Annotated in this window: 56 protein-coding genes and 1 pseudogene (2 of these 57 cut by a window edge); 24 read left to right on the forward strand and 33 right to left on the reverse strand. The window is 69.9% G+C overall.

From position 1 onward, the window contains the following. Together ACP56T_RS14225 and cobJ are read left to right on the forward strand one after the other, a co-directional pair. On the forward strand, window positions 1-11 hold the end of the coding sequence (locus ACP56T_RS14225; RefSeq protein WP_430912785.1) for a precorrin-2 C(20)-methyltransferase. 781 nt of this gene lie to the left of the window's left edge; 11 of the gene's 792 nt are visible here — the last part of the coding sequence; the start codon falls outside the window, past its left edge; the stop codon is at window positions 9-11. Beyond that, window positions 8-775, forward strand: coding sequence for a precorrin-3B C(17)-methyltransferase (gene cobJ / locus ACP56T_RS14230; protein ID WP_430912786.1), 768 nt, complete (start codon window positions 8-10; stop codon window positions 773-775). Before ACP56T_RS14225 ends, cobJ begins: the two co-directional genes overlap by 4 nt. A 167-nt stretch (window positions 776-942) precedes the next feature. On the opposite strand, the gene ACP56T_RS14235 is transcribed toward cobJ, so the two are convergent. Beyond that, window positions 943-1,674, reverse strand: a complete 732-nt coding sequence (locus ACP56T_RS14235) for a cobalt-precorrin-6A reductase (protein ID WP_430912787.1) — start codon at window positions 1,672-1,674, stop codon at window positions 943-945. On the opposite strand from ACP56T_RS14235, the gene cbiE reads away from it, so the two are divergent. From cbiE to ACP56T_RS14255, 4 genes are read left to right on the forward strand one after another with little or no spacing between them, the layout of a single operon-like run. Next, the gene (gene cbiE / locus ACP56T_RS14240; protein ID WP_430912788.1) at window positions 1,673-2,917 is read left to right on the forward strand and encodes a precorrin-6y C5,15-methyltransferase (decarboxylating) subunit CbiE; all 1,245 of its coding nucleotides are present in this window, start codon (window positions 1,673-1,675) and stop codon (window positions 2,915-2,917) included. The genes ACP56T_RS14235 and cbiE overlap by 2 nt on opposite strands. Continuing rightward, window positions 2,896-3,318 (forward strand): cobalamin biosynthesis protein, encoded by a 423-nt coding sequence (locus ACP56T_RS14245; protein ID WP_430912789.1) that lies wholly within the window; start codon window positions 2,896-2,898, stop codon window positions 3,316-3,318. Before cbiE ends, ACP56T_RS14245 begins: the two co-directional genes overlap by 22 nt. Next, a complete protein-coding gene (gene cobM, locus ACP56T_RS14250; protein WP_430912790.1) occupies window positions 3,315-4,097 on the forward strand; it encodes a precorrin-4 C(11)-methyltransferase in 783 nt (260 codons plus the stop codon). Before ACP56T_RS14245 ends, cobM begins: the two co-directional genes overlap by 4 nt. Further along, window positions 4,094-5,416: a cobyrinate a,c-diamide synthase gene (locus ACP56T_RS14255; RefSeq protein WP_430912792.1), complete on the forward strand. Its 1,323-nt coding sequence runs from the start codon at window positions 4,094-4,096 to the stop codon at window positions 5,414-5,416. Before cobM ends, ACP56T_RS14255 begins: the two co-directional genes overlap by 4 nt. Before the next feature lie 19 nt (window positions 5,417-5,435). On the opposite strand, the gene ACP56T_RS14260 is transcribed toward ACP56T_RS14255, so the two are convergent. Beyond that, complete coding sequence (locus tag ACP56T_RS14260; RefSeq protein WP_430912793.1) at window positions 5,436-5,873, reverse strand: helix-turn-helix domain-containing protein; 438 nt, start codon at window positions 5,871-5,873, stop codon at window positions 5,436-5,438. 384 nt (window positions 5,874-6,257) lie between these two features. Between ACP56T_RS14260 and hmuQ the strand changes: the two genes are divergently transcribed. After that, entirely contained in the window at window positions 6,258-6,596 is a 339-nt protein-coding gene (gene hmuQ, locus ACP56T_RS14265; RefSeq protein ID WP_430912794.1) for a heme-degrading protein HmuQ, read from the forward strand. 4 nt (window positions 6,597-6,600) lie between these two features. Here hmuQ and ACP56T_RS14270 read toward each other — a convergent pair whose 3' ends face one another. Beyond that, window positions 6,601-7,866: an MFS transporter gene (locus tag ACP56T_RS14270; RefSeq protein ID WP_430912795.1), complete on the reverse strand. Its 1,266-nt coding sequence runs from the start codon at window positions 7,864-7,866 to the stop codon at window positions 6,601-6,603. Between the two features lie 349 nt (window positions 7,867-8,215). Here ACP56T_RS14270 and ACP56T_RS14275 point away from each other — a divergent pair, with 349 nt between their 5' ends. Together ACP56T_RS14275 and ACP56T_RS14280 are read left to right on the forward strand one after the other, a co-directional pair. After that, a complete protein-coding gene (locus ACP56T_RS14275; protein ID WP_430912796.1) occupies window positions 8,216-9,721 on the forward strand; it encodes an undecaprenyl-phosphate glucose phosphotransferase in 1,506 nt (501 codons plus the stop codon). Window positions 9,722-9,824: 103 nt separating this feature from the next. After that, window positions 9,825-10,304, forward strand: coding sequence for a hypothetical protein (locus ACP56T_RS14280; RefSeq protein ID WP_430912797.1), 480 nt, complete (start codon window positions 9,825-9,827; stop codon window positions 10,302-10,304). Window positions 10,305-10,311: 7 nt separating this feature from the next. Here ACP56T_RS14280 and ACP56T_RS14285 read toward each other — a convergent pair whose 3' ends face one another. Continuing rightward, entirely contained in the window at window positions 10,312-10,821 is a 510-nt protein-coding gene (locus ACP56T_RS14285) for a Fur family transcriptional regulator (protein ID WP_430912798.1), read from the reverse strand. Between the two features lie 195 nt (window positions 10,822-11,016). Between ACP56T_RS14285 and ACP56T_RS14290 the strand changes: the two genes are divergently transcribed. From ACP56T_RS14290 to ACP56T_RS14300, 3 genes are read left to right on the forward strand one after another with little or no spacing between them, the layout of a single operon-like run. Continuing rightward, entirely contained in the window at window positions 11,017-11,145 is a 129-nt protein-coding gene (locus tag ACP56T_RS14290; RefSeq protein WP_430912799.1) for a hypothetical protein, read from the forward strand. Beyond that, window positions 11,142-12,023, forward strand: coding sequence for a metal ABC transporter ATP-binding protein (locus ACP56T_RS14295; RefSeq protein ID WP_430912800.1), 882 nt, complete (start codon window positions 11,142-11,144; stop codon window positions 12,021-12,023). Before ACP56T_RS14290 ends, ACP56T_RS14295 begins: the two co-directional genes overlap by 4 nt. After that, on the forward strand, window positions 12,020-12,886 hold the full coding sequence (locus ACP56T_RS14300) for a metal ABC transporter permease (RefSeq protein ID WP_430912801.1): 867 nt from the start codon (window positions 12,020-12,022) through the stop codon (window positions 12,884-12,886). The genes ACP56T_RS14295 and ACP56T_RS14300 overlap by 4 nt, the downstream gene beginning before the upstream one ends. Window positions 12,887-12,893: 7 nt before the next feature. On the opposite strand, the gene ACP56T_RS14305 is transcribed toward ACP56T_RS14300, so the two are convergent. Continuing rightward, window positions 12,894-13,463, reverse strand: coding sequence for an exopolysaccharide biosynthesis protein (locus ACP56T_RS14305; RefSeq protein WP_430912802.1), 570 nt, complete (start codon window positions 13,461-13,463; stop codon window positions 12,894-12,896). A 398-nt stretch (window positions 13,464-13,861) separates the two neighbouring features. On the opposite strand from ACP56T_RS14305, the gene bcsS reads away from it, so the two are divergent. Then, window positions 13,862-14,569, forward strand: coding sequence for a cellulose biosynthesis protein BcsS (bcsS, locus tag ACP56T_RS14310; RefSeq protein WP_430912803.1), 708 nt, complete (start codon window positions 13,862-13,864; stop codon window positions 14,567-14,569). On the opposite strand, the gene ACP56T_RS14315 is transcribed toward bcsS, so the two are convergent. Next, window positions 14,536-16,104: a cryptochrome/photolyase family protein gene (locus ACP56T_RS14315; protein WP_430912804.1), complete on the reverse strand. Its 1,569-nt coding sequence runs from the start codon at window positions 16,102-16,104 to the stop codon at window positions 14,536-14,538. The genes bcsS and ACP56T_RS14315 overlap by 34 nt on opposite strands. A gap of 196 nt (window positions 16,105-16,300) precedes the next feature. On the opposite strand from ACP56T_RS14315, the gene ACP56T_RS14320 reads away from it, so the two are divergent. Then, window positions 16,301-17,167 carry a formyltransferase family protein gene (locus ACP56T_RS14320; RefSeq protein ID WP_430912805.1) on the forward strand — a complete coding sequence of 289 codons (867 nt, stop codon included), beginning with the start codon at window positions 16,301-16,303 and terminating at the stop codon, window positions 17,165-17,167. A 3-nt stretch (window positions 17,168-17,170) separates the two neighbouring features. Beyond that, complete coding sequence (locus ACP56T_RS14325) at window positions 17,171-17,341, forward strand: DUF2256 domain-containing protein (RefSeq protein ID WP_430912806.1); 171 nt, start codon at window positions 17,171-17,173, stop codon at window positions 17,339-17,341. 10 nt (window positions 17,342-17,351) lie between these two features. Here ACP56T_RS14325 and ACP56T_RS14330 read toward each other — a convergent pair whose 3' ends face one another. From ACP56T_RS14330 to ACP56T_RS14345, 4 genes are read right to left on the reverse strand one after another with little or no spacing between them, the layout of a single operon-like run. After that, on the reverse strand, window positions 17,352-17,957 hold the full coding sequence (locus ACP56T_RS14330; protein WP_430912807.1) for a nucleotidyltransferase family protein: 606 nt from the start codon (window positions 17,955-17,957) through the stop codon (window positions 17,352-17,354). 9 nt (window positions 17,958-17,966) lie between these two features. After that, on the reverse strand, window positions 17,967-19,001 hold the full coding sequence (locus ACP56T_RS14335) for a molybdopterin-binding protein (protein WP_430912808.1): 1,035 nt from the start codon (window positions 18,999-19,001) through the stop codon (window positions 17,967-17,969). Beyond that, window positions 18,998-19,720, reverse strand: coding sequence for an XdhC family protein (locus tag ACP56T_RS14340; RefSeq protein ID WP_430912809.1), 723 nt, complete (start codon window positions 19,718-19,720; stop codon window positions 18,998-19,000). The genes ACP56T_RS14335 and ACP56T_RS14340 overlap by 4 nt, the downstream gene beginning before the upstream one ends. Window positions 19,721-19,724: 4 nt before the next feature. Continuing rightward, on the reverse strand, window positions 19,725-20,048 hold the full coding sequence (locus ACP56T_RS14345) for an XdhC family protein (RefSeq protein ID WP_430912810.1): 324 nt from the start codon (window positions 20,046-20,048) through the stop codon (window positions 19,725-19,727). Window positions 20,049-20,225: 177 nt separating this feature from the next. Between ACP56T_RS14345 and ACP56T_RS14350 the strand changes: the two genes are divergently transcribed. Next, complete coding sequence (locus ACP56T_RS14350; RefSeq protein WP_430912811.1) at window positions 20,226-21,347, forward strand: branched-chain amino acid ABC transporter substrate-binding protein; 1,122 nt, start codon at window positions 20,226-20,228, stop codon at window positions 21,345-21,347. A gap of 203 nt (window positions 21,348-21,550) precedes the next feature. Continuing rightward, window positions 21,551-21,823: a translation initiation factor IF-1 gene (gene infA / locus ACP56T_RS14355; protein WP_430912812.1), complete on the forward strand. Its 273-nt coding sequence runs from the start codon at window positions 21,551-21,553 to the stop codon at window positions 21,821-21,823. A gap of 43 nt (window positions 21,824-21,866) precedes the next feature. Here infA and ACP56T_RS14360 read toward each other — a convergent pair whose 3' ends face one another. The 3 genes from ACP56T_RS14360 to recO form a co-directional block, all read right to left on the reverse strand. Next, window positions 21,867-22,124, reverse strand: coding sequence for a hypothetical protein (locus ACP56T_RS14360; RefSeq protein WP_430912813.1), 258 nt, complete (start codon window positions 22,122-22,124; stop codon window positions 21,867-21,869). A gap of 102 nt (window positions 22,125-22,226) precedes the next feature. Beyond that, a complete protein-coding gene (parC, locus tag ACP56T_RS14365; protein WP_430912814.1) occupies window positions 22,227-24,479 on the reverse strand; it encodes a DNA topoisomerase IV subunit A in 2,253 nt (750 codons plus the stop codon). Between the two features lie 137 nt (window positions 24,480-24,616). Then, entirely contained in the window at window positions 24,617-25,360 is a 744-nt protein-coding gene (gene recO, locus ACP56T_RS14370; RefSeq protein WP_430912815.1) for a DNA repair protein RecO, read from the reverse strand. A 149-nt stretch (window positions 25,361-25,509) separates the two neighbouring features. Here recO and ACP56T_RS14375 point away from each other — a divergent pair, with 149 nt between their 5' ends. Next, window positions 25,510-25,980, forward strand: coding sequence for a hypothetical protein (locus tag ACP56T_RS14375; RefSeq protein WP_430912882.1), 471 nt, complete (start codon window positions 25,510-25,512; stop codon window positions 25,978-25,980). Window positions 25,981-26,023: 43 nt separating this feature from the next. On the opposite strand, the gene ACP56T_RS14380 is transcribed toward ACP56T_RS14375, so the two are convergent. Then, a complete protein-coding gene (locus tag ACP56T_RS14380; RefSeq protein WP_430912816.1) occupies window positions 26,024-26,776 on the reverse strand; it encodes a GntR family transcriptional regulator in 753 nt (250 codons plus the stop codon). A gap of 166 nt (window positions 26,777-26,942) precedes the next feature. Here ACP56T_RS14380 and ACP56T_RS14385 point away from each other — a divergent pair, with 166 nt between their 5' ends. The 6 genes from ACP56T_RS14385 (at window position 26,943) to panB (ending at window position 31,600) form a co-directional block, all read left to right on the forward strand. After that, entirely contained in the window at window positions 26,943-28,367 is a 1,425-nt protein-coding gene (locus ACP56T_RS14385; RefSeq protein WP_430912817.1) for an MFS transporter, read from the forward strand. A 406-nt stretch (window positions 28,368-28,773) separates the two neighbouring features. Further along, entirely contained in the window at window positions 28,774-29,565 is a 792-nt protein-coding gene (locus tag ACP56T_RS14390) for a sterol desaturase family protein (RefSeq protein WP_430912818.1), read from the forward strand. Between the two features lie 75 nt (window positions 29,566-29,640). Further along, the gene (locus ACP56T_RS14395; RefSeq protein WP_430912819.1) at window positions 29,641-30,030 is read left to right on the forward strand and encodes a hypothetical protein; all 390 of its coding nucleotides are present in this window, start codon (window positions 29,641-29,643) and stop codon (window positions 30,028-30,030) included. Between the two features lie 28 nt (window positions 30,031-30,058). Further along, window positions 30,059-30,277 (forward strand): hypothetical protein, encoded by a 219-nt coding sequence (locus ACP56T_RS14400; RefSeq protein WP_430912820.1) that lies wholly within the window; start codon window positions 30,059-30,061, stop codon window positions 30,275-30,277. Continuing rightward, complete coding sequence (locus tag ACP56T_RS14405) at window positions 30,274-30,570, forward strand: DUF6166 domain-containing protein (protein WP_430912821.1); 297 nt, start codon at window positions 30,274-30,276, stop codon at window positions 30,568-30,570. The genes ACP56T_RS14400 and ACP56T_RS14405 overlap by 4 nt, the downstream gene beginning before the upstream one ends. A 130-nt stretch (window positions 30,571-30,700) precedes the next feature. Then, entirely contained in the window at window positions 30,701-31,600 is a 900-nt protein-coding gene (gene panB, locus ACP56T_RS14410) for a 3-methyl-2-oxobutanoate hydroxymethyltransferase (RefSeq protein ID WP_430912822.1), read from the forward strand. A 242-nt stretch (window positions 31,601-31,842) separates the two neighbouring features. Here the strand turns inward: panB and dnaE are convergent, their stop codons facing one another. The 19 genes and pseudogenes from dnaE to nuoE form a co-directional block, all read right to left on the reverse strand. Next, on the reverse strand, window positions 31,843-35,343 hold the full coding sequence (gene dnaE / locus ACP56T_RS14415) for a DNA polymerase III subunit alpha (RefSeq protein WP_430912823.1): 3,501 nt from the start codon (window positions 35,341-35,343) through the stop codon (window positions 31,843-31,845). A 424-nt stretch (window positions 35,344-35,767) separates the two neighbouring features. Beyond that, on the reverse strand, window positions 35,768-36,058 hold the full coding sequence (locus ACP56T_RS14420) for an HdeA/HdeB family chaperone (protein ID WP_430912824.1): 291 nt from the start codon (window positions 36,056-36,058) through the stop codon (window positions 35,768-35,770). A gap of 181 nt (window positions 36,059-36,239) precedes the next feature. After that, window positions 36,240-36,953 carry an ABC transporter ATP-binding protein gene (locus tag ACP56T_RS14425; RefSeq protein ID WP_430912825.1) on the reverse strand — a complete coding sequence of 238 codons (714 nt, stop codon included), beginning with the start codon at window positions 36,951-36,953 and terminating at the stop codon, window positions 36,240-36,242. A 14-nt stretch (window positions 36,954-36,967) separates the two neighbouring features. After that, on the reverse strand, window positions 36,968-38,257 hold the full coding sequence (locus tag ACP56T_RS14430) for a lipoprotein-releasing ABC transporter permease subunit (RefSeq protein WP_430912826.1): 1,290 nt from the start codon (window positions 38,255-38,257) through the stop codon (window positions 36,968-36,970). A 7-nt stretch (window positions 38,258-38,264) separates the two neighbouring features. Then, the gene (gene proS / locus ACP56T_RS14435; RefSeq protein WP_430912827.1) at window positions 38,265-39,590 is read right to left on the reverse strand and encodes a proline--tRNA ligase; all 1,326 of its coding nucleotides are present in this window, start codon (window positions 39,588-39,590) and stop codon (window positions 38,265-38,267) included. A 424-nt stretch (window positions 39,591-40,014) separates the two neighbouring features. Continuing rightward, window positions 40,015-40,296, reverse strand: coding sequence for a DUF1467 family protein (locus tag ACP56T_RS14440; protein WP_430912883.1), 282 nt, complete (start codon window positions 40,294-40,296; stop codon window positions 40,015-40,017). Between the two features lie 59 nt (window positions 40,297-40,355). Further along, window positions 40,356-40,760, reverse strand: coding sequence for a methylmalonyl-CoA epimerase (gene mce / locus ACP56T_RS14445; protein ID WP_430912828.1), 405 nt, complete (start codon window positions 40,758-40,760; stop codon window positions 40,356-40,358). A gap of 65 nt (window positions 40,761-40,825) precedes the next feature. Beyond that, complete coding sequence (locus ACP56T_RS14450; RefSeq protein WP_430912829.1) at window positions 40,826-42,499, reverse strand: ribonuclease J; 1,674 nt, start codon at window positions 42,497-42,499, stop codon at window positions 40,826-40,828. A gap of 16 nt (window positions 42,500-42,515) precedes the next feature. Beyond that, complete coding sequence (locus ACP56T_RS14455; RefSeq protein ID WP_430912830.1) at window positions 42,516-43,316, reverse strand: biotin--[acetyl-CoA-carboxylase] ligase; 801 nt, start codon at window positions 43,314-43,316, stop codon at window positions 42,516-42,518. 13 nt (window positions 43,317-43,329) lie between these two features. After that, a complete protein-coding gene (nuoN, locus tag ACP56T_RS14460; RefSeq protein WP_430912831.1) occupies window positions 43,330-44,781 on the reverse strand; it encodes an NADH-quinone oxidoreductase subunit NuoN in 1,452 nt (483 codons plus the stop codon). Window positions 44,782-44,792: 11 nt separating this feature from the next. Next, window positions 44,793-46,313: an NADH-quinone oxidoreductase subunit M gene (locus ACP56T_RS14465; RefSeq protein WP_430912832.1), complete on the reverse strand. Its 1,521-nt coding sequence runs from the start codon at window positions 46,311-46,313 to the stop codon at window positions 44,793-44,795. Then, entirely contained in the window at window positions 46,313-48,346 is a 2,034-nt protein-coding gene (gene nuoL / locus ACP56T_RS14470; protein ID WP_430912833.1) for an NADH-quinone oxidoreductase subunit L, read from the reverse strand. The genes ACP56T_RS14465 and nuoL overlap by 1 nt, the downstream gene beginning before the upstream one ends. Before the next feature lie 49 nt (window positions 48,347-48,395). Continuing rightward, entirely contained in the window at window positions 48,396-48,701 is a 306-nt protein-coding gene (gene nuoK, locus ACP56T_RS14475; protein WP_430912834.1) for an NADH-quinone oxidoreductase subunit NuoK, read from the reverse strand. Between the two features lie 34 nt (window positions 48,702-48,735). After that, on the reverse strand, window positions 48,736-49,356 hold the full coding sequence (locus ACP56T_RS14480) for an NADH-quinone oxidoreductase subunit J (protein WP_430912835.1): 621 nt from the start codon (window positions 49,354-49,356) through the stop codon (window positions 48,736-48,738). A gap of 173 nt (window positions 49,357-49,529) precedes the next feature. Beyond that, window positions 49,530-50,018: an NADH-quinone oxidoreductase subunit NuoI gene (gene nuoI, locus ACP56T_RS14485; protein WP_430912836.1), complete on the reverse strand. Its 489-nt coding sequence runs from the start codon at window positions 50,016-50,018 to the stop codon at window positions 49,530-49,532. Between the two features lie 25 nt (window positions 50,019-50,043). After that, window positions 50,044-51,066: an NADH-quinone oxidoreductase subunit NuoH gene (gene nuoH / locus ACP56T_RS14490; RefSeq protein ID WP_430912837.1), complete on the reverse strand. Its 1,023-nt coding sequence runs from the start codon at window positions 51,064-51,066 to the stop codon at window positions 50,044-50,046. Window positions 51,067-51,077: 11 nt separating this feature from the next. Further along, complete coding sequence (nuoG, locus tag ACP56T_RS14495) at window positions 51,078-53,159, reverse strand: NADH-quinone oxidoreductase subunit NuoG (RefSeq protein WP_430912838.1); 2,082 nt, start codon at window positions 53,157-53,159, stop codon at window positions 51,078-51,080. Window positions 53,160-53,208: 49 nt separating this feature from the next. Next, window positions 53,209-54,510: an NADH-quinone oxidoreductase subunit NuoF gene (gene nuoF, locus ACP56T_RS14500; protein WP_430912839.1), complete on the reverse strand. Its 1,302-nt coding sequence runs from the start codon at window positions 54,508-54,510 to the stop codon at window positions 53,209-53,211. 24 nt (window positions 54,511-54,534) lie between these two features. Beyond that, window positions 54,535-54,683 (reverse strand): annotated as a pseudogene (gene nuoE / locus ACP56T_RS14505) (NADH-quinone oxidoreductase subunit NuoE) (its annotated part continues 676 nt past the right edge of the window); the annotation flags it as partial.

Raw genomic sequence — 54,683 nt, forward strand, 5'->3', positions numbered from 1 at the left:
GCCGCCCGTGAGCGGCCGCGTCACCGTCATCGGGCTCGGCCCCGGTGATTCCCGCCTGCTGACCGAAGCCGCATCGGAGGCCCTCGCGCGGGCCGAGGACCTGATCGGCTATATCCCCTACGTCGCCCGCGTGCCGGAGCGCGAGGGCCTGCGCCGCCACGCCAGCGACAACCGCGTCGAGGTCGACCGCGCGCGCCATGCCCTGGAGCTCGCCGCCTCGGGCCGCCGCGTGGCGGTGGTCTCGGGAGGCGATCCCGGCGTCTTCGCCATGGCGGCGGCGCTGTTCGAGGCGGTGGAGCGGGGCGACCCCGCCTGGGCGCGCCTCGACATCGTGATCGAGCCCGGCATCACCGCGATGCTCGCCGCCGCCGCCCGCGTCGGAGCGCCGCTGGGAGGCGATTTCTGCGCGCTCTCGCTCTCCGACAACCTCAAGCCCTGGGAGGTCGTGACCGCCCGGCTGGAGGCCGTGCTGCGGGCGGATTTCGTGGTGGCGCTCTACAACCCGATCTCGTCCGCGCGGCCCTGGCAGCTCGGCGCGGCGCTCGAGCTCGCCGCCGGGATCAGGCCACAGGAGACCCCGGTGATCTTCGCCCGCGCCGTCACCCGGCCCGACGAAAGCATCCGCGTGCTGACCCTCGCGCAGGCCCGCGAGGCCCCCGCCGACATGGCGACCCTGGTCATCCTCGGCGCCTCGGGCACCCGGCTGATCCCGCGCGGCGAGGGCGTGAGCCCGTTCGTCTACACCTCGCGCAGCGTGGCGAGGGGCGCGGCGTGAGAAGCCAATCGCACCAAGCCGGATGGGACTCTTCGCGCCTTGCCGGCGCTCTCCTCCCCCTTGCGGGGAGGAGCCGGAGGTGGGGGTGGCGCCGGGTGAACCGCGACGGTGCCTTCTGCTCCACCCCTACCCCTCTCCCTCCCCGCAAGGGGGAGGGAGCCGACGCCTCAGCCAAGGATCGCCCGCATCGCCTGCCCGGCATCCGCGACGGACGGCACGTCGGGCTTTGCCGGCCGGCGCACCATCACCACCGGCAGGCCCAGCGCGCGCGCCGCCGCGATCTTGCCGTAGGTCGCCGCGCCCCCGGCGTTCTTGCTGACAAGGACCTCGATGCCGGCGTCCCGCAGGACGGCCCCCTCGGCGGCCTCGTCATAGGGGCCGCGCGCGGTGATGCAGGTCAGGCGCGGCACCGGCAGGGCCTCCCCCACCGGCTCGATGGTGCGGGCGACGTAATCGTGCTGCGGGGCCGCCGCGAATTCCGCGATCTCCATGCGGCCGATGGTGAGGAAGACGCGGCGCGGCACCTCCCCCAGGGCCGGGATGCAGGCCGCGACGCTCTCGACCTCGCGCCAGTCGTCGCCGGGCCGGCGCTCCCAGGCGGGGCGGCGGATGGCGAGGATCGGCACGCCGGCCCGCGCCGCCGCCCCGGCGGCGTTGGCGGAGATGCGCGCGGCGAAGGGATGCGTCGCGTCGACCAGGAGATCGACGCGGTGCGCGCCGAGATATCCGGCGAGCCCCTCCGCGCCGCCGAAGCCGCCGACGCGGGTCGGGACGGGCGCGGCGGCGGGCGCCGAGGTCCGGCCGGCGAGCGACAGGGTGAGGTCGAGGCCGGGGCGGCCGGCGAGCCCCTTCACCAGGGCGCTCGCCTCGCTCGTTCCGCCGAGGATGAGGATGCGCATGGCCGCCTTGTCCTCCGGGGCTGAGCGGGTGTCGAGGGGCGGCCGCTGGCTGTCCATCGTCGGCATCGGCGAGGACGGCCGGGCGGGGCTCTCCCCCGCCGCGAGCGCCGCCCTCGACGCGGCCCGCGTGGTCTATGGCGGGCGCCGCCATCTGGCGCTGGCCGGGCCGCTCGACGCGGATTGCCGCCCCTGGCCGAGCCCGATCTCGGACGCCTATCCGGGCATCCTGGCCCGGCGCGGCGAGCCGACCTGCCTGCTCGCCACCGGCGACCCGTTCCATTACGGCATCGGCGCCGAGATCGCCCGGCTCGTCCCGGCAGAGGAGATCGCGGCCTATCCGCAGCCCTCGGCCTTCAGCCTGGCCTGCGCCCGCCTCGGCTGGCCGCTGGCCGAGACCGCCTGCCTGACCCTGCACGGACGGGCGCTGGAGCGCATCGTGCCGCATCTCCAGCCCGGCGCGCGCCTGCTCGTGCTCTCCTGGGACGAGACTACGCCGGGAGCCGTCGCCGCCCTGATGACGGAGCGCGGGTTCGGCGGCTCGCGCCTGACCGTGTGCGAGGCCATGGGCGGCCCGCGCGAGCGCCTCCGCGATGCCGCCGCCGCCGGGTTCGACCTCAGCGGGATCGATCCGCTGAACACGCTCGCCGTCATGGTGGAGGGCACGCGGGACGCGCGGGTGATCGCCCTGGCGCCCGGCCTCGACGACGGGCTCTTCGAGAACGACGGCCAGCTCACCAAGTCCGAGATCCGCGCCGTGACGCTTTCCCGGCTGGCGCCGCGCCTTGGGCAATGCCTGTGGGACATCGGCGCCGGGGCTGGCTCCATCGGGATCGAATGGATGCTGCGCCACCCGGCCATGCGCGCCATCGCCGTCGAATCGAACCCGGAGCGCGCCGCCCGGATCGGGCGCAACGCCCGCGCCCTCGGCGTGCCGGACCTGCGCGTCGTCGAGGGCCGGGCGCCCGCCGCGCTCGCCGGCCTGCCCTCTCCCGATGCCATCTTCGTCGGCGGCGGCGTCTCGGAAGCGGGGCTCCTGCCGGCGGCCCGCGAAGCCCTCGCGCCGGGGGGCCGCCTCGTCGCCAACGCGGTGACGCTCGAAGGCGAGGCGACGCTGCTCGGCGCCTTCGCCCGGCTCGGCGGCAGCCTGCGGCGCCTCTCCGTCGCCCGCGCCGACAGAGTCGGCGGGCTGCATGGCTGGCGCTCGGCCATGCCGGTGACGCAGTGGACCTGGGTGAAGCCGTGAGCCGCCTCGTCGCCGGCATCGGCTTCCGGCAGGCCGTCACGGCCGAGGAGATCGCGGACCTGATCCGGCGCGCCCTGGCGCTGGGCGGCTTCCCCGCCGACCGGCTCGGCGCCATCGCCACCGCAGCCGACCGCGCCGGCGCGCCTCAGGCCCGCGATGCGGCGTCCGCCTTCGGGCTCGCGATCCTCCCCGTCGCGGAGCAGGCCCTCGCGGCGGCGGATACGAATGTCGAGACCCGCTCGGCCCGGATCGAGGCGAGCCGGGGCATCGGCTCGGTCGCGGAAGCCGCGGCTCTGGCGGCGGCGGGGGCCGGGAGCCGCCTCGTCCTGCCCCGCATCGCCAGCGCCGGGGCCACCTGCGCCCTCGCGGAACACGCGCCCGGAACCGACGAGCCCGCATGACCATCCATTTCATCGGCGCCGGTCCGGGCGCCGCCGACCTCATCACCCTGCGCGGCCGCGACCTCGTGGCCGCCTGCCCCGTCTGCCTCTACGCGGGCTCGCTGGTGGCGCCTGAGATCCTGCGCTGGTGCCCGCCGGAGGCCCGTATCGTCGACACCGCGCCGCTCGACCTCGACGCCATCGTGGCGCTCTGCGCCGAGGCGACGCGGGCCGGGCAGGACGTCGCCCGCCTGCATTCGGGCGACCTCTCGATCTGGAGCGCGCTCGCCGAGCAGATGCGCCGGCTCGACGCCGCCGGCATCCCCTACACGGTGACGCCGGGCGTGCCCTCCTTCGCCGCCGCCGCCGCCGTCCTGAGGCGGGAGCTCACGGTGCCGGGGGTGGCGCAGTCGGTGGTCCTCACCCGCACCTCCGGCCGGGCGAGCGCCATGCCGGAGCGCGAGACGCTGGCCGCCTTCGCCGCCACCGGCGCGACGCTCGCGCTGCATCTCTCGATCCATGTCGCGGCGACGGCGGCGGCGGAGCTGGTCCCGTTCTATGGCGCGCAATGCCCGGTGGCCGTGGTGTTCCGCGCCACCTGGCCGGACGAGCGCGTCGTCACCGGAACCCTCGCCGACATCGCGGAGAAGGTCGCGGCGGCGGGGCTGGAGCGCACGGCGCTGATCCTCGTCGGCCCGGCGCTCGGCGCCTCGGATTTCCGCGAGAGCGCGCTCTATTCGCCCGATTACGACCGCCGCTTCCGCCCGACCGGCGGCGGACGACCGGACGCCTCGGCATGAGCGCGCCGGGGCTCCTCGTCGCCGCGCCGCGCTCCGGCTCCGGCAAGACCACCGTCACGCTGGCGCTGATGCGGGCGCTGCGCCGGCGCGGCCTCGCCGTGCGGGGGGCGAAATGCGGGCCGGACTACATCGATCCGGCCTTCCATCGCGCCGCCACGGGCCATGACAGCGTCAACCTCGATTCCTTCGCCATGGGCGAGCGGCTTCTCGACTCGGTGGCCGGGCTCGCCACGGAGGGCGCGGATCTGGTCGTCGCCGAGGGCTCCATGGGCCTGTTCGACGGCATCGTGGCGGGCGCCGGCCGCACCGGCGCCAATGCCGACATCGCGGCGCGCTACGGCTGGCCGGTGCTGCTGGTGCTCGACGTGTCGGGGGCGGCGCAGTCGGCCGCCGCCGTGGCGCTGGGCTGCCGGGCCTACGATCCCCGCATCCGCATGGCGGGCGTCGTGCTCAACAAGGTGGCGAGCGCGCGCCACCGCCGGCTGGTGGAGGACGGGCTGGCCAAGGCCGACATCCCCGTGCTCGGCGCCCTCATGCGGGACGCCGCCCTGACCCTGCCCGAACGCCATCTCGGCCTCGTCCAGGCCGGGGAGACCGCCGATCTCGACGCGCGCCTCGACCGCCTGACGGACCTGGCGGAAGCCGGGCTCGACCTCGACGCGATCCTCCGCGCGGCCGGCGGCGAAGGCCCCTCCCCGTCGGGGAGCGGACTGCCGAGGCCGCCCGGATCGCGGATCGCGGTGGCCTCCGACGCGGCCTTCTCGTTCCTCTACCCGCATATGACGGCGGGCTGGCGCCGGGCGGGCGCCGAGATCGTGCCGTTCTCGCCGCTGGCTGACGAGCCGCCGCCGGCGGATTGCGATGTCTGCTGGCTGCCGGGCGGCTATCCCGAACTGCATGCCGGGCGCCTCGCCTCGGCCGCGCGATTCCTGGCCGGACTGCGCCGGTTCGCCGCCGGCAAGCCCGTTCATGGCGAGTGCGGCGGCTACATGGTGCTCGGCGAGAGCCTGGAGGATACAGACGGGATCACGCATGCCATGGCCGGGCTGTTGCCGGTGGCGACCTCGTACCGCGCGCGCAAGCTGCATCTCGGCTACCGGGTCGCGACGCTGTTCGCGGACGGCGTGCTCGGGGCCGCCGGCACCCGCCTTGTCGGGCACGAGTTCCACTATGCCAGCGAGCTGTCGTCTCCGCCGGACGCGGAAAGGGCGCTCGCCCGCGTCACCGATGCCGAGGGCGTGCCCCTCGGGCTCGCCGGCCACCGCAGCGGCCTGACCAGCGGCAGCTTCTTCCATCTCATCGCGGGAGAGACCGGATAGCCCCGCAAGGACGCGCGGGTCAGGACAGGTCGTTGGCGGGGTCCGCGTCCATGGTGTCGGTGATCGGACCGTCCCCGGAGGGCCGGCTGATCCGGGCGGCGGACCGGACGATGGCGAGCACGTCGCGGCGGACCTGCTCGTCCGCGATCATGGAATAGGCCCGCAGCAGCTCGATGGCGCCCTGCGCGTTGAGAAAGCCGAACACGTCGTCCTGCTGCGGGCCGACGGCCGCGCTTTCCTCGAAGAAGGCCGAGACCGGGACCTCGAGAAGCTGGGCGATCTCGCGCAGTCGCCCGGCGCCGACGCGGTTCTGCCCCTTCTCGTATTTCTGGACCTGCTGGAACGTCACGCCGACGGCGGTGCCCAGCGCGGTCTGGCTCAAGCCGCGCGCCTTGCGCAGCGCGGTGATGCGCAGTCCCACGAGGCGATCGATATCCGTTGTCTGCTTCGGCATCATCAGTCAGCGCAGTTCCAAAGGTGATCCGACGAGGATCGAGCGCCCGGCGGCCGGCAACAATCCGTAACCCTCCGCGAGGCGTGGCGGGAGGTGCCCATGTCATCGGTCGGCAAACAAGGCCGCCACGATGCGGGCGGACCGACCTCACGAAATCGTGCGCCGTATTTTCAACGAATAATTCAAAATGGGAGACCGGCGGCAACAGGCCGCACGCCTGCCGCCGCGCCAGCCGGAGGCTTCCTTCTGTCGCACACAGGGAAAGCGGCCACCTGCGGCATCGCGGCCGCGGGGTGATTCGCCGCAAATCGATGCGGCGCGATACCCCCGCCGTTCCGCTCTGCTAAGGTGCGGGCTCGCGTTTCGGCGAAGGAGAGGGAGAGACCGATGTTCATCGCCATGAACCGTTTCAAGGTGGTCAAGGACGGAACGCACGAGTTCGAGCAGGTCTGGCTCGGCCGCGACAGCCACCTCAACGAGATGGAAGGCTTCGTGGAGTTCAAGCTGCTGCGCGGGCCCGAGCACGAGGACCATGTGCTCTACGCCTCCCACACCACCTGGGAGTCGAAGGCGGCCTTCGAGGCGTGGACCCGCTCCGACCAGTTCCGCAAGGCCCATGGCCGGGCCCCCTCCTCCAAGCCGCTCTATCTCGGGCACCCCCAGTTCGAGGGCTTCGAGCCGGTGCAGACCCTCTCGAAGACCGGCGAGACCGAGGCGGCGGCCTGACCCCTCAGCGCGCCGGGCGCAGGCTCGGCAGGAACACCGCGAGCAGGCCGATCAGCGGCAGATAGGCGCAGAGCGCATAGACCTGCTCGATCCCCGCGTGGTCGGCGAGCTCTCCCAGGAGAGCCGCGCCGATCCCGCCGATGCCGAAGGCGAAGCCGAAGAACAGGCCGCCGACGAGCCCGATCCGCCCCGGCAGCAGTTCCTGCGCGTAGACCAGGATCGCCGGCATCGCGGAGGCCAGGATCAGGCCGATGGGCACGAGCAGCGCCACCGTCCAGGCGAGGCCCACATGCGGCAGCGCCAGGGTGAAGGGCAGGATGCCGAGGATCGAGATCCAGATCACCGGCTTGCGCCCGATGCGGTCGCCGATGGGGCCGCCGAGCAGGGTCCCGAGCGCATAGGCGCCGAGGAACACGAACAGATCGATCTGCGCCTGCGCCACCGACACCCCGAAGCGGTGGATGAGGTAGAAGGTCAGGTAGGACGAGATGCTCGCCGTATAGAAGTACTTGGAGAAGATCAGCGCCAGCAGCACGGCGACGGTCATCCCGGTCCGGCGCCGGCTCGGCCGATCGCCCGCGCGTGCCGGCGCGGCCGATCGCCGGACAGGCGCCGTCGCGAGACGCGCCCGATACCAGCGTCCCACCGCCGTCAGCACGCCGATGCCCGTCAGCGCCGCGAGCCCGAACCAGGCGACGCTCGCCTGCCCGCGCGGCACCACGACGAAGGCGGCCATCAGCGGCCCCAGCGCCGAGCCCACGTTGCCGCCGACCTGGAACACCGACTGCGCCATGCCGTAGCGCCCGCCCGCCGCGAGCCGGGCCACCCGCGAGGCTTCCGGGTGGAAGATCGCCGAGCCGAGGCCGATCAGTCCGGCGGCGGCGAGCAGCACGCCGTAGCCCGGCGCCAGCGACAGCAGGATCAGGCCGGCGAGGGAGAGCGCCATGCCCGAGGCCAGCGAGAAGGGCTGCGGCCGCCGGTCCGTATACGAGCCGACCACGGGCTGGAGCAGCGACGCCGTTCCCTGGAAGACGAAGGTGATGAGACCGATCTGTCCGAAATCGAGAGCGAACTGGGCCTTGAGCAGCGGATAGAGCGCCGGCAGCAGCGACTGGAGCAGGTCGTTCAGGAGATGCGAGACGCTGAGGCCCGCGAGCACCGCCATCGCCGGCCCCTCGCCGGCCGCCCCCGATGGTACCGCGGAAACGCGGACCGCAGGCTCATCCGCGACCGGCCCGGCGAGACCCGCCGATTCTGCGACCTTCTCCATCACCTATCCCGCTCAACCGCCGCGCCGAGGATTCCGGGCGCCCTCGGCCGCCCACCTAGGAATGGATCCCGGTTCTCCGCCCGGATGGACGGCAGAACAATGGCTTAGGGCCTGCCGGGCGCTTCCGGAAGCGCCCGGCATGTGCCGGGGCGCACGCCGACGAAATCCTCGGTAGTTTTCCGCATTGCATACAGAATGGGCAACCCGTAACCGGGCCGTAATGCCGAGGGCGAGTCTTCCCAAGACGAGCGGCCCGCGCGTTGCTCAGAAGTCTGTGAAACCCCGGCCCGGACGTGCCAACGTCCCAATCCGGGACAATGTCGGTCCAAGACGGAACGCGATACAGACAATGTTTCACGCACGTCCTCCGCAGAACTTCCAGAAGATCGCTCCCGTCATCGGGCGCCGGCGAGACGTCTGGTCGGCCCTGCTGCCGCGCCGCAGCCGCGCCGCCTTCCGCGTGGCGATCTCCGCCACCGTGGCGATGGCGGACGTGCTCACCATCCTCGTCCTCGGCATGGGCCTCGAGATCGCCTATTACGCCTGGACCGATGGCGGCCTGATCCCGGCGCAGGAGAGCCGCAGCCTGCTGCTCTGCGGCATCCTCGCCCTCGTCGTCGTCCTCGCCAACGTCATGCGCGAGGAATACAGCATCGAGAACGCCCTCTCGCGCCGGCCGCACCTGCGCCGTACAGCGACGCTCTGGCTGATGGCCTGGGCGGTGATGCTGGTGGTGGGCTTCGCCACCAAGACCACCAACGACTTCTCCCGCGTGGTCGCCGTCGCGCTGTTCGTGGCGGGGCTGCCCGCCATGATCGGCGTGCGCGCCGGGATGGTGGCACTGGTGCGCCGGGGCATGACCTCGGAATCGGCCTCCGTCAGCCGCATCCATCTCGTCGGCTACGAGGAGGACATCGCCCGCTTCTACGCCAGCAACGACGCCGACGCGCTCGGCCTGCGCGTGGTCGGCACGAGCTACCTGCGCCGGGTCGATCCCGCCGCCGGTCCCGCCGCCCGCAAGGCTCAGCTCTCCGAGGACCTCGACCTCGCCGTCTCGGTGGTGCGCTTCCTGCGCCCGGACGACGTCTTCATCCTGGTGCCCTGGAGCGATGCCGCCGAGATCGACGCCTGCGTCGACGGCTTCCTGCGCACGCCGGCCGCCATCCACCTGCGTCCCGGCGGCGTGCTCGACCGGTTCCCCGACATGCAGGTGGCCCGCGTCGGACGTCTCGCCGGCATCAATATCGGCCGCCGCCCGCTCAACCTCGGCGAGGTGCTGCTGAAGCGCGTGTTCGACACGATCCTCGCCGGACTCGGCCTGATCGCGCTGGCCCCGCTCTTCGCCGTCGTCGCGCTGGCGATCAAGCTCGACAGCCCTGGCCCGGTGCTCTTTCGGCAGAAGCGCTACGGCTTCAACCAGCAGCCCTTCGGCGTCTTCAAGTTCCGCTCGATGAAGGCCGAGAAGGAGACCGTGTTCAAGCAGGCCACCAAGAACGACAGCCGCATCACCAAGGTCGGCGCCTTCCTGCGCCGCTCCAACATCGACGAGCTGCCCCAGCTCTTGAACGTGGTGCTCGGCGACATGTCGCTGGTCGGCCCGCGCCCGCACGCGCTCGCCCACGACCGCAGCTTCGAGCGGCGCATCGCGCACTACGCCCGCCGCCACAACGTGCGCCCCGGCATCACCGGCTGGGCCCAGGTGAACGGCCTGCGCGGCGAGACCCTCACCGATCTCGACATGGAGCGCCGGGTCACGCACGACCTGCACTACATCGACAACTGGTCGATCTGGCTCGACATCCAGATCCTGTTCCAGACAATGGTCTCGCCCCGCGCCTACAAGAACGCCCGCTGAGGAAGCCGCGCCCCGGTAAGGGGCGTGGGCCGCCTACCGGAGCGGGCCCGGAAGCGCTAGGCTGCTCGTCCCTTCGCGCAACGGAAGCGGTGGCCGGGACGCCGTGCGACGCCTGCTGAAGTTCCTGCACACGATGGGCGCCATCGGGCTGATGGGCGCGATGGCCTGCCTGCTCGTGATGCTGAGCCTGACGCCGCCGCCGGCGTCGCTGGCCTCCTACGCCCAGATGCGCGGCGCCATGGGCGCCGTCGCCACCTGGGTGTTCTTCCCCTCCCTCGGACTGACGCTGCTGGGCGGCCTGCTGGCGATCGGCCTCCACCGGGGCTTCCACGACGCCGGCTGGGCCTGGCTGAAGCTCGGCACCGGCATCCTGATCTTCGAGGGCGGCTTCGTCGGCGTGCTGGGACCGATGCAGGAGGAGGCGCGGCGCAGCGCCGCCGCGCTCGCGGGAACGGTCGATCCGGCGACGCTCGGCGATGCGCTGGGTCCCGAGCGGAACACGCTCTGGGTGCTGCTGGCGGTGGCGACCGTGAATGTCGCGCTCGGCATCTGGCGGCCGAGGCTGCTCCGGCGGGCGGCCTGAGCGCCCCTTACCCCAGGCTCTCCGCCTGACGCCCAAGGCAGGCCCCGCACTCGCCCTCGACCTCCAGGATGCGGCTCGCCGGGCGGAAGCCGGACTGCGCCACGGTGCGGTCGATCTGGCGCTCGATCTCCGGCGATGTGGTCTCGTCGATGCCGCCGCAGCTCCGGCAGATCATGAAGACAAGGCCCGCGCCGTCGCCGTGGTCGTGGGCGCAGGGGACGAAGGCGTTGCGGCTGGCGATGCGGTGGACGAGGCCGTTCTCGGTGAGGAAGTCGAGGGCCCGATAGACCGAGACCGGGGCGACCCGCCGGCCGGGCTGGCTCATGCGCTCGGCGATGTCGTAGGCGCCGAGGGGACGCCCTTCCGCCGCGACCGCGTGCAGCACGTCGCGGCGCAGGCGCGTGAACTGGAGGTCGCGCTCCCGGCAGAGGCGCTCGGCGCGCGCCATCACCTCCTCGGCCACATCCGCGGCGTCGTGGCCGTGGTGGCCCGCGCAGCCGGAGCCGTGCTCGTGCATGTCCGTCCCTCGATCCCGCCTGTCGTCGCGGCCGGATCGACGGCCGGATTGATCGGCGGCGGTGTTACAGTGTATCAGCCGCCAGCATAAGCCGACAGGCCGGATACGGGCAAATCGCCGCGAGCCGATGCGCGCCGGCCATCGCCCGCCGGGCGGGCGGCGGACGCCCCGCCTTTCGAGACCGGACCCCGAGCCGTGACACGTTCCGACAGCCGCCTCCCCCGACCGTCGCTCCTGCGCGCCGGCATCGGCCTGCGCCTCGCCCTCGCCACGGGATTGTCCGGCCTGGTCTGGCTCGCCGTCGCCTGGGCCCTGCGGCCGTGAGCCTATCGCATCCGGGCGCCATCGCCTTTCGCGGCCTGACGCTCGGCTACGACCGGCATCCGGCCGTCCACCATCTCGACGGCGTGATCCCGCCGGGCGACCTCGTCGCCGTCGTCGGCCCGAACGGGGCCGGCAAGTCGACGCTGCTCAAGGGCATCGCCGGCGAGATCGCCTGTCTCGACGGCCGCATCGAGCGCGGCGGCGGCCGTGCGGCGGTGGCCTACCTGCCTCAAGGAGACGAGATCGACCGCTCCTTCCCCGTCAGCGTGCTGGACCTCGCGGGCATGGGGCTGTGGAGCCGGCTCGGCCCCTGGCGGAGCCTCAAGCCCCATCGCGGCGGCATCCTCGCGGCGCTCGCCGCCGTCGGCCTCAACGGCTTCGAGGACCGGCCCATCGGGACGCTCTCGGGCGGACAGTTCCAGCGGGCGCTCTTCGCCCGGCTGATCGTGCAGGACGCGCCCGTCGTCCTCCTCGACGAGCCGTTCCGGGGCATTGATTCCCGTACCACCGCCGATCTCGTCCGCCTGATCCTGGATTGGCACGCTCAGGGGCGCACCATCGTCGCCGCGCTCCACGACTTCGCGCAGGTGCGCGCGCATTTCCCGACGACGCTGCTGCTCGCGCGCGAGCCGGTGGCCTGGGGCCGGACCGAGGAGGTGCTCGCCCCCGCGAACCTCGCCCGCGCCACCCGCCTCTCGGAAGCCTGGGACGAGGACGCCGCCATCTGCGGCCGCGACCATGCCGGGCACGCGCATGCCCAAGACACGCATGTGGAACAGGAGGCGGCCGAACCGCACGCTCACGGGCACGATCACCACCACGGCCACGCGCCCCACGATCACGGGCACGACCATGCCCCGCGCCGGAGCGTCGGATGATCCACGAGCTCTTCGCGCCCTTCGTCGAGTTCGGCTTCATGCGCCGGGCGCTGGTCGGCTGCCTGGCGCTCTCGCTCTCGGCCCCGCCCATCGGCGTCTTCCTGACGCTGCGGCGCATGAGCCTGATGAGCGACGCCATGAGCCACGCCATCCTGCCGGGCGTCGCGGCGGGCTTCCTGGTGGCCGGGCTGTCGCTCCCCGCGATGACCCTGGGCGGTCTGGTCGCCGGGCTCGCCGTCGCCCTTCTCGCAGGCGCCGTCACCCGCTCGACGGTGGTGAAGGAGGATGCGAGTCTCGCCGCCTTCTACCTGATCTCGCTCGCCGCCGGGGTGCTGCTGGTCTCCCTGCGCGGCTCGCAGGTCGACCTCCTGCACATCCTGTTCGGCAGCGTGCTGGCCCTCGACGACGAGGCGCTGACGCTGCTCGGCGGCATCGCGACCCTCACCCTGTTCGCGCTCGCCGCCATCTACCGGCCGCTGGTGATGGAATGCGTCGATCCGCTCTTCCTGCGCTCGGTGGGGCGCGCGGGCGGGCCGGTGCACTACGCCTTCCTCGGGCTGGTGGTGCTCAATCTCGTCGGCGGCTTCCAGGCGCTCGGCACCCTGCTCGCCGTGGGACTGATGCTGTTGCCGGCGGTCATCGCCCGGTTCTGGGCGACGGACCTGACCGGGCTGATCCCGGTCTCGATGTTGGCCGCCGCCCTGTCGAGCCTGTCAGGACTGCTGCTGTCCTACCACGCCGACCTGCCCACCGGCCCGGCCATCGTGCTCTCGGCGGGGGGGCTCTACGTCGCCTCGGTGCTGTTCGGACCGCGCGGCGGCCTCGTCTATCGCCTCCTCAAGCCGCGCCACCTGGAGGCGTGAGCCCGTCTCACCAGACGTGCAGCAGCGTCATGATCGCGGCGACGACGGCGAAGACGAAGCCCGCGTTCAGGGCGACGCCGACCGTGCCGATGGCGAGCCCCGCCAGCACCACCACCCCGTCGCGCTCCACCAGCCCGAGCCCGACGAGGCAGACGGCGAGCCCGAGCGGGATCTGACCCACCACCGGCGCGGCCACGATGAGCGCCATGGAGAGCGTCAGCAGGATCAGCCCGACCCCGCGCATGCCGAGCGCCGTCTCGAAGATGCTCAGGCGCGGCCGCGACCAGCGCTCCAGGCGCCTCAGCAGCGGCACGGCGCGGTTCACGGCGCGCTCCACGTCGGCGCGGGCGATGGAGCGGGACAGCAGGGCGCGCGGCAGCCAGGGCGTCGACATGCCCGCGACGATCTGGACGGCGACCAGCAGCAGCAGCAGCCCGCAGAGCAGCGGGATGGGCGGCGGCATCGGCAGGCAGTTCGGCAGGCCGAGCAGCACCACCAGCAGCGCGAAGGCGCGGTCCTTCAGCACCGCCACCACGTCGCCGACGGTCAGCCGATCGCCTTCCTGGGTCGCGAGCACGATCAGGACGTCTGAGGTTCGCGGACCGGATATCAAGGGGTCTCGGGTGTCGGCGCCTGTCGAGGCCGCGGCTCTATCCGAGTTCGCCGGGATCGCCAAGCGCGCCGCGCGCGGACGCACCGCCACGGGATCGCGAACGCCGGAGGCCGCCACCGGGCGGGCCCGGAAGCGGCTGCGTATCGCTGAAGATGCTCTGCCAAGCATTTGTTGACCTAGAGTTGCGTTCGCGTGACTTGGATACAAGCGAGTCAAATATTCGGCCCGAAAAACCGCGCGGGCCGTGGAGAACGAAAGTTCCGCTCCTGGCGGCTAACCCGTTTTCACCTTCCCATGGCCCCTTTCGGCTGGAGCGAGGTGGCTTGCCGACCCTATCGGCCCTCCGCGATGGACTGACGCGCATGCGGGTCTCCGCGTGCGCGCCCGCCGTCGTGCTCTGCGCCCTCCTGGCCCCGCCGGCGGACGCCGCCGACCTCACCCTCGACACCCTCCTGTTCGGCAGCCTCGATGCCGGCGCCGCGACCTTCGTCACGGCCGGCGCCAAGGTCGCCCTCGACCGCCTCGACCGCACCGGCTTCGTGGCGCTCGCCAGCGTCGGAGGCGGCCGCCGCACGGAGAAGACCGGCTGCGTCTGCCACCCGACCCTGTCGCGCTACACCGCGCTCGGATCCGCCCTCGTCGGATACCAGTGGGTCCATGATTGGGGCGTTGTTGCGGCCTATGCGGGGCCGGAGGGCTCCGTGGAGATCCTCGGCGACGCCGGCGCCGTGGCGGTGTTGCCCGCGCGCTTCGGCCTGCGGGTCCATGGCGAGGTCTGGGCGCGGCCCACGGAGCAGACCCTCCTCACCGCGACGCTCATCGCGGGCTCGGCCCGCAGCGACGCCTGGGGCCGGATCGCCTGGGGCCACCGCCTGTGGGGGGCCTATCTCGGGCCGGAAGCGAGCCTCTACACCGACCATACCGGCTACCGGAAATGGGCCGTCGGCCTGCACGCGACCGACTTCTCGCTGGGCAGGTACTCCTTTCGTGTGTCGGGGGGATTGCAGGGCGAATCGAGCGAGCGGCGGGCCGCCCCCTATGTCTCGCTCTCGGCCTGGGCGCCGCTCTGAGCCCCCTCCTCCGGTCCGGCCGACAGCGAATCGAGGAAGCGCCGGGCATCCGCCGCGATCTCGGCCTTGCGCGCCTCGGTCATCTTGGCGAGCGTGCGGTAGGGCATGGCGAGGCGCGGGTTGCGCTCCAGGCGGCCGGCGTTCTCGATCAGGAAGTTCCAGTACAGGTAGTTGAACGGGCAGGCCGCCGCGCCGGCCTTCTTGGCGACGTCGTAGACGCAGGCGCCGCAATAATCCGACATGCGGTCGATATAGGCGCCGGAGGCCGCGTAGGGCTTGGAGCCCAGCACCCCGCCATCGGCGAAGAGCACCATGCCGTGGGTGTTGGGCAGTTCCACCCATTCGTAGGCGTCGGCGAAGACGATCAGATACCACTCCTCCACCTGCGCCGGGTCGAGCCCGGCGAGGAGGGCGAAGTTGCCCGTCACCATCAGGCGCTGAATGTGATGGGCATAGGCATGCGCGCGGGTCTCGCCGACGACCTGCGCGATGCAGTTCAGCTTCGTCTCGCCCGACCAGTAGAACCACGGCAGGTCGCGCGTCGCGTCGAGCGCGTTGGTGGCGGCATAGTCCGGCATCCGCGCCCAGTAGACGCCGCGCACGTATTCCCGCCAGCCGAGGATCTGCCGGACGAAACCCTCGACGCAGTTGAGCGGCGCCTTCCCGTCCCGCCACGCCCGCTCGGCCGCGCGGCAGACCTCCTCTGGCGTCAGCAGCCCGGCATTGAGGGCCGGCGAGATCACCGCATGATGCAGGAAGGGCTCGCCGGCCTTCATGGCGTCCTGGTAGTCGCCGAAGGACGGCAGGCTGTTCACGATGAAGGCCTTCAACGCGCCGAGCGCCTCGCGCCGCGTCACCGGCCAGGCGAAGCCGTCGAGATCGCCGAAATGCCCGGCGAATCGGTCCGCGACCAGGGCGATGACCTCGCGCGTCGTGGCGTCCGGCTCGAACCTTCGGCGGTCCGGCACCGTATGCCCCTTCGGCAGGCGCTTGCGGTTGTCGTGGTCGAAGTTCCACTGGCCTCCGGCGGGCTCGCCGTCCTCCATCAGGAAGCCGGTGCGCTTGCGCATCAGCCGGTAGAACGTCTCCATGCGTAGCGACGCCTTGCCCTCGGCCCATCGGGCGAAGTCGCGGCGGGAGCAGAGGAAGCGGTTGTCCTCGCGGATCTCCACCGGCACGCCGAGATCGTCGCGCCAGCCCTGCATCATCTCCCAGACCCGCCACTCGCCGGGCTCGGTGACGACGACCCGGTCCGGCCGGTGGCGGGCGACGGCGCGCTCCAGCTCGCCCGTGAAGCTGCCGGTGTTGCCGCGCGCGTCGAGCCGCACGTAGTCGACGGCGACGCCCTCCTCTTCCAGCTCCGCCGCGAAATGGCGCATAGCCGAGAACAGGAAGGCGATCTTCTGCTTGTGGTGGCGGACATAGGTCGCCTCCGCCTCCACCTCGACGAGAAGCACCACGTCGCGCTCGGGATCGAGATCGGTGAGCGTCGAGACGCGCCGGTTCAACTGGTCGCCGAGGACGAAGCGCAGCACGCGCGGAGACGTCCGCTTCTCCGCCACGGCGTCAGGCCCCCGTGCGGATCGAGATCACGACCCGTTGCATGCGTCGGCCCTTTCCCGTTGGATGGGACGGGTTAGGTATGGCGCGGCCGCCGCGGGGGGAGACGCGCGGCACCATCTCTCCCCTGTCCGCGCGGTCGCAGGCGGACGCCGCTCGTCGGGACCCCTCATGAAGTTCGCTTTCGCCGGCATCGATTTCCTCGGCGGCGTGTTCGACGGGCTGGTGAAGGCCGGCTGGACGCCGATCAAGCTGTTCACGCGGCCCTGCGACGGCATCTACGACCACAACGAGCTCATCGTGGCGCAGGCCCGGAACCGGCGCATCCCGGTGCAGCTCTCGCGCATCCGGCAGATCGACCTCGACACCCTGCACGCCATCCACGGGCGCGACTGGGCGCTCGTCGTCGCCGGCTATCCCTGGATGGTGACGGGCTGGCGCGGGCGCGCCGCCTACGGGCTCAACATCCACCCCTCGCCGCTGCCGGTGGGGCGCGGGCCCTACCCGCTGTTCCGCGCCATCGGCGACGCTCACGAGACCTGGGGCGTGACCGCGCATGTGCTCGCCGAGGACGGTTTCGACACCGGCGACATCCTCGCCCGCGACCTCTTCCGGCTCTCGGAGACCGAGACGCACGAGACCCTGCTGAGCAAGTGCCAGATGGCGGCCGCCCGCCTCGCCGCCGGTCCCATCGGCCGGGAGCTGCCGGCGCGCTGGAGCCGGGCCGAGCCGCAGGGCGAGGGGTCGTACTGGGCGCGCGTCTCGGACGCCGACCGCACCCTCGATTTCCGTCAGGACGTCTCCGCGATCCTGCGCCGGGTGCGGGCCTTCGGCGCCATCGAGAGCATCGCGCGGCTCGGCGACAACCGTGTCTTCGTCGCCGACGCGACGGGCTGGCAGGAAAGCCACGGCCAGACGCCGGGCACGGTCGTGCACCGCTACCGCCGCACGGTCGTGGTCGCGGCCCGCGACGGCTTCGTGCAGTTCACCCGCTGGAGCCCGGTCTCGCTCCTCGACGCGGCCGGGCTCGGGCGCTGAGCCATGCCCCGCATGCGCCGCAAGGGCGATCTGCCGGAGAAGCCCTGCGCCCTATGCGGCCGGCCTTTCGCTTGGCGGAAGAAGTGGGAGCGGGTCTGGGACGAGGTGCGCCACTGCTCCGACCGCTGCCGGGACGAGGCGAAACGGGAAACGCGCCGGAACGCGTCGTCGTAACGCTCCTCGCCTACGGGCGCCGCACCATCGCCGCGAGCGCCTCCGGCGTGTCCACGTCGAGCAGGTTGGCCGGGTCGCCTTCGATCTCCAGCACGTCGCCGCGCCCGGCGAGCAGGCGGGCGGCGCCGGCATCCCCTTCGAGGGCGGCGAGGTCGTCGCGCAGGAGCGCGCGATTCAGAAGCACCGGGTTGCCGCGACGGCCCTCGAACACCGGCACCACCGCCGACGGGCGCGGCGCCGCGCCGGCATAGGCCGCCGCGAGGGCATCGAGATGGGCCTCCGTCACGCGCGGCATGTCGCCCAGCACCACGACCACCGCCTCGACGGCGGCGGGCAGGGCCGCGAGCCCGACGCGCAGCGAGGAGGCGAGCCCGGCGGCATGGTCGGGGTTCTCGATCAGCCGCATGTCGAGACCGGAGAGGGAGGCCCGCACGGCCTCCGCATGGCCGCCGATCACCGCCACCGCCGGCCGCAGCCGCGAGCGGCGGATGGCGAGGCCGGCATGCCGCACCATCGGCAGCCCCCCGAGGGGCGCGACGAGCTTCGGCCGGGCGCCGAAGCGCGTGCCGCGCCCCGCCGCGAGAAGGATCGCGCCGATCCGGACGTCGTCGCTCATGGGTCGGTGTCAGTCCTCGGACTCGGCGTCCGCCTCGCTGTGGCCGCCCGCGCGGGGCTGGGGCCGCGAGACGATCTCCATCAGCAGGCCGCCGACGCCGAGCGCTACGATGTCGGCCCGCGTCACCGCAAGCCCCGCGAGCAGGCGCAGAAGCACCCAGTCGAAGCCGTTCTCGCGGGGAGAGCGTGCGCAGCCCGGCGCGCCGATCACCGGCACCGCCCCCCGCGCCCCGACGAGGAGGAGGTTGCCCGGATCGACGGGCATGCCGAGATGCTCCACCGTCCCGCCGGAAAGCGCGATTCCCGCCGGGATCACGTCGCGGCGGTCGGCGATGGCCGAGGCACCGAAGACGACGACGATCTCGGCCCGCTCCTCCTCGCAGAGCCGCGCCACCGCCTCCGCCACGGCGGCGGCCTCGTGCGGCACGCGGAGCTCGGCGGCGATGCCGGCGGAGGCCGGTTCGAGACGCCGGCCGAGATTGCGCAGGGTATGCGCGACGGTCGCCTCCTTGAGGCCGGGCAGCAGCGTCGAGACGACACCGACCCGCCGGCGCCGATAAGGCGCGATCCGCAAGGGCCCCGCCGGCGCCGCCGCCAGCGCCCGCTCCAGCAGCGAGCCCGCGACCGCATAAGGAATGATCTTGACGGTCGCCACCATCTCGCCGGGCACGACCGACCGGAACGGAGGCAGCGTCGCCACGGTGATCGCCTCGTCGATGCCGTTCACCGCGTCGATCACCGGGCGCTCCACCAGCAGCAGCCCGGCCGTCTCGGCGAAGAGGTTGCAGCGCCCGGTGAAGGGCCTGTCCACGCGCAGGCCCTCGCCGGCCAGCCGCTCGGCCAGGGCGGCGGCGGCCTCGTCCTCGCCGATGTCGCCCCGCTCCAGCCGGGCCGCGATCAGCCGGTCGACGCCCTCGGCGAGCAGGCGCTCGGCGACCTCCGGCAGGATCGCCTGACCCTTCTTCACCACCGTGTCGCCCGCCCGGACCGTATGGGCGGAGATCAGGCCCGCGGCCTCGGCGGTGGCGACGGGTCCGAACTTCACGGCCGCGCCCCGGTGCAGTCCCGGCGCAGGCCGGCGCTGTCCTTGCGCAGGGCGCCGACGATCTCGGCCAGCACCGAGACCGCGATCTCGGCCGGGCTGACGGCGCCGATGTCGAGGCCGATGGGGGCGTGGATGCGCGCGATCGCATCGGCGCCGAACCCGGCCTGCTCCAGCCGCTCGACGCGGCGCGCATGGGTCTTCCGCGATCCGAGCGCCCCGATATAGAGGCACCCCGCGCGCAGCGCCGCCGTCAGCGCCGGATCGTCGATCTTCGGGTCGTGGCTCAGCGCGGCGAGCGCGCTGTAGCGGTCGAGGGGCGGTAGGCGGCCGGCGAACGCGTCCTCGGGCCATTCCGGCACCAGATCGACGCCGGGGAAGCGCTCGGGCGTGGCGAAGGCCGTGCGCGGGTCGATCACCGTCACGGCGAGATCGACCGCCGCCGCCATCGGCGCCAGCGCCTGGGCGATATGCACGGCGCCGATCACCACGAGCCGCACGGGGGGCACCTGGACGGTGAGGAAGAGCCGCCGCCCCTCGACCTCGGCGATGCCGCTGCGGCCGGAGGCGAGGCGCGGGCGCAGCAGCGCCGCGAGCGGGTCGCCGTCGAGCGCCTCCTCGCGGACGAGGCGCTGCTCGCCGGAATCGAGATCGGTGACGAGGATCGCGGCGCGGCGGGCGGCGCGCTCGGCGTTGAGGACGGACAGGGTGTCGAGGCGCATGGCGTCAGTCGATCCGCTCGATGAGGACGCGGATGCGGCCGCCGCAGGAGAGCCCCACCTGCCAGGCGGTCTCGTCGGCGACGCCGAACGCGATGACGCGGGGAGCGCCCGCCTCGATCACCTCCAGCGCCTCCGCCACCACCGCCCCCTCGACGCAGCCGCCGGAGACGGAGCCGAGGAAGGCCCCCTCCCCATCCACCACGAGATGGCTGCCCACGGGCCGGGGCGCCGAGCCCCAGGTCTCGACGACGGTGGCGAGCGCCACGGCGCGTCCGTCGCGGCGCCACGCCTCGGCCTCGGCGAGGATGTCTGTCTCGGTGGCGATCATCGCGAAAGCTTCCTGGCCGCGCCGGGGCGGGATCGTTGCCGGCGGCGGCCTCCCGACCGGAGGTAGGTCCGGCGCGCGGCCGCGCAAGGCGCCGGCGAAAGGCCCCGGACCGCCGCCGCTTCCTGCGTCCCGCGCGGAGCGCTATGCAGGAGCCGTGCTCGCCCACCGGATCCGACCATGCGCCTGAGCCCGCCGGCCGCCCTCGTCCTGCTGTCGCTCGGCGCGCCGTCCGCCCTCGCCCAGCAGGGCCCGCTCCGCATCGGGCTCTCGGCGCCGCTCACCGGGCCGGACGCCGGTTTCGGGCAGGGCATGAGGCTCGGGGCCGAGCAGGCGGTGGCGGACATCAACCGCAACGGGGGCGTCGCCGGCCGCAAGCTCGCGCTGGTGGTGGCCGACGATGCCGGCGACGGCAAGCAGGGCGCCGCCGTCGCGAAAAGATTCGCCGCCGACAGGATCGGCCTCGTCGTCGGGCCCCTGAGCACCATCGTCGCCGCCGTCGCGGCCCCGGTCTACGAGGAGGCCGGCATCGTGACGGTGACGCCCGGCGCCACCGGAGCGGCGCTGACCGGCCGGGGCTGGTGGAACCTCCTGCGCCTGGGCGCCAGCGACGCGCAGCAGGCGGCCACAGCCGCCGCCTATCTCAACGAGCGTTTCGCCGGCCGGCGCATCGGCATCGTCCATGACAGGACGACCTTCGGGCGCGGGCTCGCCGACGCCGTCTCGCGGGCGCTGAAGGCGCGGGGCAACGGCGAAGCCGCGTTCCTCGGCCTGCAAAAGGGCGCGAAGGACGCCGCCGACGTGCTGGCGCCCCTCAAGGACGCCCGCGTCGAGGCGGTGTATTTCGGCGGCCTCGCCCAGGAAGGCGCCGTGCTGGCGAAGGGACTGCGCGAGGCGGGGCTCGACGCCGTCCTGATCGGCAGCGACGGCCTCCTCGACAAGGACTTCCCGGCGATCGCGGGCCCCGCCGCCGAGGGGACCGTGATGACGCTCCCCGCCGATCCTCGCAAGCTCCCGGAGCCGAAGGGCAAGCCGGCCGGCCGTACTCCTGAGACGGATGCCTTCGCCGGGCAGGGGTACGCGGCGGTCGAGGTGCTGGCACGGGGCGTCGAGCGGGCGAAGTCGGCGGAGGGGCGCAAGGTCGCGGCCGCCCTGCGCGACGGCGCGCCGCTGCGTCTGAGCACCGGCGAAGTCGCCTTCGACGCCAAGGGCGACCTCGCGCGGCCGGACATCCAGATCCGGGTCTGGCGCCGGACGCCGGACGGGCGCCTCGACTATGCCGGCAACGAGTCCGCGCCTTAAGCACTTCTCCAAGGCGGAAACCTGGGGCGAGAACCTGGAAGCTTGCGTCGCGATGACGCGACGACTACATGCAGGGCACGCCTGAAAGGCTGTGCGCATCCGACTTGGATCGGACCCGCCGCCACCGGCGTTTTTACGGATTGCCCTGGAGAGACGGCCCCCCGTTCTGAGCGGGGCTCCCTCGGTCGGGCCGGAGACGGTGGATGGCGAAAGAAGAATTGATGCAGTTCGACGGTCTCGTTCTCGAGATCCTGCCGGACGCGCGCTACCGCGTGCAGCTCGACCAGGGCCACGAGATCGTGGCCTACACGGCCGGCAAGATGAAGAAGAACCGCATCAAGACGCTGGCCGGCGACCGCGTGACCGTCGAGATGTCGCCCTACGACCTCGAGAAGGGCCGCCTCGTGTTCCGCCACAAGGACGAGCGCGCCGCCGGCCCCCGCCCGCCGATCCGCGGCCAGTTCCGCCGGCGCTGAGTCTGCGCGGAACCGGCTGCTTGGCTCCGACTCGGGCGCGCCGTCAGGACCCGAGCAGCTTTACGAAGGCGGCACCGGCACCGAAGAAGGCTGCTCCAGCGGCCATGCCCGAGAGGGCGATCTGCCAAGGAGCGAGCATTCGGTCGCGTTCGGGCTTTAGCGCCTCGGCCGCGAGCTTGCTCTGCTCCACCATGAGCTTCTTTTGCGCGGCGACGAACTTTTCGCTCTCCTCGCGCGCCCGACGGATGCGGCCGAGTTGGTCCTCGAGATCCGGCGTATAAGCTACGGACGTATCGGCCACTGTATCGCCCCGCCGGCACGGGTGCCCCGGCATGCGGGCACCGTCATTGACGTAAGGTGATGATCGCCGTCATCCGCGTCAACGGTGCGACGGCGGCCGCCCTCACTTGCCGAAACCCTCGAATTTCGGGAAGCTCCGGGTCATCAGCGCGCCCGCATCGGCGCGGTGGCCCATCCACTTCTCCAGCACCTGCGCGCTCGCGAGGCGCGGCTGAGCCGAGCCGTCGCGCCAGGGCAGCCCCTCCGCGAGGGTGAAGACGCAGGCGTCGACCAGCGTCGAGGCCCGGCAGCGTTGCAGGCGCACGCCCTTGCCGCGCGCCATCTCCGGCAGCTCCGAGAGCGGGAAGACCAGCATCAGCTTGTCGGACGAGCAGACCGCGACATGGTCGCCCCGGCCCGCCGGCACGAGGATCGTCGCCGTGGCGTCCCCGTCGAGCCCGATGATGCCCTTGCCCTTGCGGGTGTTGGCGACGACCGCGTCGGCGGGCGCCACGAATCCGCGCCCGTCCGAGCCCGCCACCAGCAGCTTGCCCTCCGGCTGGTAGGGCAGCGCCGAGACGATCTCGGTGCCGTCGTCGAGATCGACCATCAGCCGGATCGGATCGCCGAAGCCGCGCCCGCCCGGCAGCTTCGAGGCGTCGAGGGTGTAGACCTTCCCGTTCGAGGCGAGCACCAGCACCTTCGCCGTGGTCTCGCTGGGAAAGGCGATCTTGAGGGTGTCGTCGCCCTTGAAGGCGACGCCCGACAGGTCCGCGACATGGCCCTTCAGGGCCCGGATCCAGCCCTTGTTCGAGACGATCACGGTGATCGGCTCGCGCTCGACCAGGGCGGCGGTGAGATCGATGCCGGCGGTGTCGGGCGGGTTCTCCAGGGTGGTGCGGCGGCGGCCGAGCTTGGTCTCCGGCCCGAAGGTCTTCTTGACGTCCCGGATCTGCTTGGTGATCGACTTCCACTGGAGATCGTCGGAGTCGAGCAGCGCGTCGATGCCCTGCTTCTCCTTCGTGAGATCGTCGAACTCGCGCCGGAGCTCCATCTCCTCGAGCTTGCGCAAGGAGCGCAGGCGGGTGTCGAGGATGGCGTTGGCCTGCACCTCGGTGAGCGTGAAGCGCAGCATCAGCGCGGGCTTCGGCTCGTCCTCCTCGCGGATGATGCGGATCACCTCGTCGAGGTCGAGATAGACGATGAGCAGACCGCCGAGGATTTCCAGGCGCCGGTCGATCTGGCCGAGGCGGAAGCGCGAGCGGCGCTGGAGCACGACGCGGCGATGGTCGAGCCATTCGCGCAGGGCGTCGGCGAGCCCGATGACGCGGGGCACCTGGCCGCCAACGAGCACGTTCATGTTGAGCGGGATGCGCGCCTCGAGCTCGGTGAGCCGGAACAGCGATTCCATCAGGATGACGGGGTCGACGTTGCGCGCGCGCGGCTCCAGCACCACGCGCACGTCCTCAGCGGATTCGTCGCGCACGTCGGCGAGCAGCGGCAGCTTCTTCTCCTGGAGCAGCTCGGCGAGCTTCTCGATCAGCCGCGCCTTCGGCACCCCGTAGGGGATCTCCGTGACCACGATGGTCCAGGTGCCCCGGCCGAGATCCTCCTTCGCCCAGCGCGCCCGCACCCGGAAGCCGCCGCGCCCGGTGCGGTAGGACTCCACGATGGACGCCCGGCTCTCCACGAGGATGCCGCCGGTGGGGAAGTCCGGCCCCTGCACGAAGCTCTCGACCAGTTGCTCCGAGGTCGCGTCGCGATGGCCGATCAGGTAGAGCGCCGCGTCGCAGAGCTCGGCCGCGTTGTGGGGCGGGATCGAGGTGGCCATGCCCACCGCGATGCCCTGGCTGCCATTGGCGAGCAGGTTCGGGAAGGCCGCCGGCAGGACCGAGGGCTCCTCCTTCTCGCCGTTGTAGGAGGGCCGGTAATCGACCGTGTCCTCGTCGATGCCGTCGAGGAGCAGGCGCGCGACCTCGGTGAGGCGGGCCTCGGTGTAGCGGTAGGCGGCGGGGCCGTCGCCGTCGATGTTGCCGAAATTGCCCTGCCCGTCGACCAGCGGATAACGCTGCGCGAAATCCTGGCTGAGCCGCACCAGCGCGTCGTAGATCGCCTGGTCGCCATGGGGATGGAAGTCGCCCATCACGTCGCCGACGATCTTCGCGCATTTCTTGTGCGCGGTGTTCGGGTCGAGCCGCAGCAGGCGCATGCCGTAGAGGATGCGCCGGTGCACGGGTTTCAAGCCATCGCGCGCGTCCGGCAGGGCGCGGTGCATGATCGTGGAGAGCGCATAGGCGAGGTAGCGCTCCTCCAGCGCCGATTTCAGCTCGACGCTCTCGATGCCGTCGCCCGACGGCGGGACGGTCAACTCACCCATGCGACTACCATTGCCTCGGACCCATCACCACCGCCCCCATGATCCGCGATTCAGGAGGGCGGTCGCGCATCTGCCGTGTAACGCATTTCCGTCACGCGAACCGGAATCCGCTCCGCTCGAAAATGCACTGGAACATATCACGAACCCCGACTCTCGGCTTCCAGGCCGAGCGCGACGAATCGCGCGCGCTCCTCGGAGGGAGGCAGGGCACGCGGTTGCCAGATGTGCTGGTTCAGGAAGTGTCCGGTCAAGGCGAAGCCGCCGCGCACCTCCTCCGACAACGGCGCGCGCACCAATCCGGTGGGCTCGCGCAGGAAGGGCGGCAGCGGCAGCAGCCGGTCGCGATAGGGCTCGCCGGCCGAGGCGCTGACGGCCCGCCCGGTCCTCGGCGAGACATAGACGAGCTGGTCGTTGCCGCCCGTGGCGGCGCAGGCATGCAGCGCCAGGCCGAAGCCGAGCTCGGCCAGCAGCGCCAGCTCGAAGCGCACCATCAGCGGCGGCGCGACGCTCCGGTCGGCGAGATGCGCGATCAGCACCCCCGCCGCCTCGTAGAGGCCGAGATGCGGATCGCGCTCGGGCAGCAGCCGCAGCAGGGCCGCCATGTGCGAGAGGCCGTAGAGCGCCAGCGCCGAGCCGATCAGGCGCGGGGCGGCGAGTTCCAGGGGCTCGACGGCATAGGAGCCCAGGCTCTCGTCCAGCCGCGAGCGCCAGACCACCCGCACCCGGTTGCCGCATTGGAGCACCGGCTGCATCCGGCGCGAGCGGCCGCCATGCACGAGCCCGAGATGGCGCCCGTGCTCGGCGGTCATCGCCTCCAGGATGGTCCCGGTCTCGCCGTGCCGGCGCACCCCGAGCACGAGGGCCTCGTCGCTCCACTGCATCGGGGAGAGATAGCCGGTGTCGCGCCGCCATGTGAGCGCCGCGGAGCGGTCTGTGCGGGATTTCGCCGTGGTGTGCTCCGCCGGGCGGGTTTTCGCGAGCGCGGAGGGCCGATACCCTCCGCTCCCGGAGCGCGAGGATGGCGGATCTCATGGACGAGCCGACGGGGCGGCATCCCCTGCATCACCTCGGCCCGAGGTCGGGGAAGGGGCGGAGGTCGTCTCACGCCATTCTTCTGACAACGGCGGTGTCCCTGGCGCTCGGCGTCCCGGCGCTGGCCGCGCCGAAGACCAAGCCGGCGCCTGTCGCGGCGGAGGAGGCGCCGAGCGCCGCGCTCCGCCAGCGCATCGCCGCGCTCGCCCTGAAGCAGGTTCAGTTCGGCTCGATCTCGCTGCTGCCGGTGCGCTTCGAGCACAGCCGCCTCGCCGGCCCCTTCGAGGATGGCGGGCGCACCCTCTACTGCGTGTCGAGCCACATGAGGGGCCGGACCTTCGGCAAGGCGGAACGGCCGAAGGTGGTGATGCGCGAGGACAAGGGCATCCTCACCGTCATCGACGACGAGGAGGCGTGCACCGGCCAGCGGTCGAAGCCGTTCGGGGAGCTGGATACACTGAAGGAGTGACCACGCTTTCAGGCGTTCCGCGCGGCTCCCTATGGAACACGGATCACAGATCCAGGGTCTTGCGCGCGAAGCTCTCGATGTAATCGACCAGCTTGTCGGAGGCGGCGCCAGCCGCCTCGACGTCGCGGCGAGCGAGCGCCTCGCAAACATCCGCATGGAGAGTGGCGGTCAACGGCAGATCGGCCGCCTGCTTGTAGTGCTGATACCAGAACCGCCGTGACAGACCCGCCATGCTCTCCAGCGAGCGCACGGCGAACTCATTGCGCGAGGCCGTTGCGATCAGCTCGTTGAAGTGACGGTCCAGGCGCATGAACGCCAGATCGTCCGATGCCGCGGCCGCATCGCGCATGTCCTGGGCGAGGCCGGCGAAGACGTCCCGCTCTTCCTTCGTGGACCGCTCCGCGGCGAGGCGCGCGATCAACCGCTCCAGGACGCGTCGGGTCTCAAGGAGGCGCAGCTGCGTGCGCACGTTGATGTCGGAGACGAAGATCCCGCGCCTCGGCATGACCACGACGAGACCGTCGCGGGCGAGACGCTGCAAGGCTTCCCGGACGGGGGTACGGCCGATCCCGAGGCGCTGGACCAGGTTCTGCTCCCCGAGCACCATGCCGGGCGGGAGAACGAGCGTCGTGATCATCTCCTCCAGTTGCCGATAGGCCCTGTCCGTAAGCGTCTGGTCGGGCAGGTCGTCGCCTCCGGCCGCCCCGTCGGGGGCCCCGCTCGCAGCCTTCCTCGCCCGCGTCTCGCCACGCTGCGCGGAACGGGCCGATGTCGTCTTCCCGATCACGAAATTCATCGACGACACCTGTTGCCCCGATCGGTCCGCCCGGCACGCCGCCATATAGGTGCATGGTGCCCCGCGCTTTCCTCCGCAAGGGGCATATCTCTGATATATCTTGCGCAGATTAGAAATATCCTGCAAGAACACCCTGCGCATACTAAAAGACGCAGGGAGGCGAGAGATGGTAGGGCAGATTGCGATACCCGCCGGCGAGGTGCTGCCGGAGCGGGCGACGACCGAGACCCCCGCCCGCGTCGTGGCCGGGTCGAGCGCGGTGATCGCGGCACGGCTCGAGCGCCTGCCGATGACCCAGTTCCAGCGCAATATCTTTCTCATCATCGCGACGGCCTGGTTCTTCGACTCGATCGACCTCGGCTCGCTCACCTTCCTGCTCGGCTCGATCAAGACGGAGTTCGGCCTGTCGACGGCCCAGGCCGGGCTCCTGTCGAGCATGAGCTTCATCGGCATGTTCGCCGGCGCGGCGATCTCCGGGATGCTCGCCGACCGTTTCGGCCGAAAGCTCGTCTTCCAGGTGAGCATGGTGTTCTGGGGCCTGGGCAGCGCGTGGTGCGCCTATGCGCCCGACGCGACCGTGCTCGGCTACGCCCGCCTGCTCCTCGGCTTCGGCATGGGCATGGAATTTCCGGTGGCCCTGGCCATCGTCTCGGAGTTCCTGCCGACGGCCAAGCGCGGCCGCTACCTCGCCATCATGGAAGGGTTCTGGCCCCTCGGCTTCATCGCGGCGGGCTGCCTCAGCTACGTCCTGCTGAGCTATTTCGACTGGAGGGCGGTCTTCCTGGCGCAGGCGTTCCCGGCGCTGTTCCTGTTCGTGATCCGCTTCCTGGTGCCGGAATCGCCGCGCTGGCTGGCCGATCGCGGGCGGCATGAGCAAGCGGATGCCGTGATGACCTCCATCGAGACGAAGGTGGCCGCGCGCCTCGACGGCCGCCCGCTATCCGAGCCGCAGGTCCTGCCCGAGCAGGCCCAGGGCGAGCGGCGCTTCTCCTTTCTCGAACTCTGGAGTCCGGGCTACGCGAGCCGCACGGTGATGATCTGGTTGACCTGGTTCTTCGCGCTCCTCGGCTTCTACGGCCTCACCACCTGGCTCGGGGCGTTGTTGCAGGAGGCGGGCTACAGCGTCGCCAAGTCCGTGACCTACACGATCCTGATCTCGCTCGCGGGCGTGCCGGGCTTCATCACCTCGGCCATCCTCGTGGAGCGGTGGGGCCGCAAGCCGACCGCGGTCCTGATGCTCCTCGGCAGCGCGGTGGCGGCCTACCTGTACGGCCACTCGCCGTCCTTCGGCTGGCTGATCGCCTTCGGGCTGATGATGCAGTTCTTCCTCTTCGGGATGTGGTCCGTGCTCTACGCCTACACCCCCGAACTCTACCCGACGCGCGCGCGCGCCACCGGCGCGGGTTGCGCCTCGGCGGTCGGCCGGGTCGGCTCGCTCATCGGCCCCTACGTCATCGGCATCATCCTGCCGACGCTCGGCCATGGCGGCGTCTTCGCGCTGGGCGCCGGCTCCTTCGTCATCGCGGCGGCCAGCGTCGGCATCCTCGGCATCGAGACCAAGGGCAAATCGCTCGAGGCGATCTCGCAGTAGATCGCACTCCGCCGAAGCGGCTCCGGGTTCGGCGCGAGCGTACGCGGCAGATCGAGAACTCGGAGACGCCGTCCGCCGCAAGGCGATCGGATGCGGCCCCGAGCGTACCGGCGGGGACGCGAGCCGCTCGCATCCCCGCCGCCCCATCGAAACGGCACAATAATGTTGACAGTTGATATATCAGAGGTATCTTTCAGGGAGCAGCTCTGGGAGGGTGCCATGTGCCGGACGGGTCTCAGCGCGGATCACGTTTGCCTGCAAGCCGTCCGGCGGGAATGGGGATGCCTTGCCGGCAAGCCGGCGCTTCCCTCGCATGCCGTGGCGGCGATGGTGCCCGACTGACCATCGCGTTCGAGCGAACGCGGCCGGCGCCCCCCCGAAAACCATCGACCAAGGGAGACAGTCCATGGAACTCGCAGTCACCAAGATGAGCGAGCGGCAGAGAAACTACCGGGCCAACTATCGGCAGCGCGTCGCCGGCTGGTACAACGGCTTCCTGCACATCGCCATCATCTACACCATCGGCCTGACGGCGTTGTATATCTACATCTCGAACATCAAGGCCCCGACCTGGGCGGAGTTCGTCACGGTGCCGGTCGTGTTCCTGTTCTGCAATTTCTTCGAGTGGTGGCTGCACCGCTATGTCATGCATCGCCCGCAGAGCAACCCGATCGGTCGCGCCGTCTACAATCGGCACACTCTCCAGCATCATCAGTTCTTCACCGACCACGAGATGCGCTTCGCCGACCATCGCGATTACCGGGTGACGTTCTTTCCCCCCTACGCCCTGGCGACCTTCACGCTGATGTCGATCCCCGGCGCCATCGCGCTGGGCAACATGTTCACGCCGAACGTCGGATGGCTCTTCATCGCCACGACGACCAGCATCTACATGATCTACGAGTTCATGCACTTCTGCTGCCATGTCGAGGACAACTGGTTCGTCCGAAACATGCCGTTCATCAATACGAACCGCCGGCATCACACCGCCCATCACGACCAGTCGATCATGATGGAGCGGAACATGAACCTCACCTTCCCGATCATGGACTGGCTGTTCCGCACCTCGGACCTCAATCGCGGCCTGCTCGGAACGCTCTTCAACGGATACGACACGCGTTACGTGAAGACCGACATGCGCAAGACCTCCCGCACGCCCGGCGCCGCCGAGCCCGGCGCCATGCAGCCGGCCGAGTAGGCCCCGCCATACGCGACATGCGGCGCCCCCGAGGCGCCGCCCCGACCATCTGGCCCGACATCTGGGAAGTCCTCCATGAGCATGATCGAACCGAACGTCGCCGCTCTCGCGTGGTTCGCGCTCTTCGCGGGCGTCGCCTGCGTCGGCTTTTACGTCCTCACCGGCATGTTCCCGCTCGAAACCCGCCCCGACCTGAAGGGCCGGCCGCTCGGCCTGCTGCTGCTGGCGGCCAACGTCCTGCTGCTGCTGGCGCTGGTCGGCGGCGGTCTCGCCTACGGCGCCGCCCATCTGCGCTGGACGAGCCTCGTGATCGTGGGCGGCCTGGCGGTGCTGTTCGCACCGGGCCTGTTCAACGTGTGGCCCCAGCGCTGGCGTGACGGCCTGGCCGGCCTCGCCATCGTGATGGCCGGGCTCGGCACCTCGCTCGGCCTGCTGCAACAGGTCGGCTCCGTCTTCACCCTGTAAGAGCCGCTACCGATCCGGGAGGAATCCGATGCCGTTTCCCATCAAGTTCGGCTTGTCCGTCGCCGTTGCCTTGGCCGCGCTCGCGGGGTGGTTCTACATGGGGTATCTCGGTCAGGTCGGCCCGCGCTGGGCCGTGGCGTTCCTCGGCCCCTTCATGGTCGTCAGCCTCTGGATCTTCCCGGAGGTGATGCGCAGCCGCTCCGACGGCCGCACCCCGCGTCATCAGATGAGGGAGGCACGCTCGTGACCAAGGTCTACATGGGGGATCGGACCATCGACGGGATCGTCGTCACGGTCGACGGCAATCCGCTTCCCGACAGGACGGACGCCAAGCTCTACTCGCGCAACGGCTTCGAGTGGAGCTACGAGGGTCCCGAGCCGTCGCAGCTCGCCTACGCGATGCTGGTCGACCACCTCGGCGACACGGCTCAGGCGGAGCGCCTCCAGCCGCAATTCATGCGCAGCGTCGTGGCCAATTTCCAGAACGAGTGGGAAATGACGACGGCCGACATCGACCGCGTCCTACAGGGCCTGCGCTAGAGGCTGCCCGGGAGAAGCGGGATCCGGTTCTCCGTCAGGACAGGCTCCAGGGGACGCGCGGCGAGCCCGGACCGAGATCGGCGACCGGGCTCGGCCGCCTCGACCATCACACGATTCCGGAGGGGCGTTCATGAGTGCCACGGCGGCGACTTCTTCCACCAAGCCGGACAAGAAGGCGGCCAAGCGGACGATCCTCGACATCCGCGCCGCCAAACGGACCGGCGAGAAGTTCGTCTACATGTCCGTGCCGGACTACACGTCCGCCCGGTGGGCGGAGATGGCGGGCGTCGACGTCGCCGTCGTCGGCGATAGCCTCGCCATGGTCGCTCACGGGCATGCCAGCACCATACCCGCGACGATGGACATGATGATCCTGCATGCCGCGGCGGTGCGGCGCGGAGCGCCGGACACCTTCGTGCTCGGCTGCATGCCCTACCAGAGCTACAACACCGTCGACCGGGCCCTCACGAACGCCACGCGCTTCATGCAGGAGGGGCTGTGCGACGCCGTGAAGCCGCAGGGCGGCAAGAGCCAGGCGCATATCCTCAAGGCGCTCGTCGATGCCGGCATCCCGACGGCGTCGCATATCGGGCTGACGCCGCATACCATCGCCAATTTCGGCGGCTTCAAGATCCAGGGCCGGACCGCCGAGGCCGCGATGAAGATCCTCGAGGACGCCCTCGCCATCGAGGATGCCGGCTGCTTCATGCTGGAGTTCGAGGCCGTCCCGGCGCCGATCGCCAAGCTGATCTCCGAGCAACTGACGATCCCGACCATCGGCATAGGGGCCGGTGCCGGTTGCGACGGCCAGATCCTGCTTGCCTACGACCTGCTCGGCGTCTTCACGGACTTCAAGCCGAAATTCACGAAGCGCTATGCGAACCTGACCGAGGTTGCGGTGACCGGCATCCGCAAATACGTCGAGGAGGTCAAGGCCGTGGCCTTTCCCGACGACGACCACTCCTATCGCGTCGATCAAGCCGAATACGAGAAATTCCAGAACCTAGTCGAGAAGCGAAAGCATCTATAACGACGACGATCCGGGATGACCCGGAAGAGTCATCGTGGCCGCCGTGAGCGACGTTTGGTCGGCGGGGCGATGCGGGCGGGCACGACGGCGCAACTCGTGACCCCGCCGGTCATGGCGATCCGGCGCAGGGCAGGCCCGACCGGCTGCCGCGTCACCTCGACCGGATCTCCATCACCCTGCCGGGCCGGGAGAGGAAGCGTGCGGCACCGGGGCGATCGCGCGCCGAGCGTTCGAGGCGCGTCTCAGTTCACCTCCACCTGCACCACCCCCGGCACGGCCCGGATGGCGCCGGCGACCTGCGGGCTCGCCTGATACCTGTCCTTCAGCTTCACCTCGACCTCGCGCTCGCCGCCGTCGAGGATCAGGATCAGCGAGACCTCGCCCTCGCCGCGGATCGAGAGGCGCTGCTGGATCGAGCCGATGGGCTTCTCGTCGCGCAGGAAGATGCGCATGCCCTTCTGGTGCTTGGCCACCGCCGCGTCGAGGGGCTCGGCGGTCTGGATGCGGGCGCGCACGTCCTCGCCCTCCAGCGCCGCCTGGATCTGGAGCACGAGCGGGCGGCCGGGCTCCAGGATGTCGCGGTAATGCGCGAGTCCCTCGGAGAAGATGATCGCCTCGAAATGCCCGGTCTGGTCCGAGAGGTTGACGATGCCGAGCTTGTTGCCGGTCTTGGTGCGCCGCTCCGAGCGGTCGAGCACCGAGGCCGCGACGCGCCCGACGCTCGCCGTCCCCGCCCGCACCGCACGGCAGAACTCCGTCCAGGTCTGGACGCGCAGCTTCGCGAGCAGGTGCCCGTACTCGTCGAGGGGGTGGCCGGAGAGGAAGAAGCCGATGGCCTCGAACTCCTTGGTCAGCCGGTCGGCCATGGGCCAGGGCTCGTAGGGCGGCACGCGCAGGGCCACGTCGGCCGACATGACGCCGCCGAACATGTCGGCGATGCCCGTGGTCTCGGCCTCGGCCGCCCCTTGCGCGAGCTTCATCATCGGCTCGACGCAGGCGAAGGCGCGCGCGCGGTCCGGCTCGATGCAATCGAGGGCGCCGGCCGCGACAAGGTTCTCGAGCGTGCGCTTGTTGACGAGGCGCGGGTTCAGCCGGCGCGCGAGGTCGGCGGCATCCTTGAAGGAGCGCTCGCCGCGCGCAGCCACCAGCCCCTCCACGGCGCCGCGCCCGACCCCCTTGATGGCGGCGAGCGCGTAGCGGATGCGCCCGTCCTTCACCGCGAAGGCCGCCCCCGAACCGTTGATCGAGGGCGGCTCGACCACGATGCCGAGACGCTGCGCGTCCTGGCGGAATTCGGCGATCTTGTCGGTGTTGTCGATGTCGAGCTGCATCGCGGCGGCGAGGAACTCGACCGGGTGGTTCGCCTTCAGATAGGCCGTCTGGTAGGTCAGCAGGGCATAGGCCGCCGCGTGGCTCTTGTTGAATCCATAGTCGGCGAATTTTGCCAGCAGGTCGAAGATTTCGTCGGCTTTCGGCTTGGTCAGCCCGCGCTCGGTGCAGCCGGAGACGAAGCGGGCGCGCTGGGCGTCCATCTCGGCGCGGATCTTCTTGCCCATGGCGCGGCGGAGCATGTCGGCCTCGCCGAGCGTATAGCCGGCGAGCACCTTGGCGATCTCCATCACCTGCTCCTGATAGACGATGATCCCGAAGGTCTCCTTCAGGATCGGCTCCAGGAGCGGGTGCGGATACCAGTCCGCCTCGTTGCCGGCATCGCGCCCGAGCTTGCGCTCGCAATAGACCGGGATGTTGGCCATCGGGCCCGGCCGGTAGAGGGCCACCAGCGCGATGATGTCCTCGAACCTGTCGGCCTGCATCTCGCACAGCGCCTTGCGCATGCCCGCAGATTCCACCTGGAACACGCCGACCGTCTCGCCGCGCTTCATCGGCTCATAGGTCTTCTCATCGTCGAGCGGCAGCGAGGCGAGGTCGACGATGATGCCGCGCTGTTCCAATAGATCGGTGCAGCAACGCAGCATCGTCAGAGTTTTAAGTCCCAGAAAATCGAACTTCACCAGGCCGGCGGCCTCGACCCATTTCATATTGAACTGGGTGACGCGCATGCCCGTCTTCGGGTCTCGGTAGAGCGGCACCAGTTCTTCGAGCGGCCGGTCTCCGATGACGACGCCGGCGGCGTGGGTCGAGGCGTGGCGGTGGAGCCCTTCGAGCTTGAGGGAGATCTCCACGAGGCGGGCCACCACCGGCTCCTCCTCCATGGCGGATTGGAGCTTGGGCTCGCCCTCGATGGCCTGGGCCAGCGTCACCGGATTGGCCGGGTTCTGCGGCACGAGCTTGGTCAGCTTGTCGACCTGCCCGTAGGGCATCTCCAGCACGCGGCCGACGTCGCGCAGCACGCCGCGCGCGAGCAGGGTGCCGAAGGTGATGATCTGCGCCACCTGGCGGTCGCCGTAGCGTTGCTGCACGTACTGGATCACGCGCTCGCGGCCGTCGACGCAGAAGTCGATGTCGAAATCCGGCATCGAGACGCGCTCGGGGTTGAGGAAGCGCTCAAACAGCAGCCCGAAGCGGAGCGGATCGAGATCGGTGATGAGCAGCGCATAGGCGACGAGCGAGCCCGCACCCGAGCCGCGCCCCGGCCCCACGGGGATGTCGTGGTCCTTCGCCCATTTGATGAAGTCGGAGACGATGAGGAAGTAGCCGGGGAACTTCATCTTGACGATGACGTCGAGCTCGAAGGCGAGCCGCTCGCGGTAGCTCTCCTCGGTGAAGCCCGGCGCGGTGCCGTGCCGCTGGAGCCGTAGCTCGAGCCCGGCCACCGCCTGCCGGCGAAGCTCCTCCGGCTCGTCGAGGGCGACGGCGGGCACGACCGCCTCGGCGGCGGCCTCGGGGCCCGCAGGGGCGACCACGCCGAAATTCGGCAGGATCGGCTTGCGTGTGCGCACCCGGTAGGAGCAGCGCATGGCGATCTCGACGGTGGCCGCCAGGGCCTCCGGCAGGTCGCGGAACAGCTCGCCCATCTCGGCGCGGGTCTTGAAGGCGTGGCGGGGCGTCAGCCGCCGGCGGCGCTCGTCGGAGACGAGGCGGCCTTCCGCGATGGCGAGCAGCGCATCATGGGCGTCGTAGTCGTCCGGCTTGGCGAAGAAGGGCTCGTTGGCGGCCACCAGCGACAGGCCGTTGCGGTCGGCGAGGCGGATCAGCTCGGCCTCGATCCGCTTCTCGCCCTCCGCGCCGTGGCGCTGAAGCTCGACATAGAGCCTGTCCTCGCCGAAGGCCCGCTTCAGCGCGTCGAGCCGGGTCGCGGCGAGTTCCGGGCGGCCGGCCCGCAGGGCGGAATCGAGCGGGCCGGCGGCGCCCCCGGTCAGCGCGATCAGCCCCGAGGACACCTCCGCCAGCGCCTCGGCCCAGACCTGCGGAAGCTCGCCGAGGGGGCCGTCGAAATAGGCCCGGCTCGCGAGCCGCAGCAGGTTGCGATAACCGGACTCGTCCTGCGCGAGCAGCACCAGCGGCGTGCTCTGGACCTGAACGTTGCGCGCCATCGGATCGGGCGCCTCGAACAGCACCGAGAGCTGGAGGCCCGCGATCGGCTGGATGCCTGAGCCCGCCGCCTTCTCGGAGAATTCGAGCGCGCCGAAGAGGTTGTTGGTGTCGGTGAGCGCCAGCGCCGGCTGCCGGTCCTTGGCCGCCGCCTTGACGAGGTCGCCGACCTTCAGGGCGCCTTCGAGGAGCGAATAGGACGAGTGGACATGGAGGTGGACGTAGCCGACCTCCCTGAGCATGCGGGCCATGAGCGATCCGAGTCGGGGAGCGGGCAGGATTCCGGCTCGCGGCCGGCGAGTCGACCCGGAAAATGCAGCGCCCCGCCTTGTACACCGATCGCAGCCCTGCGGCATCGCGGCCGCCGGCCGGGGATTGCGCCGGTCTCCGCGCAGGCCCGGCGGGCGCTCAATGCAGCGGCGCCAGAGCGACCGCCCAGAGCGCGACGGCGCTCGACAGCAGGCCGAAGGCCGCGAGCTCCACCATGCCGGTGAGGATCATCCGCTTGAGCATCGTCGTCTCCGTTCATCGATGACGGAATATTTGTTCTTGTTTTGTTCTATGTAAAGCGGGGATCGCGAAGCACGTCCGGGCATGGTTTCCGAAAGGTGAAGGGATGTGGACGCGCGCCGTGGTCGGTCGTCCCGGAAGCTCGGCGCGCGTCGGCAAGCGCCCTCAGCGCCCGAACAGCTTGTCGGTCGCGGTGATGAGGCCGAGTTCCGGGTTGGCGCCGCAGAACTCGCCGAGCTTCTTGGCATTCGCAACGAGCTTATCGAAATCGATGACCGGCGGATCGTCCTCGCCCTTGTAATAGGCGTCGAGCCAGGCGAGCGTGAGCTTCATGTCGTCCTTGTCGCTGGCAAGGAATGCCTTGCAGGTCATGGTCGACAGATCGGCCTTCTCGGCGAAAGCGGGTGTGCACGACAGCACGAGCCCAACGAGAACCAGTATTCTTCTCAAGATCACCTCCCGCGACTGTTATTGTCCGTGCCGCGCCGTGCGTTCGTCAGAGCCGGCTGAGAACCGTCGCGTCGCAACGGGTACCGACAACCCGGAATCGCCTTCGCGGGAAGCGCAGACTTTCACGAATAGTGTCTTCGTACAATAGTGTACAATCGCGAAGACAGCCCTCGCGAGGGCCGTCCGCTCAGGCGAGCTGCTCGATCAGCCCGTCGCGGATCGTCACGCGGCGGTCCATGCGGCCGGCGAGATCGAGGTTGTGGGTCGCGATCAGCGCCGCGAGCCCGGAGGCGCGCACCAGCGAGACCAGGATGCCGAAGACGTGGTCGGCGGTATGCGGGTCGAGATTGCCGGTGGGCTCGTCGGCCAGCAGCAGGCGCGGCCCGTTGGCCACCGCGCGGGCGATGGCGACGCGCTGCTGCTCGCCGCCCGAGAGCTCCGCCGGCCGGTGCGGCAGCCGCTCCTTGAGGCCGAGGAAGGCCAGAAGCTCACTCGCGCGGGCCGAGGCCTCCTTGCGCGACAGGCCCCGGATGAGCTGGGGCATCACCACGTTCTCCAGCGCCGAGAACTCCGGCAGCAGGTGGTGGAACTGGTAGATGAAGCCCATCTCCTCGCGGCGCAGGCGGGTGCGCTCGGAATCGGCCATGGCGGCGGTGGGCTGGCCGCCGATATAGACCTCGCCGCCATCGGGACGTTCCAGCAGCCCGGCGAGATGAAGGAGCGTCGACTTGCCGGCGCCGGAGGGCGCCACCAGCGCGACGATCTCGCCGGGCCAGATCGCCAGATCCGCCCCGCGTAAAATCTCCAGCGCGCCCTCGGCCTGCCTGTAGCGGCGCTCCACGCGGGAGAAGAACAGCGCCGGCACCGGCTGGCCGCCGGCCGAGGTCTCTGTCGTGGTCATGGGTGTTGTCCGCCTCAGCCGTAGCGCAGGGCCTGCACCGGATCGAGCCGGGCGGCGCGCCATGACGGGTAGAGGGTGGCGACGAGGCAGAGCGCGAAGGAGGTGAGCACCACCACGGTGATCTCGGTGGGGTTCATCTCGGCCGGGATCTCGGCGAGGAAGCGCACGGTCGGGTCCCAGGCGCCGGGGAAGAGCACCCGCTGGATCGGCTTGATGTTGAGCGTGACGATGATGCCGAGGGCGAGCCCGGCGAGCGTGCCGACGATGCCGATGAGCGCCCCGTTGATGAGGAAGACCCGCATCACCGTGCCCGGCGTCGCGCCCATGGTGCGCAGGATGGCGATGTCGCTCGACTTGTCGCGCACCAGCAGGATCAGGCCGGAGATGATGTTGAGCGTCGCCACCACCACGATCAGGCTGAGGATGAGGAACATCACGTTCCGCTCCACCTCCAGCGCTCCGAAGAAGGTGCGGTTGCGCTGGCGCCAGTCGGTGAGCAGCACCGGGCGCTCGGCCGCCATCTCGAGGGGCTCGCGCATCTCGGCAACGAAGTCCGGCTTGTCGACATAGATCTCGATGAGGCTGACGTCGCCGTCGCGGTTGAAGAAGGCTTGGCTCTCCGCGAGCGGCATGAATACGAAGGTCGAATCGAACTCGGTCATGCCGATCTCGAAGATCGCCTTCACCGCGTAGGTCTTGGTGCGCGGCGCCGTGCCGAAGGGGGTGGTCGCGCCCTTCGGCGTCGAGAGCGTGATCTGGTCGCCCGCCTGGAGGCCGAGCGTGTCGGCGAGGCGCCGGCCGATGGCGACGCCGCTGCCGTCGTCGAAGCCTTCCAGCGTGCCGCCGCGGACATTCTTCGAGATGGCGGCGATCTTGTCGAGGTCCTCGCCCTTCACGCCGCGCACCAGCACGCCGCTGCCGCCATAGGGCGAGGAGGCGAAGGCCTGCCCCTCCACCAGCGGGATCGCGGCGCGCACCCCGGCAACCTTGGAGAGACGGTCGGAGAGGTCGGTGTAATCGGTGAAGAGCTTGTCGATGGGCGTGACGAAGACGTGCCCGTTGATGCCGACGATCTTCGAGAGCAGCTCCGTGCGGAAGCCGTTCATCACCGAGAGCACGATGATGAGCGTGCCGACGCCGAGCGCGATGCCGAGCACGGAGAAGAAGGCCACCACGGAGACGCCGCCGCCGCGCCGCCGCGCGCGCAGGTAGCGCCCGGCGATCAGCCATTCGAAGCCGGCGAAGGGCGCCGTCGCGCCCTTGCTCCGGAAACGCCCGATCATCCCCGTGGCGGATACGGCCATCCCCGCCTCAGAGCCGCTTCAGGCGGGCGAGCAGCTCGACGGGCGCCCAGGTCTCGCGCTCGCCGGTGGCGCGGCGCTTCAGCTCGACCTTGCCTTCGGCGAGCCCCTTCGGGCCGACGATGACCTGCCAGGGCAGGCCGATCAGATCGGCGGTGGCGAACTTGGCGCCCGGCCGCTCGTCGCGGTCGTCGTAGAGCACGGAGAGGCCGCCGGCCTCGAGCTGGGCCTGGATTGCGGCGCAGGCGCCATCGGTGCCCGCATCGCCGACCTTGAGATTGATGAGCGCCACGTCGAAGGGGGCCACGGAGTCGGGCCAGACGATGCCGGCTTCGTCGTGGCTCGCCTCGACGATGGCCGCGACGAGCCGGCTCGGGCCGATGCCGTAGGAGCCCATATGCACGGGCCGCTCGATCCCATCCGGCCCGGTGACGACCGCGCCCATGGGCTCGGAATACTTGGTGCCGAAATAGAAGATGTGCCCGACCTCGATGCCGCGCGCGGCGAGCCGGCTCGCCTCCGGCACCTCGGCGAAGGCCGCCGGCTCGTGCATCTCGTCGGTGGCAGCGTAATGCGACGTCCAGGCGTCGACGATGCCTTGCAGGCCGGCGACGTCCTCGAAATCGGTGGTGGCGGCCGGGATGTCGAAATCGAGATAGGCCCTGTCGCAGAAGACCTCGCTCTCGCCGGTCTGAGCCAGGATGATGAACTCGTGACTGAGGTCGCCGCCGATGGGTCCCGTATCGGCCCGCATCGGGATCGCCTTCAGTCCGAGGCCGGCGAAGGTGCGCAGGTAGGCCACGAACATGCGGTTATAGGCGTGGCGCGCGCCGGCCTGGTCGAAGTCGAAGGAATAGGCGTCCTTCATCAGGAACTCGCGCGAGCGCATTGTGCCGAAGCGCGGCCGCACCTCGTCGCGGAACTTCCAGGAGATCTGGTAGAGGTTCTTCGGCAGATCCTTGTAGGAGCGCACGCTCGCCCGGAAGATCTCCGTGACCATCTCCTCGGCGGTGGGGCCGTAGAGCATCTCGCGGTCGTGCCGGTCCTTGATGCGCAGCATCTCCTTGCCGTAGGCGTCGTAGCGGCCGGATTCCTTCCAGAGATCGGCGGACTGCACCGTCGGCATCAGGATCTCGACGGCGCCCGAGCGGTCCTGCTCCTCGCGCACCACGGCGCAGACCCTGTTCAGCACCCGCAGGCCCATGGGCAGCCAGGCATAGATGCCGGCCGCCTCCTGGCGGATCAGCCCCGCTCGCAGCATCAGCCGGTGCGAGACGATTTCGGCCTCCTTGGGCGTCTCGCGCAAGGTGGGCATGAAGTAGCGGGAGAGACGCATCACGGGCCTTGGTGGAACACGGGGCCGCCGCCCTCGCGGGCGGGGACGACCGGGCGCACAGAACACATAGCACCCGGAAAACACAAGCGCCGAAGGCCGGTTGGCGCCGAGTGTCGCCGTTCTTCGGAAGCCTCGGCGCTCCGAAGGGACGGGGCCGAAACGGCATCCCCATTTTCCCGGCAAAAAAGCGCAGTTTTCTCTTTCAGGGCGGGTGACAGGGCGAATTCTTGTTCCTATAAGCATCCCCGCGATGGTCGCGGGGCTGATATGCCCCAGCGCACGGTCCGAGTCTCGGGAGGAAAAACAGCCGCCACGCAAGCAATGCGTAGGACAATCAAAGGCTGGCTCACTATTCTACTGGACCACAAAGCAAGGCTTTCTGCCTTGCTTTTTTATTGTGTGGTCAACCTCGCCGAAGCGGCTCTCACAATCCCGTAAGCGGAAAAATCACGAGGGCGGCCACGAGCGCGATGCCGGCAAAAAGCGTCGTCCAGAGCGCCTTCTCGCGCAGGCGCGGCGCCGCCGGTGCACCGGGATCCTGGCCCGGCACGAGGCGCTCGGGCCGGATCTCGGGCTGGTTGCGCAGAGGCAGGACGGCGAAGAGCAGCGTCCACCAGATCACGAAATAGAGCGCGACGGCGCCGCCGATCGTCAGCCTGAACACGCCGACCGCCGCGGCGATGAAGGCCGCCGCGAGCAGGCCCATCGCCCCCAGCGTAGCCGGGGTCGAGCGCGAGAGCCTCGCGAGCGGCCGCGCCGGGGCGCTCACACCTGCTCCAGCTCGACGAGCGTGCCGAGGAAGTCCTTGGGGTGCAGGAACAGCACCGGCTTGCCATGCGCGCCGATGCGGGGCTCGCCGGTGCCGAGCACGCGGGCGCCCTGGCCTTTCAGCTTGTCGCGGGCGGCGAGGATGTCGTCCACCTCGTAGCAGACATGGTGGATGCCGCCGCCGGGATTGCGCTCCACGAAGCTTTCGATGGGCGAGCCCTCGCCGAGCGGCGCCATCAGCTCGATCTTGCTGTTGGGCAGTTCCACGAACACGACGGTGACGCCGTGCTCGGGCTGGGGCAGCGGAGCGGTGAGCGTCGCGCCCAGCGTGTCGCGGTAGACGGCGCAGGCAGCGTCGAGATCGCGCACCGCGATGGCCACATGGTTGAGCTTGCCGATCATCCCGTTCGCTCCCTTGCCTTCTTGATCTCGCGCCCTCCCCTGCCGGGAGAGGGCGCGCGCGTCAATCAGACCTCGACCACCTGGACGTGGCAGGCGGGCTTCTTGCCCCATTGCTCGTTGACGGCCGAGCGCACCGCCCGGTCGACGGCCTTCTCGACGGCCTCCGAATCCCGGCGCTTGCCCTTGCCGAGGCCGGAGAGCGTGCGCGACACCGTATCGACCACGATGTCGATCATCGCCCCGCCGGACCGGCCGCGATTGGGCAGGCCGATGATGTCGATGGCCGGCTCGCCCAGGACCTCGCCCGTCTCGTCGATGGCGATGGCGACGGACACGAGGCCAGCCTGCATGAGCTTGCGCCGCTCGGGGATGGCGCGGTCCTTCTCGTCGATCAGTACGACGCCGTCGCGGAAGAGCCGGCCCGCCTTGACGTGGTCGACCACCTCCGGCAGCCCCGGAGCGAGGCGTATCACGCTGCCGTTACGCGCCTTGACGACGTTGCCGACACCCTGGGCGCGGGCGAAGCGGGCGTGCTCGTCGAGATGCAGCGCCTCGCCATGGACGGGGATCGCGGTCTGCGGCCGCGTCCAGGCGTAGAAATCGGCCATCTCGTCGCGACGCGGATGGCCGGAGACGTGGACGAGCTCGGTGCGGTCGGTGATCACCTCGACGCCCATCTCGATGAGGTCGTTGATGATGGCGCCGACGTCGCGCTCGTTGCCGGGAATGGCGCGCGAGGAGAAGATCACCTTGTCGCCGGCCGCCAGCGAGACCGCCGGATGGTCCTTGCGGGAGACCCGCGCCATGGCGGCCCTCGGCTCGCCCTGCGAGCCGGTGAGCAGGGCTACCACCTTGTTGCGCGGCAGCTGGCTGTAGCTGTCCGCCGAGCGGAACTCGGGCAGGCCGTCGAGATAGCCGCATTCGCGCGCCACCTCGATCACCCGGTCCATCGCCCGGCCGACGGCGATGACCTCGCGCCCGCACGCCTTGGCGGCCTCCGCCACCGCGCGGATGCGGGCGACGTTGGAGGCGAAGGTGGTGACGGCCACCCGCTGCGGCGCCGCGGCAATGAGCCGGGCCAGGGTCTCGGAGACCTGCGCCTCGCTGGGCGAGCGGCCCTCGCGCACGACGTTGGTCGAGTCGCAGACGAGCGCCAGGATGCCCTCGTCGCCGAGCGCGCGGAAGGACTCCTCGGAGGTCACGTCACCGACGACCGGCGTCGGGTCGATCTTCCAGTCGCCGGTATGGACCACGAGCCCGTGCGCCGTGCGGATCGCCACCGCGTTCGACTCCGGGATCGAGTGCGAGACCGGCACGAACTCGATCTCGAACGGACCGACGGTGAGCCGCTTGCCCGGCACGATCTGGCGCAGGTCCACCTTCGGGGCGCCCGGTTCGCCGAGGCGGCGGGCCTCGAGCAGGTTCTTGGCGAAGCGCGTCGCGTAGACCGGCACCTTCAGCTTGGGCCACAGCTCGCTGATCGCGCCGATATGGTCCTCGTGTGCGTGGGTGATGAAGATGCCGAGCAGGTCTTGCCGGCGCTCCTCGATGAAGGACAGGTCGGGGAACATGACGTCGATGCCGGGCATGGCCTCTTCGCCCGCGAAGCCCATCCCGCAATCGACCATGATCCATTTCCGGCGCTTTTCCGGGCCGAAGCCGTAGAGCGCCGCGTTCATCCCGATCTCGCCCACGCCGCCGAGCGGCAGGAAGACGAGCTCGTCTTCTGTTGTCGTCATCACCACACGTCCAAACTCAGGCCGCCGTCGCGGCCGTCCCGAAATGTACCTCGCCCGCCGTCACGGTTCGCCGGGCTCCGTCCGGGGCGAGGATCACGAGCCGCCCCCCCTCGTCTATCGTGTCGAACCGTCCCCGGAGGGTCTCGCAGTCCAGCCGGACCGCGACCGCCTCTCCGAGGCCCGCCGCGAACCGGAGCCAGCGCTCGCGGATGGCGGGGAAATTCCGTCCCTGGTTCCAGATCCGGCCCGCCTCGACGAGCCGGCCGGTCAGGTGTTCGAACAGCGCCTCGGCCGTGGCCGGAACGCCGAGATCCGCCAGCGCCGTCGCCGGATAGGCGAGGCCCGCGGGCGCCGCGACCACGTTCACGCCGAACCCGACGACCAGAGCGCGCCGTCCGCCCGGCAGCGACTCCGATTCGAGCAGGATGCCGGCGAGCTTGGCCTCCCCCGCCAGCACGTCGTTCGGCCATTTGAGCCGGAAGCGCGGCTCCTGTCCGGCAACCGGCACGGCGCCGAGGAGATCGCCCAGGGCCTGGACCAGGGCGAGACCCGCGACGAAGCCGAGCGTCGCCACCCTCTCGGGAGCGACACCGGCCACGGGCCAGAGCAGGCTCGCTGTAAGGTTTCCCGGCAGCGAGGTCCAGTGATTGCCGCGCCGACCCCGCCCCGCATCCTGACGCGCGGCGACGACCCAGAGCGGCCCGGTCTCGCCGCATCGCGCCCGTTCCAGCGCCTCCGTGTTGGTGGAGGCCAGCCTGTCATGGGCGTGGAGGCGGTGTCCTTCCGCCCGCGCCGCGTCGCTGAGGCGATAGGCCAAATCCCGTCCCGGTCTAGAACAGCGACCTGGCCGCCGCGCCGGCCGCACTCACGAGCGGCGCCGGCAGCAGCCAGAACAGCACCACCACGACGCTCGACAGGCCGAGCACGATGGCCGGTCCCGGCGGGATCGCCTCGTAGCGCTCCTTCGGCTCGTCGAAATACATCACCTTCACGAGGCGCAGGTAGTAGAACGCTCCGACCACGCTGGTGACGACACCGATGACGGCGAGCGTCAGCAGGCCCGCCTTGATAGCGGCGGCGAAGACGTAGAACTTGCCGAAGAAACCGGCCAGCGGCGGGATGCCGGCGAGCGAGAACATCATCATCGCGAGGCAGAAGGCCAGCACCGGATGCGTGCGCGAGAGCCCCGACAGGTCGTCGATGGTCTCGAACATCTCCTTGCCGCGCCGGAGCGACAGAATGATCGCGAAGGCGCCGAGCGTCATGGCGAGGTAGATGATCATGTAGATCACCACGCCCCGGATGCCCTCCTCGGAGCCGGCCGCGAGCCCGATCAGCGCGTAGCCGACATTGCCGATGGAGGAATAGGCCATCAGGCGCTTGAGGTTGCGCTGGCCGATGGCCGCGAAGGACCCGAGCGCCATGGAGGCGATGGCGACGAAGACGATGATCTGCTGCCAGATCGCGGTCACGTCCGGGAAGGCGCCGACGAAGACGCGCACCGTCATCGCCACGGCCGCCATCTTCGGCGCCGAGGCGAAGAAGGCCGTCACCGGGGTCGGCGAGCCCTCGTAGACGTCGGGCGTCCACATGTGGAACGGCACGGCCGACATCTTGAAGGCGACGCCGGCGGCCACGAACACGATGCCGAGCACGATGCCGAAGCCGGTCCCCTCGTGCAGCGCCGAAACGATGCCGGGGAAGGAGACCGTGCCGGTGAAGCCGTAGACCAGCGAGGAACCGTAGAGCAGCATGCCCGAGGAGAGCGCGCCGAGGACGAAGTATTTCAGGCCCGCTTCCGTGGACTTCACGTCGTCCCGGTGGAAGGCGGCGATGACATAGGCGGCGAGCGATTGCAGCTCGAGGCCGAGATAGAGCGCGATCAGGTCGTTGGCCGAGGCCATCACCATCATGCCGATGGTGCAGAGCACGATCAGGATCGGGTACTCGAAACGGTCGATGCGCGCGCGCTGGAAGAAGTCCCGCGACAGCAGGATCGTCGCCGCCGAGCCGAGCAGGATCAGCGCCTTCATCACCCGCGAGAAGGAGTCCGAGATGAAGGCGCCGTTGAGCGTCGTCACCTTCTGCGGGGGCTGCGTCATCACGACGAAGAGCGCCAGGATCAGCAGGATCAGGGCGCCGACATTGACGCCCTCGGCCGAACGCTCGCCCCGGAAGGCGCCGAACAGGATCAGCACCATCACGCCCACGCCGAGGATCAGCTCCGGCAGCAGCGGCGATAGGCTCGGGAGCACGGCGTGCAAGGTCTGCGCGGCGTTCATCGATCCACCGTTCAAGGCACGAGCGGCAGAGCGGCGGCGGCCGTCTGCGTGTTGGAGAGCGCGGCCTTCATGCTCGCCATCAGCGCCTCCGTCGAGGGGGCGAAGACGTCGAGGATCGGGGCCGGGTGGACACCGTAGTAGATCGTCAGCGCCACCAGCGGCGCGAGGATCAGCTTCTCGCGGTTGTCGAGGTCGAGGATTCCCTGGAGGCTCGGCTTGTCGAGCGTCCCGTAGATCACGCGGGCATAGAGCCAGAGCGCATAGCCGGCCGATAGGATGATGCCGAAGACCGAGAAGAAGGCCACCGTCGGATTGGCGCGGAAGGCACCCATCATCGCCAGGAACTCGCCGACGAAGCCGGAGGTGCCGGGCAGGCCGACATTGGCCATGGTGAAGACCATCATCGCCACCGCGTAGAGCGGCATGCGCTTCACCAGCCCCCCATAGGCGGCGATCTCGCGGGTGTGCATGCGGTCGTAGACGACGCCGACGGCGAGGAAGAGCGCGCCGGACACGATCCCGTGCGAGATCATCAGGAACAGCGCGCCCTGGATGCCCTGCTCGTTCAGGGTGAACAGGCCGAGCGTCACGAAGCCCATATGCGCCACGGACGAATAGGCGATGAGCTTCTTGATGTCGGTCTGCATCATCGCGGTGAGCGAGGTGACGATGATCGCGATCACCGAGAGGGCGAAGACCAGCGGCGCGAAATGCTGGCTCGCGTCCGGCAGCATCGGCAGCGAGACCCGGATGAAGCCGTAGCCGCCCATCTTGAGCAGGATGCCGGCCAGAATCACCGAGCCCGCCGTCGGTGCCTCGACATGGGCGTCGGGAAGCCAGGTATGGACCGGCCACATCGGCATCTTCACCGCGAAGGAGGCGAAGAAGGCGAGCCACAGCCACCACTGCATGCCGGCGGGGAAGCGGTGCTGGAGGAGGGTCGGGATGTCGGTAGTGCCAGCATGCCAGTACATCGCCATGATGGCGAGCAGCATCAGCACCGAGCCGAGCAAGGTGTAGAGGAAGAACTTGAAGCTCGCATAGATGCGCCGCTTGCCGCCCCAGATGCCGATGATGAGGAACATCGGGATCAGACCGGCCTCGAAGAACAGGTAGAACAGCACCAGATCGAGCGCGCAGAAGACGCCGATCATGGTGGTCTCCAGCACCAGGAAGGCGACGAAATACTCCTTCACGCGCTTGTCGATCGAGTTCCAAGACGCGCCGATGCAGAACGGCATCAGGAAGGTCGTCAGCAGCACGAGCGGCATCGAGAAGCCATCGAGCCCGAGCTTGAAGCGGATCGTATCGGTGAGCCAGGCATGGCTCTCCACGAGCTGGAAGCTCGGCGAGGTGGCGTCGTAACGGCTCCAGGCCACCAGCGAGAGCAGGAAGGTGACGAGGGTCGTCGCCAGCGCCGCCCAGCGGGCGTTGCGGGCCACCGCCTTCTCGTCGCCCGAGAGCGTGAGGATGAAGGCCGCCCCGCAGAGCGGGACGATCAGCAGGCCGGAGAGGATGCCGAGGCCGAGCATCAGTGCGCTCCTCCGGCCGCGCCGGTCATCAGGTACCAGGTGACGAGGCCGGCCACGCCGACGAGCATCACGAAGGCGTAGTGGTAGACATAGCCGGTCTGGAGGCGGACAACGCCGCGGGTGACGTCGACGACGCGCGCCGAGATGCCGTCCGGGCCGAAGCCGTCGATGACGCGCCCGTCGCCCTCCTTCCAGAAGAAGAGGCCGAGCCACTTCGCCGGCCGCACGAAGATCCGGTCGTAGATCTCGTCGAAGTACCACTTGTTGAGCAGGAAGTTGTACAACAGCGGCATCTGGGTCGCGAGCGTATGCGGCACATCGGGCCGGCGGAGATACATCCAGAACGCCAGCACGAAGCCGAGCAGCATCATGATGAACGGCGCCGCCGAGACCAGCGCCGGCACGTGATGGATGTCGTGCATGATGTGGTTGTCGTGGCCGTGCGCGAGCGCATGGCCCCAGAACGCATCCATGCCCTCGCCGATGAAGCGGTCCTTGAAGATCAGGCCGGCGAAGAGCGCGCCGAAGGCGAGGATCGCCAGCGGGATCGTCATCACCAGCGGGCTCTCGTGCGGGGTATGGGCGTGATGGTCGTCGTGATGCGCGTCGGCGGTGGCCACCGCGTGGCCGTGATCGTCATGGGCCGCCGCATGATGATCGTCATGTGCATGCGCGTCGTGACCATGGGCACCCCAGCGGGCCGGCCCCTCGAAGGTCATGAAGAACAGGCGCCAGGAGTAGAACGAGGTCATCAGCGCGGCGATCACGGTGGCCATGAAGGCGAGCGTGTGGCCCGGCCGGGTCGAGGCATAGGCCGCTTCGATGATCGCGTCCTTCGAGTAGTAGCCGGCCGTGAAGGGGAAGCCGATCAGCGCGAGCGTACCGATGGTCATCATCGCCGTGGTGAAAGGGATGAAGCGGCGCAGCGCCCCCATGTTCCGCATGTCCTGCTCGTGGTGCATCGCATGGATGACCGAGCCGGCGCCGAGGAAGAGCAGCGCCTTGAAGAAGGCGTGCGTGAACAGGTGGAACACCCCGGCCGAGTAGGCCCCGACGCCGAGCGCCACGAACATGTAGCCGAGCTGCGAGCAGGTCGAATAGGCAATGACCCGCTTGATGTCGTTCTGCACGAGGCCGACCGTCGCCGCGAAGAAGGCGGTGATGCCGCCGATCACGGTGACGACCACGAGCGCGTCCGGCGCCATCTCGAAGAGCGGCGACAGGCGCGCCACCATGAACACGCCGGCCGTCACCATGGTGGCGGCATGGATAAGGGCGGAGACCGGGGTCGGGCCCTCCATGGCGTCCGGCAGCCAGGTGTGCAGCAGGAATTGCGCCGACTTGCCCATGGCGCCCATGAACAGCAGCAGGCAGGCGAGCGTCAGGGCGTGCCAATCATGGCCGAGGAAGTGGAAATGCGCGTCCTTCAGCTCCTCGACGCGCGGGAAGATCCCGTCGAAGGCCACCGAGCCGAACAGCACGAAGACGAGGAAGATGCCGAGCGAGAAGCCGAAATCGCCGACGCGATTGACGATGAAGGCCTTCATCGCGGCGGCATTGGCCGAGGGCTTCTCGTACCAGAAGCCGATCAGCAGGTAGCTCGCGAGGCCCACGCCCTCCCAGCCGAAGAACATCTGCACAAGGTTGTCGGCCGTCACCAGCATCAGCATGGCGAAGGTGAACAGCGACAGGTAGGCGAAGAAGCGCGGCCGGTGCGGATCCTCCTCCATGTAGCCCACGGAGTAGAGATGCACGAGGGTCGACACGGTGGTGACGACGACGAGCATCACCTTGGTCAGCCGGTCGATGCGGAAGGCCCAGTCGACGGTGAGGTCGCCGGCGCTAAACCAGTGCGCCACCTGCACGCGCAGGGCGTGGTCGCCGTGCTCGAAGAAGACGCCCCAGGCGATCAGGCAGGAGAAGGCCAGGCAGCCCGTGGTGACGTACTCGCACACCTTCGCGCCGAGCACGCGGCCGAACAGCCCCGCGATGAGGGCGCCGATGAGGGGGAAGAAGACGATCGCGTGGTACATCGTGTCCTGCGAATCCGGCGTCGGGCGGGTCGAGCGGGGTTTGAGCCGCTCAGCCCCTCATCATGCTCACGTCCTCGACCGCGATGGAGCCGCGGTTGCGGAAGAACACCACCAGGATCGCGAGCCCGATCGCCGCCTCGGCCGCCGCGACCGTGAGCACGAACAGCGCGAAGACCTGGCCGGTGATGTCGTTGAGGAAGGTCGAGAACGCGACGAGGTTGATGTTCACGGCGAGCAGGATCAGCTCCACCGACATCAGGATCACGATGACGTTCTTGCGATTGATGAAGATGCCCAGCACGCCGAGCGTGAACAGGATCGCCGCGACGGTGAGGTAGTGGCTCAGGCCGATCATCGCGCCTCTCCGAAACGGTTGCGGGGGCCGCCCATCAGACTTCGACGCCCTGGCGGGAGGGAACCTTGCGGGTCTCCACCGCCATGCCCTGCGTACGGGCGCTCTGCACCGAAATGTTCTGGCGCTTCACGCCCGGCCGGTCGCGGAGCGTCAGCACGATGGCGCCGATCATGGCGGTGAGCAGCACGAGGCCGGCGATCTGGAAGAAATAGGCGTAGTCCGTGTAGAGCACGCGCCCGAGCGCATAGGTGTTGGTGAAGCTCTCGCCCGAGGCCGGGTTGCCCAGCGGCGCCTGAACGAGGCCCGGATCGATGCTCCAGGAGCCGACCACGAGCAGGATCTCGATGAGGAAGATCGCGCCGATCAACCCGCCCACCGGCAGGTAGCGCTGAAAGCCCTGGCGCAACTGCGCGAAATCGACGTCGAGCATCATCACGACGAAGAGGAACAGCACCGCGACGGCGCCCACGTAGACGACCACCAGGATCATCGCCAGGAACTCGGCGCCCATCAGCACGAAGAGCCCCGCCGCGTTCACGAAGGCGAGAATCAGGAAGAGCACGGAGGCCACGGGATTGCGCGAGGCGATCACCATGAAGCCCGACGCGATCGCGAGACCCGCGAAGAGATAGAAGAAGGCTGCGGCTGCGGTCATGCGCGTGTCGGGATCGGCCGCCCGTGAGAGCGGCCCCTTCTGCCTCGTGGACCCAACGGGCTGCCGGAGGGCGGCCCGCCTGCTTGCTTGAGACCGGCCGCCCTGGAGGCGGCCCGTCTATAGAACCCGGTCTTGCGCCGCACAACCCGAGTCTGGGCCGTGCGCGGCGGTTGTCAGCGGTAGGGCGCGTCCGCCGCGATGTTGCGCGCGATCTCGCGCTCCCAGCGGTCGCCGTTCAGGAGGAGCTTCTCCTTGTCGTAGAGGAGTTCCTCACGGGTCTCGACGGAGAATTCGAGGTTCGGCCCCTCGACGATGGCGTCCACCGGGCAGGCCTCCTGGCACATGCCGCAATAGATGCATTTCACCATGTCGATGTCGTAACGGGTGGTGCGCCGCGTGCCGTCGTTGCGGCGCGGGCCCGCCTCGATGGTAATGGCCTGAGCCGGGCAGATCGCCTCGCAGAGCTTGCAGGCGATGCAGCGCTCCTCCCCGTTGGGATAGCGGCGCAGGGCGTGCTCGCCGCGAAAGCGCGGCCCGCGATGCCCCATCTCGAAGGGGTAGTCGATCGTCGCCTTGGGCTTGAAGAAATAGCGCATGGCGAGGACGAACCCCGACACGAACTCCTTCAGCAGAAGGCTCTTTGCGACCTGATCGAGCTTCATGCCGCGATCTCCAGCAGGATGTGATTCACGCGCCCGGTGCGAGGCCGGTCAGCTTCAGCACGAAGGCGACGACCACGACGGAGACGAGGGAAATGGGCAGAAAGACCTTCCAGCCGAGCCGCATGAGCTGGTCGTAGCGGTAGCGCGGCACCATCGCCTTCACCATGGCGATCATGAAGAACAGGAAGCTCGCCTTCAGCACGAACCAGATCAGCCCCGGCACCCAGGTGAAGGGCGCGAACGGGATCGGCGACAGCCAGCCGCCCAGGAACAGCACCGTGCCGAGCGCGCACATGGTCATGATCGCCACGTACTCGCCGAGCATGAACAGCAGGTATGGCGTCGAGGAATACTCGACCATGTAGCCGGCGACCAACTCCGATTCGGCCTCCGGCAGGTCGAAGGGCGGACGGTTCGTCTCGGCGAGCGCCGAGATGAAGAACACCACGAACATCGGGAACAGCCACAGCCAGTACCAGCCGAGGATGCCGAGCGAGGTGTCCTGCGCCATCACGATGCGCGAGAGGTTGAGCGAGCCGGCGCACATCAGCACGCAGATGATCACGAAGCCCAGCGAGACCTCGTAGGAGATCATCTGCGCCGTCGAGCGCAGCGCGCCGAGAAAGGCGTATTTCGAGTTCGAGGCCCAGCCGCCCATGATGACGCCGTAGACCATCAGCGACGAGATCGCGAAGATATAGGTGATGCCGACATTGATGTCGGCGATGGCCCAGCCATCGGCCAGCGGAATCACCGCCCAGGCCGAGAGCGCGAGCGTCGCGAAGACCAGCGGCGCCAGCAGGAAGATCGCCTTGTTGGCACCCGCCGGGATCACCGGCTCCTTGATCACGAATTTCAGCAGGTCGGCGAAGGACTGGAACAGCCCCCACGGCCCGACCACGTTCGGGCCGCGCCGGAGCTGGACCGCCGCCCAGATCTTGCGGTCGGCGAGCAGGATGTAGGCGATGAAGACGAGCAGCGCGACCAGCAGGACCACGCTCTTCAGCGCGATCAGCAGCACGGTGCCGAGGACGTCGAGGAAGGTCATCGTCGGCGCCCTTATTCCGCCGCCTGGAGCCCGCGCGCGCGCGCCAGCCCCGAGCATTCGGCGAGCACCCGCGAGGCGCGGGCGATCGGGTTGGTGAGGTAGAAGTCGGCGAGCGGCGACCGGAAGGGATCCTTCGCCGGCGTGCCGCCGAGACCCGCCAGCGTCTCGGCGGTGGCCACGGCATCGCAGGCCGCCACCGCATCGAGCCCGGCCAGATGCGGATGCTCCGCGTAGAGCGCGCGGCGCAGGGCCCCGAGCGAATCGTAGGGCAGTGTCTTGCCCAGCACGTCGGAGAGCGCGCGCAGCACCGCCCAGTCCTCGCGGGCATCCCCCGGCGGGAAGCCGGAGCGGTTGGTCATCTGCACCCGGCCTTCGAGATTGACGTAGGTGGCGCTCTTCTCGGTATAGGCCGCCCCCGGCAGGATCACGTCGGCGCGGGACGCCCCGCGATCGCCATGCGTGCCCTGGTAGATCACGAAGGCGCCCGGCCCGACATCGACCTCGTCGGCGCCGAGATTGAACACCACGTCGAGGGCACCCGTCGCCGTCATGCCGGCGACGTCGAGACCGCCCTCCCCCGGCACGAAGCCGAGATCGAGCGCGCCCGCGCGCGCCGCCGCCGTCTGGAGCACGCCGAAGCCGTTCCACTCGGCCGTCACCGCGCCGATCTCCTTGGCGAGGGCGGCGGCGGCGGCGAGGATCGCCGCGCCGTCCGGCCGCGCCAGGGCGCCGGTCCCGACGATCACGAGCGGCCGGCTCGCGCCCTTCAGCACCTCGGCGAAGCTGTGCTTGCCGGCGGCGAGATCAGCGAGCGTCTCCGGGCCGGCGCCGAGATGGACATGGGGATAGGTGAGATCGGCCGGCTCGCCGATGAGCCCGACCGGCAGCACGCCCATGCGCCAACGCTTGCGGATGCGCACGTTGAGCAGCGCGGCCTCGATGCGCGGGTTCGTGCCGACGAGCAGGACCGCGTCGGCCTCCTCAATCCCGGCGATGGTGGTGCCGAGCGTATAGGCCGCCCGTCCCCAGGCGGGATCGAGCGCCTCACCGGCCTGCCGGCAGTCGAGATTCACGACGCCGAGCGAACCCATGAGCTGCTTGAGCGCAAACATCTCCTCGACGCCCGCGAGATCGCCGACCAGTGCCCCGATGCGCTTCGGGTCGGCTCCGGCGACCTTCGCCTTGATGGCGGCGAAGGCTTCGCCCCAGGAGGCGGGACGCAGGCGGCCGTTCTCGCGCAGGTAGGGCCGGTCCAGGCGCTGCATGCGCAGGCCGTCGACCACCTGACGGGTCTTGTCGGAGATCCACTCCTCGTTGATCGCCTCGTTGACGCGCGGGCCGATCTGCATGACCTCGCGGCCGCGCACGTCGACGCGGATGGCCGACCCGACAGCGTCCATCACGTCGATCGAATCGGTCTTGTTCAGCTCCCAGGGCCGAACCTCGTAGCTCTGTGGCTTCGGCACCAGGGCGCCCACGGGACAGAGATCGGCGACGTTGCCCTGGAGCTCCGAGCCCATGGCCTGCTCGAGATAGCTCGTGATCTCCATGTCCTCGCCGCGCCCGATGGCGCCGAGATCCGGCACGCCGGCGACCTCGGCGAGGAAGCGGACGCAGCGGGTGCAGTGGATGCAGCGGTTCATCGCCGTGCGCACCAGCGGGCCGATGTACTTCTCCTCGACGGCGCGCTTGTTCTCGGAATAGCGGGTCGAGTCGACGCCGTAGGCCATCGCCTGGTCTTGCAGGTCGCAATGGCCGCCCTGGTCGCAGATCGGGCAGTCGAGCGGATGGTTGATGAGCAGGAACTCCATCACCCCCTCGCGGGCCTTCTTGGTGAGGCCGGAGCGCGTCAACACCTCCGGCGGCTCGCCGTTGGGGCCGGGGCGGCAATCCTTCACCGCGTAGGCGCAGGAGGCCACGGGCTTCGGCGCGCCCTTGAGCTCGACGAGGCACATCCGGCAATTGCCGGCGATGGACAGCCGCTCGTGGAAGCAGAAGCGCGGAATCTCCGCCCCCGCGACCTCGCAGGCCTGGAGCAGCGTGTACTCGGCCGGAACATCGACCTCGATGCCGTCGACGAGGAGCTTTGTCATCGGGTCAACTCGGTGATGAAGGTCGTCACGGTCCGCAGCGGCATCGCGCTCACTCCGCCGCCATGCGCACGGGCTCGCCGTGCGGGTTGGCGCTGTAGCGGTCGATGCGCTTCTCGATCTCCGAGCGGTAGTGCCGGATCAGGCCCTGGATCGGCCATGCGGCGGCGTCGCCCAGCGCGCAGATCGTGTGCCCCTCGATCTGCTTCGTCACGTCGAGCAGCATGTCGATCTCGCGCTTCTGGGCGCGGCCTTCCGCCATGCGCTGCATGACGCGCCACATCCAGCCGGTGCCCTCGCGGCAGGGCGTGCACTGGCCGCAGCTCTCGTGCTTGTAGAAATACGAGATGCGCGCGATCGCCGAGACGATGTCCGTCGACTTGTCGAGCACGATCACCGCCGCCGTGCCGAGGCCGGAGCCGAGGCCGCGCAGGGTGTCGAAATCCATCTTGGCGTCGACGATCTGTTCGCCCGGCACCAGCGGCACCGAGGAGCCGCCGGGGATCGAGCAGAGCAGGTTGTCCCAGCCGCCGCGCATGCCGCCGCAATGCTTGTCGATCAGCTCGCGGAAGGTGATGCCCATCTCCTCCTCGACGTTGCAGGGCTTGTTGACGTGCCCCGAGACGCAGAAGAGCTTGGTGCCGGTGTTGTTCTTGCCCCCGAGTCCCGCGAACCAGGCCCCGCCCCGGCGCAGGATCGTGCCGGCCACCGCGATCGATTCGACGTTGTTGACCGTCGTCGGGCAGCCGTAGAGGCCCATGTTGGCGGGGAAGGGCGGCTTCAGCCGCGGCATGCCCTTCTTGCCCTCGAGGCTCTCGATGAGCGCCGTCTCCTCGCCGCAGATATAGGCGCCGGCGCCGTGGTGGACGTAGATGTCGAACGGGTAGTCGTGGACGTTCGACTGGCCGACGAGCCGGGCCTCGTAGGCCTCGTCCACCGCCGCCTGAAGGGCGTGCTTCTCGGCGACGTACTCGCCGCGCAGGTAGACGTAGCAGGCATGCGCGCCCATGGCGAAGCAGGCCAGCATGCAGCCCTCGATCAGGAGATGCGGATCGTGCCGCATGATCTCCCGGTCCTTGCAGGTGCCGGGCTCCGATTCGTCGGCGTTGACGACGAGGTAATGCGGCCGCCCGTCCGATTTCTTCGGCATGAACGACCACTTGAGCCCGGTCGGGAAGCCGGCGCCGCCGCGCCCGCGCAAGCCCGAGGCCTTCATCTCGTCGATGATCCAGTCGCGGCCCATCTCCAGCAGGAACTTGGTGCCGTCCCAGGCGCCGCGCTTCTTCGCGGCGTCGAGCCCCGGCGAATGCAGGCCGTAAAGGTTGGTGAAGATGCGGTCCTGATCGGAAAGCATGTCAGTCCCTCACTTCCCTGAGCCGGCGGCCGGCTCGGCCTTGATCGGAGCCTCTCCGGCGGCGGCACGCTGAGCCGGCGCATCGGAGGCCGGGCTCCCCTCGGCGCGGCCCGAATCGGGCTTGGCCGGCTTCGGCTCGGACGCCGCACGCTGCTCCGTGGAGGCCGCCTCGT

Source organism: Methylobacterium endophyticum (assembly GCF_050591105.1).
Classification (GTDB): Bacteria; Pseudomonadota; Alphaproteobacteria; order Rhizobiales; family Beijerinckiaceae; genus Methylobacterium.

What these genes read in the sequence shown, in the direction of transcription:
- ACP56T_RS14260 (WP_430912793.1), bottom strand. Translation starts at nt 5,873, where the DNA reads ATGATGCCGAAGCAGACAACGGATATCGATCGCCTCGTGGGACTGCGC.
- ACP56T_RS14330 (WP_430912807.1), bottom strand. Translation starts at nt 17,957, where the DNA reads ATGAGCGACGACGTCCGGATCGGCGCGATCCTTCTCGCGGCGGGGCGC.
- ACP56T_RS14270 (WP_430912795.1), bottom strand. Translation starts at nt 7,866, where the DNA reads ATGGAGAAGGTCGCAGAATCGGCGGGTCTCGCCGGGCCGGTCGCGGAT.
- ACP56T_RS14395 (WP_430912819.1), top strand. Translation starts at nt 29,641, where the DNA reads ATGAGCATGATCGAACCGAACGTCGCCGCTCTCGCGTGGTTCGCGCTC.
- bcsS (WP_430912803.1), top strand. Translation starts at nt 13,862, where the DNA reads ATGCGGGTCTCCGCGTGCGCGCCCGCCGTCGTGCTCTGCGCCCTCCTG.
- ACP56T_RS14325 (WP_430912806.1), top strand. Translation starts at nt 17,171, where the DNA reads ATGCCCCGCATGCGCCGCAAGGGCGATCTGCCGGAGAAGCCCTGCGCC.
- ACP56T_RS14400 (WP_430912820.1), top strand. Translation starts at nt 30,059, where the DNA reads ATGCCGTTTCCCATCAAGTTCGGCTTGTCCGTCGCCGTTGCCTTGGCC.
- nuoH (WP_430912837.1), bottom strand. Translation starts at nt 51,066, where the DNA reads ATGACCTTCCTCGACGTCCTCGGCACCGTGCTGCTGATCGCGCTGAAG.
- nuoI (WP_430912836.1), bottom strand. Translation starts at nt 50,018, where the DNA reads ATGAAGCTCGATCAGGTCGCAAAGAGCCTTCTGCTGAAGGAGTTCGTG.
- mce (WP_430912828.1), bottom strand. Translation starts at nt 40,760, where the DNA reads ATGATCGGCAAGCTCAACCATGTGGCCATCGCGGTGCGCGATCTCGAC.
- hmuQ (WP_430912794.1), top strand. Translation starts at nt 6,258, where the DNA reads ATGTTCATCGCCATGAACCGTTTCAAGGTGGTCAAGGACGGAACGCAC.
- dnaE (WP_430912823.1), bottom strand. Translation starts at nt 35,343, where the DNA reads ATGGCCCGCATGCTCAGGGAGGTCGGCTACGTCCACCTCCATGTCCAC.
- ACP56T_RS14440 (WP_430912883.1), bottom strand. Translation starts at nt 40,296, where the DNA reads ATGGGCCTGCTCGCGGCGGCCTTCATCGCCGCGGCGGTCGGCGTGTTC.
- ACP56T_RS14350 (WP_430912811.1), top strand. Translation starts at nt 20,226, where the DNA reads ATGCGCCTGAGCCCGCCGGCCGCCCTCGTCCTGCTGTCGCTCGGCGCG.
- ACP56T_RS14300 (WP_430912801.1), top strand. Translation starts at nt 12,020, where the DNA reads ATGATCCACGAGCTCTTCGCGCCCTTCGTCGAGTTCGGCTTCATGCGC.
- ACP56T_RS14480 (WP_430912835.1), bottom strand. Translation starts at nt 49,356, where the DNA reads ATGACCGCAGCCGCAGCCTTCTTCTATCTCTTCGCGGGTCTCGCGATC.
- nuoL (WP_430912833.1), bottom strand. Translation starts at nt 48,346, where the DNA reads ATGTACCACGCGATCGTCTTCTTCCCCCTCATCGGCGCCCTCATCGCG.
- ACP56T_RS14450 (WP_430912829.1), bottom strand. Translation starts at nt 42,499, where the DNA reads ATGACGACAACAGAAGACGAGCTCGTCTTCCTGCCGCTCGGCGGCGTG.
- ACP56T_RS14340 (WP_430912809.1), bottom strand. Translation starts at nt 19,720, where the DNA reads ATGCGCCTCGACACCCTGTCCGTCCTCAACGCCGAGCGCGCCGCCCGC.
- ACP56T_RS14385 (WP_430912817.1), top strand. Translation starts at nt 26,943, where the DNA reads ATGGTAGGGCAGATTGCGATACCCGCCGGCGAGGTGCTGCCGGAGCGG.
- ACP56T_RS14465 (WP_430912832.1), bottom strand. Translation starts at nt 46,313, where the DNA reads ATGCTCGGCCTCGGCATCCTCTCCGGCCTGCTGATCGTCCCGCTCTGC.
- ACP56T_RS14425 (WP_430912825.1), bottom strand. Translation starts at nt 36,953, where the DNA reads ATGACCACGACAGAGACCTCGGCCGGCGGCCAGCCGGTGCCGGCGCTG.
- nuoK (WP_430912834.1), bottom strand. Translation starts at nt 48,701, where the DNA reads ATGATCGGCCTGAGCCACTACCTCACCGTCGCGGCGATCCTGTTCACG.
- nuoG (WP_430912838.1), bottom strand. Translation starts at nt 53,159, where the DNA reads ATGACAAAGCTCCTCGTCGACGGCATCGAGGTCGATGTTCCGGCCGAG.
- proS (WP_430912827.1), bottom strand. Translation starts at nt 39,590, where the DNA reads ATGCGTCTCTCCCGCTACTTCATGCCCACCTTGCGCGAGACGCCCAAG.
- infA (WP_430912812.1), top strand. Translation starts at nt 21,551, where the DNA reads ATGGCGAAAGAAGAATTGATGCAGTTCGACGGTCTCGTTCTCGAGATC.
- recO (WP_430912815.1), bottom strand. Translation starts at nt 25,360, where the DNA reads ATGCAGTGGAGCGACGAGGCCCTCGTGCTCGGGGTGCGCCGGCACGGC.
- ACP56T_RS14430 (WP_430912826.1), bottom strand. Translation starts at nt 38,257, where the DNA reads ATGGCCGTATCCGCCACGGGGATGATCGGGCGTTTCCGGAGCAAGGGC.
- ACP56T_RS14275 (WP_430912796.1), top strand. Translation starts at nt 8,216, where the DNA reads ATGTTTCACGCACGTCCTCCGCAGAACTTCCAGAAGATCGCTCCCGTC.
- nuoF (WP_430912839.1), bottom strand. Translation starts at nt 54,510, where the DNA reads ATGCTTTCCGATCAGGACCGCATCTTCACCAACCTTTACGGCCTGCAT.
- ACP56T_RS14320 (WP_430912805.1), top strand. Translation starts at nt 16,301, where the DNA reads ATGAAGTTCGCTTTCGCCGGCATCGATTTCCTCGGCGGCGTGTTCGAC.
- ACP56T_RS14380 (WP_430912816.1), bottom strand. Translation starts at nt 26,776, where the DNA reads ATGAATTTCGTGATCGGGAAGACGACATCGGCCCGTTCCGCGCAGCGT.
- cbiE (WP_430912788.1), top strand. Translation starts at nt 1,673, where the DNA reads ATGGCCGCCTTGTCCTCCGGGGCTGAGCGGGTGTCGAGGGGCGGCCGC.
- cobM (WP_430912790.1), top strand. Translation starts at nt 3,315, where the DNA reads ATGACCATCCATTTCATCGGCGCCGGTCCGGGCGCCGCCGACCTCATC.
- ACP56T_RS14345 (WP_430912810.1), bottom strand. Translation starts at nt 20,048, where the DNA reads ATGATCGCCACCGAGACAGACATCCTCGCCGAGGCCGAGGCGTGGCGC.
- ACP56T_RS14375 (WP_430912882.1), top strand. Translation starts at nt 25,510, where the DNA reads ATGGACGAGCCGACGGGGCGGCATCCCCTGCATCACCTCGGCCCGAGG.
- nuoN (WP_430912831.1), bottom strand. Translation starts at nt 44,781, where the DNA reads ATGAACGCCGCGCAGACCTTGCACGCCGTGCTCCCGAGCCTATCGCCG.
- ACP56T_RS14285 (WP_430912798.1), bottom strand. Translation starts at nt 10,821, where the DNA reads ATGCACGAGCACGGCTCCGGCTGCGCGGGCCACCACGGCCACGACGCC.
- ACP56T_RS14390 (WP_430912818.1), top strand. Translation starts at nt 28,774, where the DNA reads ATGGAACTCGCAGTCACCAAGATGAGCGAGCGGCAGAGAAACTACCGG.
- panB (WP_430912822.1), top strand. Translation starts at nt 30,701, where the DNA reads ATGAGTGCCACGGCGGCGACTTCTTCCACCAAGCCGGACAAGAAGGCG.
- parC (WP_430912814.1), bottom strand. Translation starts at nt 24,479, where the DNA reads ATGGGTGAGTTGACCGTCCCGCCGTCGGGCGACGGCATCGAGAGCGTC.
- ACP56T_RS14235 (WP_430912787.1), bottom strand. Translation starts at nt 1,674, where the DNA reads ATGCGCATCCTCATCCTCGGCGGAACGAGCGAGGCGAGCGCCCTGGTG.
- ACP56T_RS14255 (WP_430912792.1), top strand. Translation starts at nt 4,094, where the DNA reads ATGAGCGCGCCGGGGCTCCTCGTCGCCGCGCCGCGCTCCGGCTCCGGC.